Source organism: Ruegeria sp. J8 (genome assembly GCF_056531925.1).
In genome coordinates this window covers 1-56,361 of sequence record NZ_JBQFMR010000015.1, presented here as the reverse complement: position 1 = coordinate 56,361, position 56,361 = coordinate 1, and the positions used below count along the sequence as shown (strand labels likewise).

59 protein-coding genes (1 of these 59 only partly in view) are annotated in these 56,361 nt (G+C 54.4%); 25 read left to right on the top strand and 34 right to left on the bottom strand.

Going from position 1 to position 56,361, the window contains the following annotated elements; genetic code table 11:
* The 7 genes from ACR0L1_RS22025 to mgrA form a co-directional block, all read right to left on the bottom strand.
* Positions 1-2,592, bottom strand: the 5' portion of a protein-coding gene (locus ACR0L1_RS22025) for an arsenate reductase (azurin) large subunit (protein WP_170790486.1). 90 nt of this gene lie to the left of the window's left edge; the window shows 2,592 of its 2,682 coding nt (coding positions 1-2,592); the start codon lies at positions 2,590-2,592; the stop codon falls past the left edge of the window.
* 17 nt (positions 2,593-2,609) lie between these two features.
* Positions 2,610-3,179, bottom strand: a complete 570-nt coding sequence (locus ACR0L1_RS22020; RefSeq protein WP_170724694.1) for an arsenate reductase (azurin) small subunit — start codon at positions 3,177-3,179, stop codon at positions 2,610-2,612.
* A gap of 5 nt (positions 3,180-3,184) precedes the next feature.
* On the bottom strand, positions 3,185-4,369 hold the full coding sequence (locus tag ACR0L1_RS22015; RefSeq protein WP_170790485.1) for a cytochrome-c peroxidase: 1,185 nt from the start codon (positions 4,367-4,369) through the stop codon (positions 3,185-3,187).
* An 11-nt stretch (positions 4,370-4,380) separates the two neighbouring features.
* Positions 4,381-5,487: a cytochrome-c peroxidase gene (locus ACR0L1_RS22010; RefSeq protein ID WP_480860821.1), complete on the bottom strand. Its 1,107-nt coding sequence runs from the start codon at positions 5,485-5,487 to the stop codon at positions 4,381-4,383.
* 137 nt (positions 5,488-5,624) lie between these two features.
* Entirely contained in the window at positions 5,625-7,838 is a 2,214-nt protein-coding gene (locus tag ACR0L1_RS22005; RefSeq protein WP_480860819.1) for a hybrid sensor histidine kinase/response regulator, read from the bottom strand.
* A gap of 83 nt (positions 7,839-7,921) precedes the next feature.
* On the bottom strand, positions 7,922-8,881 hold the full coding sequence (locus ACR0L1_RS22000; protein WP_480504096.1) for an NAD(P)-dependent oxidoreductase: 960 nt from the start codon (positions 8,879-8,881) through the stop codon (positions 7,922-7,924).
* A complete protein-coding gene (mgrA, locus tag ACR0L1_RS21995; protein ID WP_480504097.1) occupies positions 8,857-9,885 on the bottom strand; it encodes an L-glyceraldehyde 3-phosphate reductase in 1,029 nt (342 codons plus the stop codon). Before mgrA ends, ACR0L1_RS22000 begins: the two co-directional genes overlap by 25 nt.
* A 163-nt stretch (positions 9,886-10,048) precedes the next feature.
* Here mgrA and ACR0L1_RS21990 point away from each other — a divergent pair, with 163 nt between their 5' ends.
* The gene (locus ACR0L1_RS21990; RefSeq protein ID WP_480860839.1) at positions 10,049-10,906 is read left to right on the top strand and encodes a GntR family transcriptional regulator; all 858 of its coding nucleotides are present in this window, start codon (positions 10,049-10,051) and stop codon (positions 10,904-10,906) included.
* Here ACR0L1_RS21990 and ACR0L1_RS21985 read toward each other — a convergent pair.
* The gene (locus tag ACR0L1_RS21985; RefSeq protein ID WP_480860816.1) at positions 10,881-11,294 is read right to left on the bottom strand and encodes a VOC family protein; all 414 of its coding nucleotides are present in this window, start codon (positions 11,292-11,294) and stop codon (positions 10,881-10,883) included. The genes ACR0L1_RS21990 and ACR0L1_RS21985 overlap by 26 nt on opposite strands.
* A 185-nt stretch (positions 11,295-11,479) precedes the next feature.
* On the opposite strand from ACR0L1_RS21985, the gene ACR0L1_RS21980 reads away from it, so the two are divergent.
* Together ACR0L1_RS21980 and ACR0L1_RS21975 are read left to right on the top strand one after the other, a co-directional pair.
* Positions 11,480-12,871, top strand: a complete 1,392-nt coding sequence (locus ACR0L1_RS21980; protein ID WP_480860814.1) for an alpha/beta fold hydrolase — start codon at positions 11,480-11,482, stop codon at positions 12,869-12,871.
* Between the two features lie 33 nt (positions 12,872-12,904).
* The gene (locus ACR0L1_RS21975) at positions 12,905-13,279 is read left to right on the top strand and encodes a cupin domain-containing protein (RefSeq protein ID WP_480860812.1); all 375 of its coding nucleotides are present in this window, start codon (positions 12,905-12,907) and stop codon (positions 13,277-13,279) included.
* 229 nt (positions 13,280-13,508) lie between these two features.
* Here ACR0L1_RS21975 and ACR0L1_RS21970 read toward each other — a convergent pair whose 3' ends face one another.
* The 3 genes from ACR0L1_RS21970 to ACR0L1_RS21960 all read right to left on the bottom strand — a co-directional run bounded on the left by ACR0L1_RS21970 (position 13,509) and on the right by ACR0L1_RS21960 (position 15,388).
* Positions 13,509-14,045, bottom strand: coding sequence for a hypothetical protein (locus tag ACR0L1_RS21970; protein ID WP_480860811.1), 537 nt, complete (start codon positions 14,043-14,045; stop codon positions 13,509-13,511).
* Positions 14,029-14,799 (bottom strand): hypothetical protein, encoded by a 771-nt coding sequence (locus ACR0L1_RS21965; RefSeq protein WP_480860764.1) that lies wholly within the window; start codon positions 14,797-14,799, stop codon positions 14,029-14,031. Before ACR0L1_RS21965 ends, ACR0L1_RS21970 begins: the two co-directional genes overlap by 17 nt.
* 73 nt (positions 14,800-14,872) lie before the next feature.
* A complete protein-coding gene (locus tag ACR0L1_RS21960) occupies positions 14,873-15,388 on the bottom strand; it encodes a DUF805 domain-containing protein (protein ID WP_480860763.1) in 516 nt (171 codons plus the stop codon).
* Positions 15,389-15,958: 570 nt separating this feature from the next.
* Between ACR0L1_RS21960 and ACR0L1_RS21955 the strand changes: the two genes are divergently transcribed.
* The 3 genes from ACR0L1_RS21955 to ACR0L1_RS21945 all read left to right on the top strand — a co-directional run bounded on the left by ACR0L1_RS21955 (position 15,959) and on the right by ACR0L1_RS21945 (position 17,692).
* Positions 15,959-16,258, top strand: a complete 300-nt coding sequence (locus ACR0L1_RS21955; RefSeq protein ID WP_170790476.1) for a hypothetical protein — start codon at positions 15,959-15,961, stop codon at positions 16,256-16,258.
* A 185-nt stretch (positions 16,259-16,443) separates the two neighbouring features.
* Positions 16,444-16,815 carry a DUF4345 family protein gene (locus tag ACR0L1_RS21950; RefSeq protein ID WP_480860837.1) on the top strand — a complete coding sequence of 124 codons (372 nt, stop codon included), beginning with the start codon at positions 16,444-16,446 and terminating at the stop codon, positions 16,813-16,815.
* Positions 16,816-16,834: 19 nt separating this feature from the next.
* Positions 16,835-17,692 carry a DUF302 domain-containing protein gene (locus ACR0L1_RS21945; RefSeq protein ID WP_480860809.1) on the top strand — a complete coding sequence of 286 codons (858 nt, stop codon included), beginning with the start codon at positions 16,835-16,837 and terminating at the stop codon, positions 17,690-17,692.
* Positions 17,693-17,913: 221 nt separating this feature from the next.
* On the opposite strand, the gene ACR0L1_RS21940 is transcribed toward ACR0L1_RS21945, so the two are convergent.
* Positions 17,914-19,875, bottom strand: a complete 1,962-nt coding sequence (locus ACR0L1_RS21940; protein ID WP_480860808.1) for an amidohydrolase — start codon at positions 19,873-19,875, stop codon at positions 17,914-17,916.
* Between the two features lie 363 nt (positions 19,876-20,238).
* Here ACR0L1_RS21940 and ACR0L1_RS21935 point away from each other — a divergent pair, with 363 nt between their 5' ends.
* Positions 20,239-21,579, top strand: coding sequence for a serine hydrolase domain-containing protein (locus tag ACR0L1_RS21935; RefSeq protein ID WP_480860807.1), 1,341 nt, complete (start codon positions 20,239-20,241; stop codon positions 21,577-21,579).
* Positions 21,580-21,638: 59 nt separating this feature from the next.
* Here ACR0L1_RS21935 and ACR0L1_RS21930 read toward each other — a convergent pair whose 3' ends face one another.
* The 4 genes from ACR0L1_RS21930 to ACR0L1_RS21915 form a co-directional block, all read right to left on the bottom strand.
* Positions 21,639-23,180 (bottom strand): phospholipase D family protein, encoded by a 1,542-nt coding sequence (locus ACR0L1_RS21930; protein WP_480860806.1) that lies wholly within the window; start codon positions 23,178-23,180, stop codon positions 21,639-21,641.
* A 153-nt stretch (positions 23,181-23,333) separates the two neighbouring features.
* Positions 23,334-24,080, bottom strand: coding sequence for an aspartate/glutamate racemase family protein (locus tag ACR0L1_RS21925; RefSeq protein ID WP_480860804.1), 747 nt, complete (start codon positions 24,078-24,080; stop codon positions 23,334-23,336).
* A 109-nt stretch (positions 24,081-24,189) separates the two neighbouring features.
* A complete protein-coding gene (locus ACR0L1_RS21920; RefSeq protein WP_480860803.1) occupies positions 24,190-25,038 on the bottom strand; it encodes an alpha/beta fold hydrolase in 849 nt (282 codons plus the stop codon).
* A 76-nt stretch (positions 25,039-25,114) separates the two neighbouring features.
* The gene (locus ACR0L1_RS21915) at positions 25,115-25,348 is read right to left on the bottom strand and encodes a hypothetical protein (protein ID WP_480860802.1); all 234 of its coding nucleotides are present in this window, start codon (positions 25,346-25,348) and stop codon (positions 25,115-25,117) included.
* A gap of 105 nt (positions 25,349-25,453) precedes the next feature.
* Here ACR0L1_RS21915 and ACR0L1_RS21910 point away from each other — a divergent pair, with 105 nt between their 5' ends.
* Positions 25,454-26,329 (top strand): LysR family transcriptional regulator, encoded by an 876-nt coding sequence (locus ACR0L1_RS21910; RefSeq protein ID WP_480860800.1) that lies wholly within the window; start codon positions 25,454-25,456, stop codon positions 26,327-26,329.
* Complete coding sequence (locus tag ACR0L1_RS21905) at positions 26,304-27,446, top strand: trimethylamine methyltransferase family protein (protein ID WP_480860798.1); 1,143 nt, start codon at positions 26,304-26,306, stop codon at positions 27,444-27,446. The genes ACR0L1_RS21910 and ACR0L1_RS21905 overlap by 26 nt, the downstream gene beginning before the upstream one ends.
* A gap of 393 nt (positions 27,447-27,839) precedes the next feature.
* Here ACR0L1_RS21905 and otnC read toward each other — a convergent pair whose 3' ends face one another.
* The 7 genes from otnC to ACR0L1_RS21870 are packed head-to-tail and all read right to left on the bottom strand — an operon-like array spanning position 27,840 to position 34,163.
* Positions 27,840-28,481, bottom strand: coding sequence for a 3-oxo-tetronate 4-phosphate decarboxylase (otnC, locus tag ACR0L1_RS21900; RefSeq protein ID WP_480860796.1), 642 nt, complete (start codon positions 28,479-28,481; stop codon positions 27,840-27,842).
* The gene (gene otnK, locus ACR0L1_RS21895) at positions 28,478-29,755 is read right to left on the bottom strand and encodes a 3-oxo-tetronate kinase (protein WP_480860795.1); all 1,278 of its coding nucleotides are present in this window, start codon (positions 29,753-29,755) and stop codon (positions 28,478-28,480) included. The genes otnC and otnK overlap by 4 nt, the downstream gene beginning before the upstream one ends.
* The gene (locus ACR0L1_RS21890) at positions 29,752-30,549 is read right to left on the bottom strand and encodes an N-acyl homoserine lactonase family protein (RefSeq protein WP_480860794.1); all 798 of its coding nucleotides are present in this window, start codon (positions 30,547-30,549) and stop codon (positions 29,752-29,754) included. Before ACR0L1_RS21890 ends, otnK begins: the two co-directional genes overlap by 4 nt.
* Entirely contained in the window at positions 30,546-30,833 is a 288-nt protein-coding gene (locus ACR0L1_RS21885) for a putative quinol monooxygenase (RefSeq protein ID WP_480860792.1), read from the bottom strand. The genes ACR0L1_RS21890 and ACR0L1_RS21885 overlap by 4 nt, the downstream gene beginning before the upstream one ends.
* The gene (locus tag ACR0L1_RS21880; protein WP_480860790.1) at positions 30,833-32,344 is read right to left on the bottom strand and encodes a tripartite tricarboxylate transporter permease; all 1,512 of its coding nucleotides are present in this window, start codon (positions 32,342-32,344) and stop codon (positions 30,833-30,835) included. Before ACR0L1_RS21880 ends, ACR0L1_RS21885 begins: the two co-directional genes overlap by 1 nt.
* A gap of 4 nt (positions 32,345-32,348) precedes the next feature.
* Positions 32,349-33,098 (bottom strand): hypothetical protein, encoded by a 750-nt coding sequence (locus ACR0L1_RS21875; RefSeq protein WP_480860788.1) that lies wholly within the window; start codon positions 33,096-33,098, stop codon positions 32,349-32,351.
* Positions 33,099-33,155: 57 nt separating this feature from the next.
* Complete coding sequence (locus tag ACR0L1_RS21870; RefSeq protein ID WP_170775443.1) at positions 33,156-34,163, bottom strand: Bug family tripartite tricarboxylate transporter substrate binding protein; 1,008 nt, start codon at positions 34,161-34,163, stop codon at positions 33,156-33,158.
* 87 nt (positions 34,164-34,250) lie between these two features.
* Here ACR0L1_RS21870 and ACR0L1_RS21865 point away from each other — a divergent pair, with 87 nt between their 5' ends.
* From ACR0L1_RS21865 to ACR0L1_RS21845, 5 genes are all read left to right on the top strand, one after another.
* Positions 34,251-35,387, top strand: a complete 1,137-nt coding sequence (locus tag ACR0L1_RS21865) for an isocitrate/isopropylmalate dehydrogenase family protein (RefSeq protein ID WP_480860786.1) — start codon at positions 34,251-34,253, stop codon at positions 35,385-35,387.
* Positions 35,384-36,415: a Gfo/Idh/MocA family protein gene (locus tag ACR0L1_RS21860; protein WP_480860785.1), complete on the top strand. Its 1,032-nt coding sequence runs from the start codon at positions 35,384-35,386 to the stop codon at positions 36,413-36,415. The genes ACR0L1_RS21865 and ACR0L1_RS21860 overlap by 4 nt, the downstream gene beginning before the upstream one ends.
* A complete protein-coding gene (locus ACR0L1_RS21855; protein WP_170775439.1) occupies positions 36,412-37,089 on the top strand; it encodes a GntR family transcriptional regulator in 678 nt (225 codons plus the stop codon). The genes ACR0L1_RS21860 and ACR0L1_RS21855 overlap by 4 nt, the downstream gene beginning before the upstream one ends.
* Before the next feature lie 214 nt (positions 37,090-37,303).
* Positions 37,304-38,404 (top strand): Acg family FMN-binding oxidoreductase, encoded by a 1,101-nt coding sequence (locus ACR0L1_RS21850; RefSeq protein WP_480860783.1) that lies wholly within the window; start codon positions 37,304-37,306, stop codon positions 38,402-38,404.
* Positions 38,394-38,843 carry a MarR family winged helix-turn-helix transcriptional regulator gene (locus ACR0L1_RS21845; protein WP_480860782.1) on the top strand — a complete coding sequence of 150 codons (450 nt, stop codon included), beginning with the start codon at positions 38,394-38,396 and terminating at the stop codon, positions 38,841-38,843. The genes ACR0L1_RS21850 and ACR0L1_RS21845 overlap by 11 nt, the downstream gene beginning before the upstream one ends.
* A 37-nt stretch (positions 38,844-38,880) precedes the next feature.
* Here the strand turns inward: ACR0L1_RS21845 and ACR0L1_RS21840 are convergent, their stop codons facing one another.
* From ACR0L1_RS21840 to ACR0L1_RS21820, 5 genes are all read right to left on the bottom strand, one after another.
* Entirely contained in the window at positions 38,881-39,648 is a 768-nt protein-coding gene (locus ACR0L1_RS21840; RefSeq protein WP_480860780.1) for a hypothetical protein, read from the bottom strand.
* A 91-nt stretch (positions 39,649-39,739) separates the two neighbouring features.
* Complete coding sequence (locus ACR0L1_RS21835; RefSeq protein WP_480860779.1) at positions 39,740-41,035, bottom strand: adenylate/guanylate cyclase domain-containing protein; 1,296 nt, start codon at positions 41,033-41,035, stop codon at positions 39,740-39,742.
* Between the two features lie 56 nt (positions 41,036-41,091).
* Positions 41,092-41,448 carry a CIA30 family protein gene (locus tag ACR0L1_RS21830; protein ID WP_480860777.1) on the bottom strand — a complete coding sequence of 119 codons (357 nt, stop codon included), beginning with the start codon at positions 41,446-41,448 and terminating at the stop codon, positions 41,092-41,094.
* Positions 41,449-41,646, bottom strand: a complete 198-nt coding sequence (locus ACR0L1_RS21825; RefSeq protein ID WP_480860776.1) for a hypothetical protein — start codon at positions 41,644-41,646, stop codon at positions 41,449-41,451.
* 11 nt (positions 41,647-41,657) lie between these two features.
* Positions 41,658-41,753, bottom strand: coding sequence for a tryptophan-rich sensory protein (locus ACR0L1_RS21820; RefSeq protein WP_480860774.1), 96 nt, complete (start codon positions 41,751-41,753; stop codon positions 41,658-41,660).
* Positions 41,754-42,151: 398 nt separating this feature from the next.
* Between ACR0L1_RS21820 and ACR0L1_RS21815 the strand changes: the two genes are divergently transcribed.
* A complete protein-coding gene (locus ACR0L1_RS21815) occupies positions 42,152-42,640 on the top strand; it encodes a RidA family protein (RefSeq protein ID WP_170458402.1) in 489 nt (162 codons plus the stop codon).
* Positions 42,641-43,124: 484 nt separating this feature from the next.
* Positions 43,125-43,697, top strand: coding sequence for a carboxymuconolactone decarboxylase family protein (locus ACR0L1_RS21810; protein ID WP_170773679.1), 573 nt, complete (start codon positions 43,125-43,127; stop codon positions 43,695-43,697).
* Positions 43,698-43,777: 80 nt separating this feature from the next.
* On the opposite strand, the gene ACR0L1_RS21805 is transcribed toward ACR0L1_RS21810, so the two are convergent.
* Positions 43,778-44,656 (bottom strand): LysR family transcriptional regulator, encoded by an 879-nt coding sequence (locus ACR0L1_RS21805; protein ID WP_170773677.1) that lies wholly within the window; start codon positions 44,654-44,656, stop codon positions 43,778-43,780.
* A 163-nt stretch (positions 44,657-44,819) separates the two neighbouring features.
* Between ACR0L1_RS21805 and ACR0L1_RS21800 the strand changes: the two genes are divergently transcribed.
* Positions 44,820-45,083 (top strand): DUF4242 domain-containing protein, encoded by a 264-nt coding sequence (locus tag ACR0L1_RS21800; protein ID WP_170773675.1) that lies wholly within the window; start codon positions 44,820-44,822, stop codon positions 45,081-45,083.
* A gap of 733 nt (positions 45,084-45,816) precedes the next feature.
* Entirely contained in the window at positions 45,817-46,716 is a 900-nt protein-coding gene (locus ACR0L1_RS21795) for a hypothetical protein (protein WP_480860773.1), read from the top strand.
* Positions 46,717-46,891: 175 nt separating this feature from the next.
* On the opposite strand, the gene ACR0L1_RS21790 is transcribed toward ACR0L1_RS21795, so the two are convergent.
* Genes ACR0L1_RS21790 through ACR0L1_RS21780 form a run of 3 tightly spaced genes read right to left on the bottom strand, consistent with a single transcriptional unit; the run spans position 46,892 to position 48,658 of the window.
* The gene (locus tag ACR0L1_RS21790) at positions 46,892-47,287 is read right to left on the bottom strand and encodes a 3-methyl-2-oxobutanoate hydroxymethyltransferase (RefSeq protein ID WP_331252127.1); all 396 of its coding nucleotides are present in this window, start codon (positions 47,285-47,287) and stop codon (positions 46,892-46,894) included.
* On the bottom strand, positions 47,257-47,661 hold the full coding sequence (locus ACR0L1_RS21785; RefSeq protein ID WP_480502714.1) for a hypothetical protein: 405 nt from the start codon (positions 47,659-47,661) through the stop codon (positions 47,257-47,259). The genes ACR0L1_RS21790 and ACR0L1_RS21785 overlap by 31 nt, the downstream gene beginning before the upstream one ends.
* A 10-nt stretch (positions 47,662-47,671) precedes the next feature.
* Positions 47,672-48,658: a sterol desaturase family protein gene (locus ACR0L1_RS21780; protein ID WP_480860771.1), complete on the bottom strand. Its 987-nt coding sequence runs from the start codon at positions 48,656-48,658 to the stop codon at positions 47,672-47,674.
* 101 nt (positions 48,659-48,759) lie between these two features.
* Here ACR0L1_RS21780 and ACR0L1_RS21775 point away from each other — a divergent pair, with 101 nt between their 5' ends.
* The 4 genes from ACR0L1_RS21775 to ACR0L1_RS21760 all read left to right on the top strand — a co-directional run bounded on the left by ACR0L1_RS21775 (position 48,760) and on the right by ACR0L1_RS21760 (position 52,804).
* Positions 48,760-49,683, top strand: coding sequence for a LysR family transcriptional regulator (locus ACR0L1_RS21775; protein WP_480860769.1), 924 nt, complete (start codon positions 48,760-48,762; stop codon positions 49,681-49,683).
* Between the two features lie 233 nt (positions 49,684-49,916).
* Complete coding sequence (locus ACR0L1_RS21770; RefSeq protein WP_171126708.1) at positions 49,917-50,276, top strand: group I truncated hemoglobin; 360 nt, start codon at positions 49,917-49,919, stop codon at positions 50,274-50,276.
* 173 nt (positions 50,277-50,449) lie between these two features.
* A complete protein-coding gene (locus tag ACR0L1_RS21765; RefSeq protein ID WP_480860767.1) occupies positions 50,450-52,189 on the top strand; it encodes an adenylate/guanylate cyclase domain-containing protein in 1,740 nt (579 codons plus the stop codon).
* Positions 52,190-52,390: 201 nt separating this feature from the next.
* Positions 52,391-52,804, top strand: a complete 414-nt coding sequence (locus ACR0L1_RS21760; RefSeq protein ID WP_480860766.1) for a transposase — start codon at positions 52,391-52,393, stop codon at positions 52,802-52,804.
* 414 nt (positions 52,805-53,218) lie between these two features.
* Here ACR0L1_RS21760 and ACR0L1_RS21755 read toward each other — a convergent pair whose 3' ends face one another.
* Positions 53,219-53,989, bottom strand: a complete 771-nt coding sequence (locus tag ACR0L1_RS21755; protein ID WP_480860764.1) for a hypothetical protein — start codon at positions 53,987-53,989, stop codon at positions 53,219-53,221.
* A gap of 73 nt (positions 53,990-54,062) precedes the next feature.
* Positions 54,063-54,578 (bottom strand): DUF805 domain-containing protein, encoded by a 516-nt coding sequence (locus ACR0L1_RS21750; RefSeq protein ID WP_480860763.1) that lies wholly within the window; start codon positions 54,576-54,578, stop codon positions 54,063-54,065.
* Positions 54,579-55,147: 569 nt separating this feature from the next.
* On the opposite strand from ACR0L1_RS21750, the gene ACR0L1_RS21745 reads away from it, so the two are divergent.
* From ACR0L1_RS21745 to ACR0L1_RS21735, 3 genes are all read left to right on the top strand, one after another.
* Positions 55,148-55,447 (top strand): hypothetical protein, encoded by a 300-nt coding sequence (locus ACR0L1_RS21745; protein ID WP_170418729.1) that lies wholly within the window; start codon positions 55,148-55,150, stop codon positions 55,445-55,447.
* Positions 55,448-55,690: 243 nt separating this feature from the next.
* Positions 55,691-56,110, top strand: a complete 420-nt coding sequence (locus ACR0L1_RS21740) for a hypothetical protein (protein ID WP_170408625.1) — start codon at positions 55,691-55,693, stop codon at positions 56,108-56,110.
* Positions 56,111-56,165: 55 nt separating this feature from the next.
* A partial coding sequence (locus tag ACR0L1_RS21735) for a hypothetical protein (RefSeq protein ID WP_480860761.1) occupies positions 56,166-56,361 on the top strand: 196 nt, incomplete at its 3' end.

Here is a 56,361-nt window from a genome sequence, read left to right as displayed (position 1 = left end):
CTTGTAGTTGTAGTTGCCACTGATCCAGTCGACGATCCGGCCCTCAAGCGCGTTCGCGGGCTGCTGCATGTGCAGGAAGTCCATGTAGACCACGCTTTTCTTGATGGCGGGCGTGACCATGGCCACGGCGGTGATCGCCGCTTTGGTCAGTTCGATATGCCCGTTCTCCATCAGTTTCGAGAACTGGAAGTCATCGCCTTCCACACCCAGCAGCGTGGTCTTGTTGCCCGGAACGCGTTCCGAGTAGACCATCACGTAGTCGCCGCTTTCGATGCCGCGTTCAGCCGCATCGTCGGGGTGGATTTCGACCCAGTTTTCCGGCCAGCGCTGCACGATATACGGGCGGCGACGGTCATCAAAGCCAGACTGCCAGCGTTCGTTGATCCGACCGGAGGTCGCCCAAAGCTCGCCTTCTTCCTTGTTGGGTTTAAGCCATTCCCAATAGTCCGAGAACAGGCCCCAAGGCGATTTCTGGATGTTGCACTTGCCGGTCTGGCTGTTGAAATGCGTCAGCTTCTTGTTGAACACATCCGCACCAGCTGCACCGGTATCGGGCAGTTCGCGGGTTGTGTCGTGCAGACGCTTGGTTTCAATCAGCGTGACCCCATCGGTATCCAGCATGACCGGGCATTGCACCCCATCCGTTCCGAATTCACGGACCTTCTGGTGCAGGCCCTTACCTTCGGCCTTGGCCAGACGGAACACCGCGTGGAAGTCCTTGCGCGACCCGCGGGTAAAGCGCACGGCCTCTTCGGCAACCTCGTTCGAGTTCTGCCAGTCGAACCCGTCAAAGCCCATCCGCTGTGCCAGTTGCGCAATGATCCACCAGTCGGGTTTCGCCGCACCGGGCGCATCATAGAACTTCTGGTACAGACGCAGACGGCGTTCGCCATTGGCGCGCAAAAAGTCCTCTTCACCCCAGGTCGCTGCGGGGAACACGATGTCGGCATAGCGATTGCCGATCGGGTCCTGCAGATAGATGTCCTGGTTGATCACCACCATACCGCCGCTGTCGGCGCGGGCCTTCAGCGTATCGATCATCTCTTGCTTGTCGAAAGAGGCAATCTGGTGCGGGTTGCGGACGGTCAGCTCCTCGAACTTGTCGGCCAGTTGCTGGCTGCCGCACATGGACTGGATCCAGGTGGTGCCGATCACATGGGCCATACGGGTATGACCTGCGATCAGATACCGGTCGGTATCCATGGCGCGGCGACGACGACCGGGCAGTTTCTCGGGCGATTTGTTGCGCGGGTATTTCCCGCCCTTCACGCCACCCCGCTGGTGACCACCGGCCCGGCCAATGACCTGACCCGGACGACCGCCGCAGCCACAGATGATGCCCAGCGCGGAAATCGCCTGTGTGTTGCCGGTGTTGTTGGACCAGTAGAACCCTTTCTCGATCATGACCGAGGTTTTGGGCCGTGTGCCATCCGCCTTGGGTTTGGCCAGCCATTCGGCGGCAGTATAGATTTTCTGCACGTCGATTTCGGCCATGGCGGCAGCGGTCTCGGGCGAGAACTCGTCCTGCGACAGCAGCCACTCTTTCCAGTCTTCAAAGCCTTTGGTCTGGAACTTGCCCCAGGTCGTACGCCACTGCCATGGCGTGTTGCGGGTGCCCTGACCGAAGCCGGACGAGCTTTCCCACTTGTTGTTGACCCATTTCTTGATCCAGTCGCTGTCCTCCCAGCCATTTTCCACGATGACGCGGGCAATGGCGTTGACGACCAGTAGGTCGGTGCCGGGCAGAACGTCGATGTGCAGGCCGCCCATCTTGACCGCATGGGCCACACCGGCCGAGCTGCGCGGGATCAGATAGATCTCTTTCTGACCGTTCTGCATCCCCTTCATCATCCACTGGGTATAGAGGATGGTCTTGGTCTCATACGGGTCAGTACCGCAAACCAGAAGGGTTTCCGCATCGCGCCAGTCCTCGTAGGACGGGCCGAAGTTGTCAAACCCCGCATCCCGAAAACCGGGGGTCGAGGTCACGTCGGACGGCGTGTCGTGGAAGGTGAAGTTCGCGGTGTTGATATGGCGCAGCGCGTATTTCGAGATCGCATAGGTGTTCTCGATATACTGATAGCTGAAGGTTTTCACGCCATAGGCATTGGTGCCGTGCTTGGCGATGACGTGGTTGCCCACCTCGGCCGCCACATCCAGCGCCAGATCCCACGGAACCGGCATCAGCGTGCCATAGATCCGCATCAGCGGTGTCTTCAGGCGGTCACGAGTCGGTGTCTGCGGGTTATAGCATTTCTGCGCAATACACCCGCCCCGCAAGGAACTGTCGCCGTCGGTGTTGACGTATTGCGTGTCCTTGTCAGGGATGATCACCACGTGGTGCGGCTGACCTTTGTGCAGAACGATATTGTGCTGGTTCGGCGCGACCCATGCACCCAAGGGTGCAACAGGGAAATCCTCGCCAAAGGCGTTTTCGTCCGCTGTAGGCCCACCCGGCTTGGCCGTCACAGGCCAGCGGTAGACTTTGTAGCCACAGGCCACGATGCAGTAGTCGCAGGCGGTCGAGATGACCTCGGCGCCTTTGGGCGGCAGTGGGACGTTGGTTTCGGGTACGTAATACGGGGTTGCCATGTGAGTATCCCCTTCCCTTATGCAATCAGGTTGTCGTAGCGGCCGTAGATCAGGCCGAACATGCCGACGGCGTAGATGTCATCACCGTCCAGTTCCAAAAGGACCTGCGGCAGCGACTGATAGGCTTGCCCCGAAACGAGGATGCCGTGCCGTGTCACGTCATAGGTGGACAGGTGCAGCGGGCACGGGCCCAGCACCTTATGTTCAGGCTTGTAGCTGTCATACATCGACCCGCCCTGGTGGGTGCAGGTGAGGTTGAAGGCCACAACGTCCTTTTGCGGACCGATGCCACCGCCACTTTCCACGCCGGTCTTGACCAGAATCGAGTCCGAGTAGTCGCCCTCGTCGGGGTAATAGAACTCGACCGGGACATCCTGTTCCAGCTCGGACAGTTTGCCGATCAACTTGCGCGGATAGGTGGATACCAATGCGGGCACCTGTTCTGCCTGACCGTGGCGAGTGGGCATGGCCACCATCACGGCAAAGGTTGTTGCGCCCGAGGCGAACAGGAACTGGCGGCGGTTCACGGTGCAGGCCTTCTTGGCCTCACCCGAACAGCTGCATCCGGTTGCGTTATGATCTTTCATGACGCTTACTCCTCTGCTGCCGCGGGAAGCGGCTGGTAATCCGGCAGATCGGGTTCTTCGACCAGAATCTCGTCACCGGACAGGGATTTCAGGAAGGCGACCAGATCCGCTTTCTCCTGATCGTTCAGGCCAAGCGGCTGGATCAGATCGGATTTGGTTGCTGCGAATTCATTCTCGCCGCCGCCCTGGTTGTAGAACTCGACTACGTCCTCAAGCGTCTCCAACATGCCGTTATGCATGTAGGGTTCGGTGTAGAGGGTGTAGCGCAGGCTCGGTGTGCGGAACTTGCCCAGATCGGCCTTTTCCTTGGTGCGGAAATAAAAGCCGGGGTCGTCCTTGGTGTGGCGATAGAAATCCTCGGTCGAGCCTTTGGAGTAAAGCTCATACCGGAAGGTCACTTGCGCCAGACCGTCATCTTCCCAGCCGCTATAAGGTGGAACGCCGGTGTTGTAGTATTTCTCATCCGACAGCAGAGCGCCGTTGTGGCATTCGGAACATTGCGCCTTGCCGGTGAACAGCTCCAACCCGCGTTTCTGTTCGTCACTCAGCGCCGCATCATCCCCGCGCAGATAGTTGTCGAAGGGTGTGTCGGTCTGAACGATGGTGCGTTCAAACGCAGCGATTGCGCGCCATGCGTTGCTGATACGCGGCCACTGATCGCCGAAGACGTCATTAAAGCGTTCAACGTACTCGGGCACAAAAGCCAGACGGGCCTCCATCATGTCGGCCTCGCCGTTGCCGGCGACTGCACCGCCTGCAGCGGATTTGGCCTGGCTTTCAAGGCTCTTACTTGATCCCGCCCAGAACAGCTTGCCGTAGTAAGCCGAGTTCACGATGGTCTGGCTGTTGCGCCAGTGAGTCGTGCCGGGATAACCGAACGAGATCGGCGCTTCGACGTCCCAGCCCACATCCGGCAGGTGACAGGCCGAACATGGCGTTGTCTCGTTCCCGCCCAGCCGCGGATCGAAGAACAGCATCTTGCCCAGTTCGATCTTGGCCTCGGTCTGCGGGTTGTCCAGCGGGATGGGCGGCTCGCCCAGCGCCACCAGCGGCGCATCGGGGTCGGGGTCTGCGCCGCCGATACCGGCCTCGATCGCGATACTGTCCGCAGCAAACGCTTGCGAACCGATGGCAGCAAACAAGGCAGCGGTGGCGATTGTGCCTGAAAGGTAAGACTTAAGGTCTTTCATGGGTCCACTCCTCAGTTTGTTGTTTCACGCCAGTTTTCGATCGGCGCATAATCCGTATCGATCTCTTCGGCGACGAATTCGGGCCCGGTCAGCGGCTCGCCGGACAGTGCCTTCAGGAAGGCCACCAGCTGCGCTTGTTCGGTCTCGGAAAGGTTCAACGGCTTGATGCGCGGATCCTTGTTTTCATCGTCACCGCCACCGGCGTTGTAGAAGGCCACCACATCTTCGAGCGTTTCCATCGTGCCGTTGTGCATATACGGCGCGGTATAGGTCAGCTCGCGCAGCGTGGGGGTCATGAAGGTGCCGAACGTGTCAGCGGTGTGTGTGCGGATATATGCTCCGGGGTCAGCACGCAGGTTCATGTAGTTCTCGACGCCGAGGAACTTCATCATGGTCACAAAGGTGATGTGCCGTGTCGGGTCCGCCCAGATGTCAGGGTTGTCGCCGACGCCGATATTGTGCGGCAGATCGTCGGTGAACCGCTCGCCCGAGTGGCACGAGTTACAGCCGCTGGCGTTGAACAGCTCATAGCCTGCCTTGGCCTCGTCCGACATCTCGCCGGTGTCGTAGGGCGCACCGCGCGAGATCAGCGTTTTCAGATATTCCGGGATCGCGTTACGCACGCCACCGTTCGAAGGCTCACCAAATCCGGCGGCTTCGAACATCTCGACATAGACCGGGTCCTGCTTGATGCGTTCCTGCATAAGACGCATGTCCATGTTCATGGAATAGGTCTCGGTGATGCTTTCGCGGGTCACGTCATTCAGGTTGGTGCCTATCCGCCCGTCATGGAACCATGCCTCGCGCTTGGCGCTGTTGATCAGCGTTGGCACGTTGCGGAAATGCAGGTTGCCCGTATAGGCATCCGACAGGGCCTGCCCGTCGGTAAAACCGTTTTCCGGCTGGTGGCAACTGGAACAGGACAGCGCAGCGTCGCCGGACAGGCGCGGATCAAAGAAAAGTCGTTTGCCAAGGGCCGCCTTGGCTGGATCGAACTCTATGGCTTCTACCGGGCCCGGCTGGTCTGCCAGGGCCTGGTGAACCGGGAACGCAGCACTCATCGTCAGCAGCGAAACTGTCGACAGCGCCGAGAACCATGTTCTGGCTTTGGTTGTCATCTAAAAGCCCCTTTATCGCTATTCCGATCACTCGGTTTGGCCGAGAACCGGCACGGCGAACCTTAGGGGGCAGTTGTGTCGTACTGATTTGGACGCGATGAAAAGACGTGAAAAGATGTTAAGAAATGTAACAGGCGTCAGGGAACAAGAGATCGTACAATCCGCGCAAGACTCTGAACATCAAAGGGTTTCTGTACTCGTACCGTCGTATCGCCTTCAGCCGGGCTTTCTGCATCATCAAAATAACTGCTGACCAGAATCGTCGGAACATTCGGTCGGATAGCCCGTGCAGACGCGATAAGATCGGTCCCCATCAGCCCCGGCATCATCAAATCCGACACAATTACGTCATAGCTGTCCGGGGCCGCCCTAAAGGCATCCAGCGCGCGCATCGGCTCGGAATAGGCCTCGACCCGGTAGCCATAGCGCGTCAGCAACCGGCGCGTGACATAGAGGATGTTTTCGTCGTCATCGACCAGCAGGATGTGCTCATCCCCCGTGACGGCGCGCGCCTCTTCCTGCTGTTGCGCGCTTAGAACCGGCATCATCGGATAGAAGAGGCTGAACCGAGTTCCCTTGTCGGGTTCCGAATGCAATTCGACCCGACCGCGGCATTCCTCGACACTGTTGCGGACGATGGCCATGCCCAGACCAGTGCCCTTGCCCACAGGTTTGGTCGAGAAGAAGGGCTCGAATAGCTTGTCCTGTACTTCGGGCGTCATTCCCGGCCCGTCATCGGTTACGTCCAACCGGATTACGCCAATCGCATCGTCCGGCAGGTCGTCCAACGCAGTGTCTTCGGCTTGGCTGATGCGCAACACAACCTCGCCCGGGTGATCGCCGATCGCCTCGAACGCGTTGTGGCACAGGTTCAGCAGGGTCTGGAAAAACAGTGTGCCGTCAAACTCCGCAAAGGCCTGATCTATGTCGACGTCAAAGCGGGTCTCGATACTAGGTGGGGCGGCGACCTTGATCAGGTCCAGCGCCTCTTGCGTGGCTTTGACCATATCGCCGCGCTGAGGGTTGCGGGGCCGTTGGCGGGCAAAGGTTAGCATCTTGCGTACCAGCGCCTGCGCCCGACGTGCCGCGATACGAATATGATCGACCGAGGTCTGGATGTCCTCGTTGTCTTCGGCGTCCAGTTCGATCAGCTCGGCATTGCCGATGACGCTCATCAACACGTTATTGAAATCATGCGCGACCGAGCCTGCCAAAATGCCCACGGCCTCCATCTTCTGCACCTGTGCGAATTGCTCGCGGGTGCGGCGGGATTCGGTCATGTCCTCGCCGATACCGATATAGTGGGTGATGCTGCCATTCTGATCGACCAGCGGGAAAATCGCGGTCGAGACCCAGTAATGCGTCCCATCTTTGCGCAGGTTGCGAAACACACCATACCAGCTTTGACCGTTTCTCAGCTTGGCCTTCAGGTCGCCGTAAACCCCCTGCCCCGAATGTCCCGATTGCAGCATTTTGGGCGAATGGCCATAAACCTCTGACGGACCATAGCCGCTGAGTTCAAAGAACTTGCGGTTGGCATATTCGATCTTCAGATCAGTATCCGTGATGATGATCGAGGCCGGGCTTTGTTCGACCGCACGCGCCAGCTTGCGCTCGGCCAGCTCAACCTGTTCACGCAGCGCCAGTTCGGCCTTCAGACGACGGTTGGCGCGCAGGATGTTGGTGATCAGAAACGTCGTGAGGATGGCAATGAACCCGACCAGAACGATCAGCCCGATCAACAGGACCGAGAAGTTGCGCACCAGACGTTCGCCATCCGAAAAGGCACGCACCATACCGGACAAGCTTCTGTCACGCTCCTGCACCCACAGGGTTTCAAGCGTTGCCAGCGCTGCCAAAGCATCATTGTCATCGACACGGACCAAGGCGTCGATTTGTTCGGCGCTTAGACCGGCGGCAATGCCATCCTCAATCAGGGGAATATTGCCAGTATATTCCAGCGCCACGGCCTCAATCTGTTGAAGGGCCTCCAGTTCCGTCGGAGACGGGTTCGAGGCGCGATAGGCCGCAATCGTCCCGAGCAAACTTTGCGATTGCCGCCGCAGACGCGGCCCCAAGTCCGGGTCATGTCGCAAGACGTAGTTCTTGAAATTGTGAATCAGGCCGCCATAGCCGAAATCCTCGCGGATATCTGAAATCCAATAACCACGCGGCGTGGTCTCGGCTGAGTATTCCTGCCATGCCACCCGCATTTCACCAATGCGCGCACCGGTCTCGCGTGACATGTAAAGAAACACAGACAGGATGATCACGAGCGCAAGGCCAATCGCAAAGGCCACCGCCAAGGGTCGCTTCAGAGACCCGCTTATCACGTCGGGACTGTCGCTCATGCCTGCACCCTTCCCAATTGGATCAACAGGAAAAGGTGTGTCACGTTTTATACGCGCAGGCTATGGCTGCGGGCGCGGCATATCTACGCTTTGGGGACGTCGTCGCCCAAACCGTTTGTTTCCGCAATGAAATCGGCCATCATGGGAACGTAGTCCTCACCCCGGCCCGCAGCCTCCATGGCCGCGAAGGCATTGCGCAGAGTCGCCTGAACCGGCGTGACCGCACCGATGCTGTTGGCCAGGTTCGAAAGGTACCGCATGTCCTTATGCGCGTTGGTGATGGCAAAACGATGAGCGTTTTCGTCTCGCTCCAGCGTCCATTTCATAAAGGTCTCGTAGAACCCGTTCGACAAACGACCGGGGCGCAGAACGGAATCCACCTGTTCCGCGCTCAGACCCGACTTTCGGGCCACGGCCAGCGCCTCGGAATACAGGACCGCATAGCCCATGGCGACGAAGTTGTTGATCAGCTTCATTTTGTGGCCCAATCCGACCTCACCCATGTGGACAACCAGCCCGGCCCAGCAGTCAATCACCGGCTTGATGCGCGCAAAAGTCTCGGGCGACGCGCCAACCATGGCATCCAGCGTTCCGGCCTCGGCCTCTTTCGGGGTGCGCCCCAGCGGAGCGTCGGCCAGGTCCATGCCTGCGCCACGGAGTTCCTCGGCCAGCTGCAGGGTCGAAACCGGGTCCGAGGTGGAACAATCCACAACGATCAAACCCTTTTTTCCTGCGGCGATGATCCCGTCGGGGGCCCGCACCAGCTGTTCCACTTGTGGACTGCCTGAGACACAGAGGTGGATGATGTCGCAGGCCTCGGCCATCTCACGAGCCGAATGAACCTCGGTCGCGCCGCGCTGCAACAGGTCTTCGACCGGTTGGCGATTACGATGCGCCATCACCACCAGCGGATAGCCGTTTTCCACGATGTTCTTGGCCATGCCATGGCCCATCAGGCCAACGCCGATAAAACCGATTACGGGTTTGTTCATGGGATTTCCTTTGTTGCTGTCGCGGCTCAGGCGTCCGAGGACTGGGTCCACAGATTGACCTCGCCATTGGAGGAATAGAGGTCGATCTCGGCCAGTTCTTCGGACGTGAATTCAATGTTCTTCAGCGCGCCGACACAGTCAACGATCTGTTCCGTCCGCGATGCCCCAATCAAAGCAGTTGTGATCCCGCCCTCGCGCAGCACCCAGGCAATTGCCATCTGCGCCAGCGTCTGACCGCGCCGATTGGCGATGGCATCAAGGTTGCGCAAATTCTGCATGGTGGCTTCGGTCAGCAGGTCGGGGTTGAGGGACTTGTCCTCGGTGGCGCGACTGCCTTCCGGCAGGCCATTCAGGTATTTTCCGGTCAGCATTCCTTGCGCCAGCGGCGTGAAGGCGATGGACCCGATCCCCAGCTCTTTCAGCGTGGCTTTCAACCCATCCGTTTCCACCCAACGGTTGATCATATTGTAGCTGGGCTGATGGATGATACAGGGCGTACCCAGATCCTTTAGAATAGCCGCAGCCTCGCGCGTGCGTTGCGAGTTATAGGACGAAATGCCGACATACAGTGCCTTGCCAGAGCGCACGATCTGATCCAACGCGCCCATCGTTTCCTCGAGCGGTGTGTTCGGGTCGAACCGGTGGGAATAAAAGATATCGACATAGTCGAGCCCCATCCGTTTCAAGCTTTGGTCACAAGAGGCGATCAGGTATTTTCGGCTGCCCCATTCGCCGTAGGGGCCGGGCCACATCCCATACCCGGCCTTGGATGAGATGACCAATTCATCACGGTATGCGGCGAAATCGGTTTTCAAAATCTCGCCAAACGCCTCTTCGGCGCTGCCTGGCGGCGGGCCATAATTGTTTGCCAGATCGAAATGCGTGATCCCCAGATCAAAGGCCGTGCGGCACAGCTCCTGCTTCAACTGATGGGGGCGATCATGCCCGAAATTATGCCACAACCCCAACGAGATAGCAGGCAGTTTCAGCCCGCTGCTTCCGCAAGAGTTATAAATCATTTTATCGTAGCGGGTGGCACTGGGGACATATGGCATTGGGGAAAATCCTGACGATATAGCAGATCGGAGTTGGCGCTATGATATGGGTCCGGCCCCTTGCCCTCAAATGTCTTTAACCCCATTTAATACAGCGTAATGAACATCAAGGACCACAAGTTTGCCGCGCCCGGACCGAGTTTTCAAAAGCGCCTGCAATGCCATGCTGGACAGGCTGATGGCCGGGGCAGAGGTCACCAATATCTCGCAATTGGCGCGTCATTTGGGGGTCAGCCGCACTACAGTGCGGGCCGTTCTGTCCTATCTGGAAAAAAGGGGTTTGCTTGCCCGACAAGGACGGAGCTATGACGTGCAGCGCCTGCCAGAACAGGCCGATTACTTTTCAGCCGCCCAAACGATGGACACACGCGACGCGCTTGAAGCCGCGTTCATGCAGATGATCCGCAATCAAGATCTGGGCCCCGGAACGCGGCTGAACGAAGGGCAACTGGCGCGGCAGTTGGATGTCTCGGTTCAAACTATCCGCGAGTTTCTGATCGGCCTCAGCCGGTTTGGATTTGTGCGCAAGGATCACCACAGGCGCTGGGTGCTGGAGGGCGTCACCCGCCAATATGCGTTGGAGCTGCACGAGGTTCGCGTCATGTTCGAAAGCCGCGCGGTGGAAAACCTGTGCTGCCTGCCGGAGCAGCATCCGTTCTGGGGTGGTCTGGCACGGTTGCGGCAAGAGCATCAGGCTGTGACCGCCAGCGCCGATCTTTCCACGTTGGATTTCCCGGCATTGGACACCAAGTTTCACCGCTTCCTGAATGATCACGCGGGAAACCGGTTGATCGTCGGCTTTCAGGACGCGATTGCGATGATCTTTAACCACCACTACCTGTGGCCGCTAGAAAACCAGCTCGACCATCACCTGACAGCCACCGCCGATCACCTTGCCATCATCGACAGCATCGAAAGACGGGACAAGCGCAAGGCCCGGGCCGCGATGGCCGCGCATCTGGACACCACCCGCCGCCGCTTTGCCCAAGCGACTGCTAAACCGCCTGATGAACCTCGATGATGTTGCCCTCTGGGTCTTGAAAGAACACCTGGTGCCATTCCTTGGCGAAGGCTGTCCCATAGTCGGAATAGGAGATGCCGTTGTCGTCCAACAATTTCTTGAAAGCCGCAATATCATCGGTTCTGAAGGCAATATGCCCGCGTTCAACCGGATTGATGGACTCACTGTGTTTGAATGCCACACCAAGATCTTTCTCGGCCAGATGCATCTGCATATGACCATCTGTGGCAAAACGGATCTTGCCGCTATAGCCGCTGTCTTCGGTCTCATCAGGTCGGGGGAAGTTCTCGATCGGGATGTCGTCCAGCCCGAGGACGTGCGTGTAGAAATGATGCAGGCGCTCCACGTCCTGCGAGACATAGTTGATGTGGTGGAATTCCAGTTTCATGATCCGTGCGTATCCTGACGTTGATCCGATGGGCTGCAATCATTCGGTTTGCCCCGAAGATTACGCATTCCGCATCGCCGCGAAACCGCAAATTCAAGGATATGTCTTTGCTATTGCGACAAGACCGCCACTTTCCCGTATACTGACCCCTAAGCGCCAGACAGGTGCAGCAGACGGAGGGGGGAATGGAACAGCGGCTCTCGGCTATTCTGGCGGCTGACATGGTCGGGTATTCCCGGCTGATGGAACTGGACGAACTGGGCGTTTTGTCCCGGCAAAAGAAATACCGACGCGAATTGATCGACCCCGAAATCGAGCGCAGCCGCGGCAGCATTGTGAAAACCACTGGCGATGGCATGTTGGCCACCTTCGAATCCGTTCAGGACGCAGTGCGCTGCGCCGTGAACATCCAAAAAGCGATGAACCTGAATGAAACAGATCTTGAAGATGATCAGAGGATCCGCTTCCGCGTCGGCATCAATCTGGGTGATGTCATTTTCGATGAGGGCGACATCTTTGGCGACGGTGTCAACGTCGCCGCAAGACTGGAGGGGCTGGCAGAGCCTGGCGGAGTTTGCGTCTCAGACATTGTGCATCAGGCCGTGCAGGATCGTGTCGATACGCCGTTTCGGGATATGGGCGGGCAGCGCGTCAAGAATATCAGCCGACCGATCCGGGTCTGGCACTGGTCACCGCAGGCCGCCCCCCGGCGTGTGGCACCCGATATCTCGCTGCAACAGCGGGTAAGGTTCTGCAAATCGGCAGACGGGGTCAATCTGGCCTGGGCCTCGACCGGACAAGGGACGCCCGTGCTCAAAGCGCCGAACTGGCTGAACCATATCGAGTATGAATGGACCAGCCCCGTCTGGGGCGATTTCCTGTCCGAGATGTCCAAGCTTTGCCATCTGGTGCGGTTCGATCAGCGCGGCAATGGGCTTTCGGACTGGGATGTGGGTGATATTTCAGAGGATAGGATGATTGACGACATGATCGCCGTCGCCGATGCAGCGGGGCTGGATCAATTCGGCCTGTTCGGGATCAGCCAGGGCTCGGCCTTTTCGATCCGGTTTGCAGCCACATACCCCGATCGCGTCAAGTTTCTGATCCTACTGGGCGGCTATGTCCGGGGTCGCATGATGCGGGGCGACGCCGAAGCCGAACAATTCTATCAGGCCTCCCGCGCGATGGTATCCGCCGGGTGGGGCTCACCCAATCCGGTCTATCGCCATTTCTTCACCTCATCTTATATGCCAGACGCAACTCCGGAAGAAGGTGCAAGCTTTGATGAGATGCAGCGTATCTCGGCCAGCCCCGAAACGGCGCTGCGGATCATGGAGATGAACGCTTATGTGGATGCCCGCGCGGATGCACAACGGCTAAACATGCCGACATTGGTGTTGCATGTCAGAGATGACATGGCTGCCCCGATCAGCGAAGGCCGCGAAACCGCGCGTGAAGTTCCAACCGCCGAATTCGTCGAACTTCCGGGCGCCAATCACTGCATGATCCGAGGGCACGCGGGCTTTGACGAGTTTTTTCAGGAGATTGGCCCTTTCCTGCGGCAGCATGGCGGCTAACCTGCCCCGCAAAACAGAGATGAAAGAGCGACTATGCGGAAATACACGACGCTGGATGAAATCGGCCCCTTGGAGGTCTGGCCTTTCGACAACCCCAGCAGCGACTACAAGATATTGGAAGGTCAGCCCAAAGCCTCTGGCCGGATGGACGACGGCGGCCCCGGACATGCAACACGCACCGGCATCTGGCGCTGCACCAAAGGCGCGTTTGAATGCACCGAACAGGGGGATGAGCTGATGACTATCCTGTCTGGCCGTTGCCAAATAATCGACCACAGTACAGGGCACACCACCGATCTGGATGTAGGAGATAGCTATTTCGTCCGGGATGGCAGCCGCGTGACGTGGAACATCATCGAGGATGTCATCAAGGTCTTCTTCGGGCATAAACCGGGCGGGTTCGACTGACGGAAGCGGGAATGCTGATGGCGAAAATGCCTCCGGCGATTTCCTGTAGGTCTGCGCATAACGCTGCATTGCCGACGTTGGTTTGACTAAAGAAAATCTTGGAACTTTGCGTAAACCTTTACGCGGTATTTGCGCATAGCTTTGTACGATTTGCCCATAAGTTTGCATGCTGCAGAGAACTCATCGAACAAACAGGCTCTCAGGCTTATCTGCAGTGCCTAATTGCAGTTTACTGCCAATCACCAGCCGATGAACGCCACGTCTTAGCTTCCGCATCCCAAACACTGGCTGATGCGCAAGGCGTCGGGTTTATTCCGTCACAATTGCTTCCGTGGACATCCGCAAGGACAATGCGTTGACGCCCGAAGTCAACGACCGTCCAGCCTCGGTTAAGCAAGGAGTGAACCTCCTCTTCAATCAAGAAGTGCGACATGCATCCGCCAGTTCCGCAAAAAAGAGATGCGGCGCTCGAGCACGCAAAACCAGATTCGTTCAGAACCCAGTCGCGTTGTAGATCCCCGTCGAGATCCACTCTCTCGACCGCACCCCAATCTAAATCAAACTGACCGTCGTTGAACTCCGCGCAAGCCTGTGCCGCCAGATCAACCTTTGCTCGTAAACCGGTTGGAAGTTGCGAAACGTCAGCCGCGACAACTGGTGAGGTCCAAACCAGGCCCGAACCAAGCAGGATCGCAGATACCAAACGTTTCAAGTAGCTTGCCAATTGGGAAGCCGGTTGGAAGGCGGTATCAATTGCACTGATCATACCTATAGTCCCCGTACTCCAGCCAGTTTGCCGAGCCTTCGCTAAAAATCAAAAACTCGGACCTGTCTTCCCCAAGCAGGGCAACGACAAATCCGGCCGGCGGCTCAGAGTTTCCGAAGTAACTGTAGGCCGTCATGGCTCTGATCGTCTCGCCGTTAACCGTTACTCGCGCGTCCCACTCTCCGTCCGGGTTGTCCAAAATTACGGGTTCGATCACGCGTTTTATCGCTCCGCCACCACAATAGACGATGCCTTCGGGTGCTTCGTAGGAGGCCTCCTGGCTAACATTCGAGTTGCACGCAGAACGAAGGGATCGAATTGCCGCGCTGGAACCCTTCAAGTCAAAGATTCCATAGCTGACGTCTTGATCAATCATGGACAGATTAACCGATGCATTTGCTGCAAGCTGGTCCTGTACAAAATCATAATCCTGCTGACTGTTGAAACTGGCCTCGACGGGATAGTTGTCGACGATCTGCAAAGCAGCGTTTTCTGCGCCAACCTGAAAAGCCCCAACTTCGGTGGTGCCGCTCTTAAAAAACCGAATGGAAAGCCCTTGCTTCTGCACAATGTCCTGGCTGTCCTCGTATCCAGCCGGAGCAAAGCGGATACGGTCACACTGAAGTTCCAGCGTCATGTTTCCGGTTTGAATAAATGCATTGGGATTAGGCCCGGAACTGAACGACCACTCCGCCGATGCAGTGGTCGCCATTGCCATCATCAACGCTCCAATAGAAATCGTTTTGAAACTCATTTTCACTCTCCATGGTGTTGCGGTTCGGACTTTCACCCAGCAGGGTTCCCGGCTTGTTTCCCGGAAAACAAGGTCAGGAAACAGATTCGCCGTATTCGTTTGCGCCTTCTTGGGAAGGTCGTGTCAGCCACCAGATCATCAGAATGGACAGAACGAACTGAAGGATTGAGACAACAACGATACCGGTCACACCCAAAACTGCCGCAGGTCCTCGCAATGCATCGGGATTTTCGGTCCCTTGCTCCAATACCGAAAAGAACGCCACCCCACCCAGCAAAACAAAAAGCGTTGTAATGCTGAGCGCCATCGGCAACAGCAAGTACCAGCCAGGTCGCCCTGTATCGTGCAGCCTTCTCCAACCGACGGCGAGCATGGGTATAATGACGGCCAGTTGAAAAACGGAGGACAGAACCTGAGAGCCTTGGCCCGTTGCGGGGTTGGTTCCAAAAAGGATCGAATCCAACATTGCTAAAGCGGCACTCACGAGAACCGCAAACAAGAAGAACCACCAGTATTCTGAGCGTAAAGCCCGACCGGAAAACTGGAAGTATTTCGAAAAACACGTTTTAACGGATTCACCAAATCCCATTTTTCACTCCCTTTTTGACTTTCATTGCGTCGAAAACGCTTCGCCGCTCAGAATTACTCACGCGCCCCTAAGGATGCGCCCACGAACCTTTTTTATTTGAAGACGAAGGCCTATCGTACGAGAGCGTAAAGAAGTTTACGCGCGGAAAAAATGTTGATTTATTAAAAATTAGATTCAAACATGCGAATTCGACACAACTTTCATTTTACCTCCGTTGTTGTCGTTGTTGCCCGATGTCTCGGGCCCTTCCGACTGCTAGAGTGAGTGCTGGCGGTTGGAAGACTTTCTAAAGTGATCGTGCTTAGGAGGACGCGATGCTCAATTTCAACAAGAGATCACTCTCTCCAAAGCTCGCTCTAGCTTTTGCCTGTGACGTCATTTGGCCATCATGCGTTGTTGGCCGTCTTGGCAATCAACAAAGTATCGATCCGCTGACCAAGCCAGCAAGCTGCGGGTTTTGGGCAAGGTAGTCACAGGATCAAGGCATGTTTTATTGGCTGTCCAGTCGCCATAGATTCTAACAAGCGCATCCAATTTCAATAATTTCATGGGAACAAGAGGGAGAAGAAAATGTCCAACAAGATGGTGATGATTGCAGGCGCAACTTGTTTCGCATTGCTTGCAGCCTGCGACGAGACGAGTACATCAAACGCGTCCGCCGAACTCACGCCGGCTCAGCAGGCGTGTTTGCGAGACGTAGCCAGCACAACGAACAATTCGCAAGTCGTGGTGCTCTCATCCGCGTTTAGCGAGGCAGGAACACAGGTCACTGTAGGCGTTGGCGAGGATCGTGCTCCTTGGAATTGCATTGCTTACAGTGATGGCACGACAGCTGGTATCGAGTTCCTGGGCGACGAAGGCGCATTGTGACCAGTTTGGTGCGCGGCGGAGCACGGCTGCGCAGTACTGGCTCGCTCTTTGGAAAGCTCGACTTGGCCTGCCGGGTACGCCTTTCAGGCTATGGCGTAGGCATCCGTTACGGATCATCGGATGCACCAATTGACCGATTAGGAGTTTTGCAAGCAAAGCGAAACCTCTACGAGAAAGAGGCCTGCATGGATGCTAGGTTAGACCTTCTGGTGACTACTACTGGCCACGTGCCAATTGCATTATCGTACGGGCTGATATTCGGTAGTTCGATCCCAGTTTTGCTGGGACTTCCGGTGGAAGGAACGGACCAGACGCATGTCTTCCGTGCGATTATGGGTCTTTACGTAGCAAACGCTTTGTTTTGGTCAGCGACCGTGGCGAAACCGGACTTACAGCGCACTGCGCTATGGGTTCTATTTTTGTCTATCTCGGGATTGGCCGCAGGATGCATACTTAGCATATTTTTTGACTGCGTCCCGAAAGGGATACTTCTCTTTTATCTTGCAGCCGCGACTACAATTGCAGCTCTGGCAGCGGTTTCCCCAAAAAACGTATGATGAAATAGGAAGTGGTAAAATGGTAAGGTTTGGCTTTGTTATCTCGATGATTGCAACACTATCAGTTTCGACATTCGCTTTTGCACAATCTTCATCTGTCCAGATTGCGGTGGACGAAAACTTCTTAGAACTTGAGACTGCAGTTGCCGATGCGGGAGCTACTCCAATCGCATCGATAGATCATGCGCGCCTGGCCGCGGCCGAAGGTGTCGAAATGCCAGCGTCTCGTGTACTCGTGTTCTCTGATCCAGAGATAAACACGCCAATTCTGGAAAAGAACGTACGAGCAGGTCTGGATCTTCCTTTTCGCGTTCTTTCCTTCGATCAGGATGATCACCCGCAGATCGCATACACAGACTCTCAGTTTCTCAAAGTGCGTCATGGGCTGAATAATAGCCAAGCGTTGAATGCATTTGAGAACAAGTTGCTCGAAGTCCTGAACGACTTGGATGCGGCACCAGCACCGACCAAAGGATTACTTGCAAACTATGGCATCATCGAATTGCGATCTGAGCTCAGCGTGTCAGAGGCAGTAGAACGTCTCAGGACAGCTGTGATGGGACAGGACGATACAGTCTGGTTTGGGGAGATGGATTTTGCGGCCGAAGCGTCCCAACTGGGGGCGCAGCTACCGGATGCTGTTCTCTTGTTATTCGGCGGACCAGCACCCGGTGGTGTGGCAATGGCGGGTTTTCCGGCAATTGGATTGGATGCCTTTTGCCAAAAACTATTGGTTTACGCGAACGAAGAAGGCGGCTCCGTAGTCATTTTCAATGACATCGCTGCCTTGGCAGAATTGCACTACGGTTCCTCAGCCGAGCCTCATCACGGTTTGAACAAAAGGCTTACCGCAACATTTCAAACCGCAATTGAATGACCTTTGGTCAGAAGTCACAATTATCAGAGTTTTATTCTTCGCATTTCACTGCCCCTTTTTGGCTCAATCAGATCGGCATCCAAAATCCGGCAGCGGGCGAACAAAACTGGCACTCAAGAACGCAGCGGGTGGGACGGTTCGGCACCTGCGCAAAATGCAAGATTGGCCACCGCGCCTATCGGAGCGAGTTGGAGCAATCTTCCGGCTTGTTCAAGTGACGATCAACGAGAGTCAAAGGTCGAAATCCCGAGCGGATCATAGACGTTAGACTGCGTTGATTGCGAGTGATCGTGATAGTGGGCCTTACTGCGTGCGTGGCGTAGTGACGCCATCAACACTCGTTCCGGATTATCGATCAACTGGCCTGCATCGGCTTCGTCATTGTCTTCTCCCGCTGCAGGAGGAGCGGGCTGTAGACGGCCTTCAAGTACAGTTCCCCACACATTGATATCGGCCAGCGTCAAAGGATCCACAGTTAGCGGATTTTCTTCAAGGATTGTGAAGTTGGCCAGTTTGCCAGGCTCGATGGAACCGATCTCATCCTCCAATTGCAGGGAATAGGCTGCACCGATAGTGATACCTTGCAGCGCGTCTTCTGCACTGATGCGCTGGTCCGGACCAACGACACGACCACTCGTGGAAATCCGATTAACAGCTGCCCACATGTACTTCAGCGGCTCTGCAGGAGCCATCGGCATGTCCGAGTGCATCGAAAAGGGGATACCTGCCCGAACGGCGTCACCTAGTGGCACCATGCGCTCTGTGCGCTCGCTACCCACGCTGCCTGCGGAATACCGATCTGCGAGCGTCGGCGTATAAACGGAATTGCCACTGACAATCGCGCCAAGACGTTTAATACGTGCGATCTGATCTGGTTGAGCGTAGCCAAAGTGCACCACGACGGTGCGATGGTCATATCGCGGATTGCGCTGCATGGCGTCTTCAAGAGCATCAAGAAGGATGTCCAGACCGCCGTCTCCTAGATTGTGAACATGGACCTGAAAACCTGCGTCCCAATAAAGGTCGAACACCTGCTTAAAGAAATCAGGCGTCATAATCCATTGACCTTCATGCCCGTCCAGATAGCCGTCGCGCATGATCATTAATTCACTGAAGATCGCACCATCCAGAAGCAGCTTGACTTGCTTAGGTAGGAACTGGGTTCGGCCTTCGCTCCACGCCAGCATAGCTTCGGTCTCGGCCAGTACTTTTTCGGGGCCCTCTGTGTTCAGAAACATACTCCCAAGCGTTCGACCGTCCGGAATAAAGTAAAAGTTAAACGGCGTGTCGTCTGGCCCGAACGCTTCTGCCACCAGAGCTTGGGCGTTCTGATCCACAGGGCCAGCAGGCTCTGCAAGGGTCGTGATCCCGCTGCGGTGATAATAGTCCTCTGTGAACTCCAGCGCCTCCATGACCCTGTCGATAGATGCATAGACCGGAGCAAACTTCTCAAAGAACACATGCTCCCAGAATGCAGCTTCAAGGAAGAGGCCTTTCTCAAGGTTGGCTTGAGACCGGGCCAGTTCGCTTGACCAGCCGGCAATGTATTCTTCGGTGATTTCAAGTTGTTCGAGGGCAACCGAGTTGAAGTACATCTCGTGGGTGGAGCGTTGCCATACAGCCAGCGGGATATCGGGGGCCAGTTCGTCCAAAATCACACGGCTCATGTCGCCGTGCCATGACGCGTGATACCCCCAGACCATCAGCGGTCGCCCGCTGCTTCGATCATATGTGTTGATGACCTCGGACAGACGTTGGCGAAACTCCTCCTCGCTATTGGCAAGAGGCGCAAATCCCGCTGGCGATTGCCAGTCCTCGATGGAAATGATGGCATCCGACATCATCGCAAGCGCGCCCAGAAGCGGGTGCAAATGCTGTTCAATAAACCCGGGCACCATGACCTTGTCTTCAAAACTGCGGTCAATTGCATAGCTACCTTCGGGTAGGCGACCCTCGATTTCCTCCAGGGTTCCAACGTCAGTAATTCGACCATTCCTGACCGCCACCGCCTCAACCACCGGGGCGTCCGGATTCATGGTGAGAACTTCTCCACCGACGTAGACAGTTGTGCCGGGAAACTCAGGGAAACGCTCGAAGGCGTCTTGCAACGAGGGGGACTGTGCAGCGCCGTGAAGCGGCATCAGCGCAAAAGCGAATACTGTGAGAGACTTAAAGAACTTCATTGATGCCTCCGAATGGGATTACGGACATAAATAAATTGCTTCGATCAGAGCAGGCTGATCTGCGATGTGTCAACCTAAGCCCTCAGTCACTCAATACTGACTGAGCAACCCAAACTTGAAAGCCACTTTCGTTGACCGCTGTGGGCTCACAGCAGTCATTCGCCCAAATTCGCAGAATGCCTGCATTGGAAACAACGTTGGACTTTCACCAGGCAGCATAGAACGGCAGTAAATCTCGAATTCCCGAGAAAACGGACTATGCTTTGCCTCGTAAAACTAAGATGTTCAGTTCTTTGAAAACCAGATTTTGACAAGCCGACTGCGGCCGTACTTTAGCTGCAACTCATTTGGAGCGGTACTGCGATGCCAAACACTTCGTTACTTTCAAAGTCCAATTTTCCAGTTTTTGCGCTTATTGGAGGTTTGATTATGCAAAGCCTTGGAACTTCTCCTGTACATGCTGAAGAGGACCCATACGCAACGCCGCGAGAAGACTTTTCCATCCGCGACCTGAGGAATGGTTACACAGCCAAGCAAGCCTACGACCTGAGCTCTGAATGGAATTTGCAGAAGTTCCTCGACATTACCGAAGCCGGGGCGTTTTCGTACATGAACCTCGCCGAGTTCCTGCCAAGTTCGGTTATTCGCCGCGACGGGGCCGTCGCGATGCTTGCGGCAAACCTTAACGATGCCATAGGTGCCACGAGTGTCCCAGGCGCTGATGAAAAGGCTGTCTCGCTTGACGAGATGATTAATGCCGATGATTCCACGGTGCAGGGCGTTATGGTTCTTCACAACGGCGAAATCGCTTACGAGGTATACCCAGGAATGCGACGGACGGACAACCACGTCTGGATGTCCAATGCAAAGATCCTCTCAAGCTTGCTGATCGGTCAATTGGAAGATGAGGGTAAGATCGACGTTCAGAAAACGGTTGGCGACTATGTCGAGGGCACCAAGGGAACAGCTTGGGAGAGCATAAAAGTCATCGACGTCCTGAACATGCAGTCTGGTTTGGATCTGGAAGAGAACCCCCTTTCACGCAAGGGCGACACACCGTATGGGCGTTTTGTCAGGGCTGAGGTTGGTGTTCCGAACGAAGCAGGCGTCCTGGAAACGCATAACGAAGCCCTGTTTGCTATACCCAAGCTGCGGGAACCGGCTGAAGCCTTCGAATACTCTTCTGCAAACACGCAAATGCTTGGTCTTGTCATTGAAGCCGTTACGAACCAGCGACTTGGCGAAGCGATCACGGAACGGGTTTGGAGCAAAGCTGGAATGACTGGCGACGCCACCCTTGCGCTGTCACCTCAAGGAAACGGTATCATACACGGTCTGATCAGCAGCCGCTTGATCGACATGGCAAAGATTGGTCTGCTCTACACGCCAAGCTGGGACAAGACAGCGTCAGATCGCGTTGTATCTGAAAAGATGATCAACACGATCCAAACAGCGGGTATCGCCGAAAACTACATGAAGGGAACACTTGGCCCGCACCTTTCTGAAGCATTCCGTGAACAACCGATGGCAAACGCATACCAATGGGATGCCGTTTTTGCCGATGGCGATTTCTACAAAAGTGGGATGAATGGCCAAGGCATCTATGTCTCGCCAGGAAAAGACGCAGTCGTCGTTTGGTACGCAACCGGAGGCGCGAGTATCGACATGGAAGCTTACGCCCGGGCCATTGTGAATTCTCTGTAAGTCGGATCACGCACTGGTGTCTTTGGCTGTGACCCAATGTATTGTTGGTCGTTTGGTGACTAGAGCATCCATTCGACCGGCAGCCACCTGACCACGGCCGTCAGGGCACGCTGTAAACCATTGGTTTCAGGGTCCACGGAGTGAATGGTGACAGTCCCATCCTGCTCTTCTTGCAGCCATATCATCTCGCCGCTGTCGTTGAGTTCGACGCGATAAGAAAACTCAGGCCGGTTCAATTGTTCTGCAAGTGCCTGAGTTATAGTTGGGCTTTCGATCATAAGGCCCATTTCTGTATTCAGCCGCGCAGACCTTGGATCGAGGTTGTAAGAGCCTATGAAGATCCGTTCTCCATCCGATCCGAAGACTTTTGCGTGTAAACCGGAGGCCGACCCGGCCAGCATCTCGGGCAGGCTGCGCTCGCGATGTTCACGCCGCAAGGCTCGAAGCTCTAGCAACTCTACACCGCTGTTCAGCAAGCCTTCTCTGTATCGCATATACGCTGCGTGAACCGGCATCACATCCGTGGCATCCAATGAGTTGGTCAGAATGCGGACCTTCACTCCGGACTCTGCCAACCCCTCCAAAACCTCCGCGCCTCTTTCGCCCGGAATGAAATACGCTGAGACAAGGTCTAGCGAGGTCTCAGAGGTTTTGGCGAATTCGATAAGTTGCTCGACAATCAGATCTCCACTCTCGACTTCGCCCAGCCCTTTTGACGGATCGTCGACGAAAAGAGTGACTTCGCTCCATTCGAATTTCAGATCGCGCGCCGATATCCGGTCGGCCAGTTCATTTTCCTGAATAGCCCTTTGATAACCTGCGCCAACCGCAGTCTGGCGCGCGGCGTCTGCCTTCGTTTTCAGAGTTTTTTCCGACGAAGGCTCCAAAAATAACTCCGCGTCGTACGCGGAAGCACTGTTCCAATATGCGTCGAAGGATTGCGATACCTCATCTACAATCGGGCCAATAGCTATCGCGTCTACATCCAGGTAGTGCGTTCCCGCCCCGTAGTCGAAATAGATGTCACCTATGTTGCGCCCGCCAACAATCGTGGCGACTCCGTCCACAGTCATTGATTTATTGTGCATCCGCCGGTTCAGGCGACCAAAGTCAAATGCATAAGACAGAAGTTTTGGGTTCCTCAAAGTGAACGGATTGAAAATGCGTACATTTGCATGTGGCAGGGCGTCCAGTTCGGCGAGCAAACCATCCAATCCAGAGATACCGTTATCGTCGACCAACAATCTGACGCGCACGCCGCGCTCTGCTGCAGCTCTGAGCTCTTCCAAAAGCATCAGGCCGGTCACGTCATCTTGCCAGATGTAGTACTGAGCATCGATTGAGGATGTCGCTTCTCTTGCAAGGATCGCCCGGGCCGCAAAGGCTGCACGTCCATTTCCTAACGGCCTTACACCGTCGAGCCCGGGATTGCGTTCAAGTGCATTTTTTATTGTTGCACCCAGTGGTCCGACCCAATCGGCATCTTCCTTAAGCGTTGGCTCAAAAAAGTTTTCTTCAGGAAGCGGAAACGTCAATCGTAACCCCATTATGGTCACTGCGATCACCGCTACCAAAATCAAACATGTTCTGATCAGCCGCATTCAGGGTTCCATAGGTGGCACTTCGGATTGTTCTTGAAACTGAGATTGGCCTATCGACAGATAGTTTTTCAAGAGTTTAGGTCGGAGCAACAGGCTGAGCACTAAAGTTTGTCAGCTATGGAATTGGGCAGCCATGTTTTCGTGCAAACCCGATTAAACATGCCCATAGTAGTCTCGGGCAGCGACTACCGAGTAGGCATAATGCAGTAAGGTTCCCCAATCGAAGATCGGCAGGCCCACCTCGCGCTGTGCCGCACGAGAAAACGGTTGCATCCCTGTGCATTCATAGACGATGGCGCCAACGTTCGGATCGCGTGCCACGAGTGCTTTGGTTGCCTCGACCATCTGGCGTTCTGCGGTCTCAAAGTTTGCGATAGGAGCGTCTGGACGTTTTTCCGGATCCCAAAGTTTGTCGAACTCGGTCACTCCCAGCTCGTCCTGGGCGCCCCCAATGATCAGGTTGGAATTCGGATCAATACCGACGGCTTCGAGGTGGCGATCTGTCAGGAAGCGGCGTTGAGCACACAGGATTGCCACCTTCTTGCGGCTGCCGATCAGTGTCTGGGCAAATGGCACCTGTAGCAGGCTGGACATGAACACCGGCACGCTAACGGCGTTGGCGACCTCCTGCTGGAAATAGGCAAAGTACCCACACTCCGCGGCAATGGCGCGGCACCCGTATCTTTCCAACCGCTTTGCGGATGCAATGATGGGCGCGCGAACTGGTGTTTTGTCCTGGTCCCAAACCAAGGTCTTGTTGCTAACGTCTGTGGCGATGTCGTATTGGATCGGAAAGGGAAACGCGCTTGGGTTTCGTACGTCACCGGGGAAGCCCGGATAGGCATCGTCCAGAAGCATGACGCCAAGGCCCATCCCATAACCCACATGGTTCTGACGCACGCGGATATCTTTGATGCCGGGGTCACGGGGTGCTTAAAACACTTAGTTAGGCCTTTTCGTGTCAGGGCATTTGGGCGGGCCAACATACAGTCGACCCACCCCAGTCTGATCAGCTGTTGCGTTCGAGGAAGTCGACCAGCAGGGCCGAGATCTTCTCGGGCTGGTCTTCCATCGAAAAGTGGCCGCAGTTCTCGAGCACATGCAGTTCCGAGCCGGGGATGGCGTTGTTCAGCTTATGAGCCCACGCAACCACCTGCCAGGCGTCATCCGCGCCCCAGATCAATTGGACCGGACGCTCCCCAAGCTCGGCGTAGCGCGGTGCGACCTCGTCGGTATGCTTGGGGTCGTAGTGCATAACCTGATGCTGAAAGAAACTGCTCTGGCCTACGGGACCACAGAAGAAATCGAGGTAGGTTTCCATCGATGTCTCGGCGAGACGTTTCTTGTTCTGCACTGTCGAATAGAGCCATTCCCGGAAATGCTCACGGTGTTCTGCATCCGGCGCCTTGATAAGCTTCTCAAGACCCGCTTGCATCTGTTCATGGGTGCGCTTCGAGGGCCAGCTGTCATAGCTCACCACGTCGATCATGGTCAGCGTGCGGACACGCTCAGGGGATTGGATGCCGAAACGCTGGGCGATACCACCACCGATATCATGTGCGATGACATGCAGGTTATCCAGCCCCCAGATGTCGAGCAGCCCTTCAAGGATCGGAACCTGCCCAGTGACCGAGGTGTCGATGTTAGGGTCGCGTGGACGTTCCGACAGACCATACCCGAGCAGGTCGAATACATGCACCTTGTATCCGGCCTCGACCAACGAAGGCAGGATGTTGCGCCAGATCCAGGACGAGGACGGAGTGCCGTGGATGAGGACCACAGGTTCGCCTTCACCATGCACGCCGTGGGCGATGCGGTTTCCTTTTATCACACAGTGTCGGTCAACAAGTTGGGTCATGGTTTTTCTCCTGCTTTGGTGGGCTGGTCGGGCAGTCATTCGGGGATGATTTCAAGGAAAGTGAGCGCAGGAACGGTCAGACGCTCCAGGCAAAGATGCCGTAGGTGTCGGTGGCAATGTAGAAGCCCTGCATCGTCGTCCAGCCCCACATCTGCTTTCGCACCGCACGGGTGAAAAGCAGCAGCGCCACCAACAGGAAAAACACGAAGGACAGCACCTCGTATCCAGTGTTGGAGGCGATGAGCAGGGAATAGGCGATGGACAAAATGGCTCCACCCCACTCAAGCGATTTGTTTGCATCGGTTGTCATGTTTCAATCCGTTTTCTGACTTTCCCCGATTGTAGTTTCAGAGCAATCAATCTATCAAATGAATGATTGTCATGAATCAATAAGAAATGCGAATGGAGCTGTGCCATGGCTGAACGGCTGGAAATAGATGGCCTGAGGGCGCTTCTGGCAATCTCGTCTCATGGGGGCGTTACCCGCGCGGCCGAACACCTTGCGCTGTCGCAACCGGCGGTCAGCCACAAGGTCAAGCGGTTGGAAAAGGTGCTGGATTGCGATCTTCTGGCGCGCCGTGCAGGCGGGCCGCTGTTTACTGAAGCGGGTGAGCGGTTGCTGGAATATGCACAGCGCATGATGGATCTGCATGACGAGGCGCTGGCGGCGTTGGGCAAGAAACCACTCAAGGGCACGATCCAACTGGGCATGACCGAAGACACAACGGGCGGCGACGTGGCCCGCATTTTGGGCCGCTTCACACGGCTGCACCCGGAAACCCAGGTGCGCACTCGGATCAGCCAGAGCCTGACCCTCGCAGATTGGCTGGAGGCCGGGGAAATCGACGTTGCGGTCATGCAGGTCTTCAGCCGTGATGTGCACCCTGACGATCTGGTTCTCTATGAAGACCAGTTGCATTGGATCAAATCGCATGACCTTCCGCTGGACCTGTCGGTCCCGGTGCCGTTTCTCGCCTTTGATAGCAACTGTTTCTACAAGCATTGGGCCAGTGCCGAAGGGGCGCGAGGTGGGCAACGGTTTGAAACGGTCTTCGAATGCCCCAGTGCGTCGGGTATCCTGTCCTCCGTGCGCTCGGGGTTGGGGGTCGCGCTGATGAACGGGCTGCACCTGTCGTCTGACCTGGAGGTTGTCGAAGATGTGTTCCCCGAGCCGCCTTCCATCGCCTATGTCGCGCGAACTCGCCCCAAGAACCGGAATGATGCAGTCAAGGCGCTCATCCAGGAAATCTCCCGTGAGGTCAGAAATGCAATTCCCCTGCGCGTTGCTTGACGAACCAGCCCTGGCCTCTATCGAAGCACAGGCAGCCCAAATTCTCGATGAAATCGGGGTTGAGTTGCAGGGGGATCCCGGCAGCCTCAACGCCATGGCGTCGGTCGGGGCACGGATCGAAGGCGAGCGTGTTCGTATCGACGCTGACCGTCTGCGCGGTCTGATTGCGCGTGCGCCCGCCTCCTTTATCTGGCAAGGAAAGACCGAAGCGGCTTCGGTCACAGTCGGAGGCGACCGCCCGGTGGTTGTCCCCTTCTATGGCCCTCCGAATGTCCGGCACGCGAACGACACCATTCGCCAGGGCACGCTCGAGGACTACCGCGAACTCGTGCGCTTGTGCGATGCTTCGTCGGCAATCGACAGCACCGGCTTTCAGCTTTGCATCGCCCACGACGGGAACGCGCTCGTGCCCTACATGGAGCTCGCCCGCGCCCATCTGGCGCTTTCGAACAAGCCGATGATGGGCACCATCCTGTCCGAAGACGCGCTGCGCGAGGTTGCCAGCGCGGCTGGCGTCAAGGATACGGACGAAGACTGTCGGTTGCTTCACCTGATCAACCTGACGCCCCCGTTGGTCTTTCAGGCCAATCCGCTGCGCTGCCTGCGTGCGTCGGCCGAATTGGGTCAGGCGAGCCTTGTTGCCTCTTACATGATGATGGGGGCCACGGCGCCGGTGACCGTTGCCGGGGCGCTGGCGCAGGGGCTTGCGGAAATCATGGTAGGGCTGGCTTTGACGCAAATCTATCGCCCTGGGGCGCCAGTGGTCGGCGGGATCTTCGCAACCCCGTTTTCGATGCAGTTCATGGGCCCGATCTTTGGAACACCAGAATCTCACCTCGCCCAATTGGCCGGTTGCCAGCTGGTGCGTCGACTTGGGGTCCCCTGCCGTGGCGACGGATTGGTCACTTCTTCTAAGATCAATGACGCTCAGGCTGGATATGAAGGTGCCAGCGCCTTCGGAGCATCTTTTATGGGAAGGGCCGACCTGATCCTGCATGCGGCGGGTTGGCTGGAGTTTGGGCGGACTGTCGGTGTTGAGAAGTTCAATTCTGATGAGGCGATCCTAGAGGCGCAGCTCTCAAATCTCCAAATTCGTCATTCATCAGGATACTTCTGAACGACGGCCGTGAGCCGTTCGTCATACTTAGAAAAGTCCGGGTTGTGCGCATCGCAGACCCTGCGTGATAGTTTAAGTTTCCCTAGGAAGCCCCGTTGCGGGATTGAGCAACGCAAAGGGCCATAGCCGCAACGATTTCGCCAAAAATTGATTGCATTCATCGCCAAGGCAGACAATCGCGCAGCGCAAAATCTTGGGCAAACTACGCAGACATATTGGATGCGAGAAGTGTTGTGCGCAAACCCACATTCTCTGTAGGCGCGCATAACACTGCGCTCATAATATTGATTTTAGTCATTAAATTTAGGTCATCTCGCCCATAACTTGCGTGGTATTTGCGCATTAGTTTGCTCGATTTGACCAAAAGATTGCACACTCCCTCTTGGTGTTCGACTACATCCTTCCGAAAGTCTCTTTGAGTTCTGCGACTTGTGCTGCATCCAACATCCGGGTTGGCAGGCCCCGCAAAGCCACGAGCAGCTTGGCTGTTTCTTCTAACTCTTCCGCCGCACAGACGGCTGAGAACAGATCCTTTCCCGAGACGACGGGACCGTGATTGGCCAACAGAACCGCGCTACATTCGCCGCCCAGTTCGCGGATCAAATCACCGGATTTCGGGTCACCCGGCTTGACGTATGGAACCAGTTTGACCGTGCCGACGCGCATCACCACGTATGGTGTCAGCGGTGGAATACAGTCATTGGGGTCGGTGTCTTCCAGACACGACAGTGCGGTGGCCCAGGTCGAATGCAGATGAACCACGGCGCCCGCTTCTGGTCTTGTCTCATAGAAGGCTTGGTGCAGAAATACCTCCTTGGTCGGCTTGTCTCCGGAGACATGGTTCCCATCCAAATCAATCTTGGCGATGCGCTTGGGGTTGATATCGCCCAAGGTCGAATTTGTTGGCGTCATGAGGATTCCGTCATCAAGTCGTGCCGAGACATTGCCAGCTGTGCCAACGGAAAAGCCACGCGCAAACAGCGAGGCACACAGCTCTGACATCTGCTGCCGCAGCGCCGTTTCATCCGAACTCATTTGCCTGCCTCCATCATTCTGAGCGCTTTTGCAAAGAAGTCTGAAGCGCCAAAGTTTCCAGACTTTAAAGCCAGCGCAATAGGTTCAGTTTTTCCAACGCTTAGGACTGGCACACCCGGGTCGATCTCTGGCCCAATTGACATGGCAGGTGACCCGAGTTCTTCAGAAATGGCCTTGGCAACCGCTCCCGAGGTTTCCCCTCCTGCCACCACCAATCGCTTGTAGCTCTTCTGAACAAGCTCTCGCGCGGTATCTGCAAAGAGATTGTCCAGCCTGTCCGCTACAGCTTCCTGACCGAATTGACTTTGGATCGCACGCACATCATCAGGACTTCCCGACGAGTACGCGAGCGGAGCCTGCTCCGAATGCGCTGCGAAGAAATCCAGAAGCGTTTGTGTGGTCACATCCCCGGACATAACACCCGGAACATCGATGGCGAACGTCGGATTGGATTCCGCATGCACATTGATCTGCTCTCGGGTCGCACCCGAGCACGACCCGGCAAGGATCGCGGCAGGCCCAGCGAAACCGGTGAACTCGCTGCCAGTACTTTTGGATGAAGTCTCTCCCAAGAAGTTTCGTGCTAAGCCCAATGCTATGCCCGATCCCCCGGTGATGAGTTCGGCATCCTTTAGAGCTTCGCCCCAAGCCAACAGATCTTTGTCCGAAATCGCATCGCCAATCAAAAATCGTTCTTCCGCGTTCCGCAATGAATCAGCAATCGCCTCTGGCCCTTGCTTCACGGTGTCAACTGGCACCGACCCAACCGCTTCTTCGGTCTGATGCTGCAACCAACGCCTGATGTTCGCATCCGTCATCGGAGTAAGGGGGTGATTTTCCATCCCGGACTCGTTCAACAGCCTGCCAAGCACAAAAAGATGACCGTGATAGACCGTGCGTCCCGTTGTCGGAAAGGCCGGGCAGAAAATCACTTTTTGCGCGCCCAGTTCGTTGGCCAACGCTTCCGCAACGGGGCCGATATTTCCTTCCATCGTGGAATCGAATGTCGAGCAATATTTGAAGATGAACTGCTGGCATCCTTGGTCCACGAGCCACCTCAAGGCACTCAAACTGTCTGCAACCGCTTCCTTGACCGGTGCAGTGCGGCTCTTGAGCGAGATGACGCCCGCTTCGATCTCTTCGTTGGCTGGGGTCGTCGGAATACCTGGAAATTGAGCTGTTCGTAACCCACCTTCCGGCTCAACACCCTTCGCCAAGGTATTAGCAATGTCGCTCGCACCGGTGAAGTCGTCCGCTATGACACCGATTTTCATAGTTCAATGTCCCGCGTCGGCCCTGGATCCAGCCTACGGATATGGGGTGCCGCGCCTACGGGATATACCGCACGTACAAGTGGATCGTGGCCGGGCACGATAAGCCTAGGATGCGAGGCCAACCTCTCGAGTGTCTTGAAGCCATCCATCATGTCCTGCAAATCGACGACGATAGGAAAAGCTTTGCGCGCCATGAAATTCTCATAATAATGCGAGGCATCAGAGGCGAGTACCATCCACCCGGCTGCCGTTCTAACGCGAACGCATTGCAACCCGCGCGAGTGCCCACCGATGCAGTGCACCGTAACCCCATCTGCAATCTCAGCCTCTCCATCGTAGAACACGACCTTGCCTGAATAGAGACGCTTTACGACCTCGCAAACATGGCCAGCCGTGAAAGGCGCACGTAGGTGGTCATGGCACATGCAAGGGCCGGTGGCGAAGGCCATTTCCGCCGACTGCATATGCAACTTCGCGTTTGGGAACATATGCAGCCCCCCTGCGTGGTCATAGTGAAGATGGGTCACGATGACATCGGTCACCGCATCCGGCGCAATGCCTAAGGGCCGCAACGCCTCGCGAGGATCCATCGCGATGGGACGATCACGGGCGGCGGCCTCATCGGAATCGTAGCCAGTATCGACCAGAATGACTTTGTCGCCGCGTTTGAGCACCCAAACGAAGTAATCCATCGCATGAGGCGCGTCATGATTATCATCGATGATGAAACTATCAGCTCGCGTCCGGGCGTTGCGATCCGCGTATTTCACGGCATGGATTTCCCAATCGTTCATCGGATGACCTCGGAATACTGGTGAACTACTTTGGTGGCGATCATATCAGCCACTGCCGTATCAAAGGACTGAAAATGCGCGCTTTCTAGGTGGGCAGAAAACGCCGCGCTGTCATCATAAACCTCATAGAGAAAAACCGTCTCGGGATCATCGCCGAGGCAAACGTCAAATTGCCGGCATCCGGGTTCTTTACGCAAAGAAGTTGAAGCGTTTTCTACCATCAGCGGCAAGAAAGCGCTTCTCTTACCGGGTTTGAGAGTGAAAGTGACAGTGACTACAAACATCAGACAGAAAGTCCTTTCAAACGTGAGAAAGCGCGCTTTGCGAAGGGCAGTTGGCTGAGGACCAGACCAATGTTGAGCACCAGTAGAATGGCCGCACCAGGCCGAGAAAAGAAGACCGAAAGATCCCCATCCGACAGGAACAGCGACCGACGGAAGGTTTCGTCAAACAGGCTGCCCAGAATAACGCCTATCACCAACGGCGCGATTGGGTATTTCATCAGGTTCATGAAATAGGCAACGGCGCCTACTCCAAGCATCAGGTAGAGATCATTGATGCCACCACCAACGCTGAAAGACCCAATGGTTGTCAGAACCATAACGACGGGCAAGAAGATGGTCTGCGGGATGGCGAGTATTTTAATAAAGACCCGAGCAGTGAACAGGCCCATTAAGAACATTGTCAGGGAGGCCAGCACTAAAATTGCAACCACGCGCAGAATGATCTCGGGGTCTATTGTCGGACCTGGGATCACGTTGTTGATCTTGAAAGCCCCCATCAAAGCCGCGGCGGGTGGTGAACCGGGAATGCCCAAAACCAAAAGCGGGATCAGCGCGCCCCCAATGCAGGCGTTATTTGCTGTTTCAGAGCACAGCAGACCTTCCAATGACCCTTTTCCAAACTTGTCGCCCTCGGCAGAAACGGTCTTGCCAACACCGTAGCTGACCCAACCGGCGACATCTTCGCCGACGCCAGGAAGCGCTCCTACCCCAGTTCCAATCACTCCTGACCGGCCAATGGTGGGCAGGTAGCGTCGGATGGAGCGTAGGTTCGGAAGAATGCGGCCTTTCAGGGCCAGAACTTTCCCGGCCTCAACGTGCCTCAAACCGTCAATGATTTGGGGAATGGCAAAGGCCCCCATCAAAACTGGCACAACCTGAAACCCGCTCATCAGATAAGACCAACCGAAAGTATAGCGCGGCTCAGACAATAGAGGGTCGAGGCCCACCATGGACATCGCAAGCCCAATCAGACCGGCGATCCATCCCTTAATCACCAGGTCTTCGCTCATCAAAGTGCCAGAAAGCAAAATGCCGAACAGGGCCAGCAATGCTTTCTCTGGGCTTGCGATGTTCTTTGAAACCAAAAGCAGCGCCCAGACAAAAATCAAAAGCGTGATGGTTCCGATAACTGTGCCAATGAAACTGGCCGTTGTGGTCAGCCCTAGTGCTTCGCCCCCTCGACCCGCTTTGGCCAGAGGGTAGCCATCCATCGCCGTCGCCGCGCTGGCTGCCGTGCCCGGAATGTTCAGCAAAATAGACGGATATGAGCCGCCGTAAATCGCGCCGACATAGGCCCCGAGCAAAGCGATGAGCGAATAGTCGAGCGGGATTTTGTTGCCGAAGAAACCCGTCAGGATCGTCACAGCCAGGGTTGCCGTAAGGCCGGGCAATGCGCCGAACGTGATGCCCAGGAACACGGAAACGATCAGATACAGATAGGTCAGCGGGTCTACTGCCAGGCCCAAGAATGCGGTCCCAAACCCAGCCAGTTGCGAGAGGATAAAGTCCATCCGGTCATTCTTTCCATAGCGGACGAAGCGTCACGTAGTAGTGGTATTCGATTTGCTTGAAGATCAGCCCTCCGCGCGCGGGCACGTTCTGCCGGAAAACAAAGGCCATCGCGCAAACGAGGATGAGCGGGGCAAGTATTGCCACCAATGGAACGTAGCGCAAAACGCGTTCGGTAGTCGCTTTGGCCAGCACCAACAGCGTCAATACGATCCACAGGATCAGCGTGAACCAATCATCGCCGTGCGCATTCCAATCCATCTGTGCCGGAAAGCCGATGAAGGCAAACAGTCCTGCAGCAATTACTGCAAAGCACGCCACCAAAGCACGCCGCGCATGACCTCCGTAGTAGCCGTAGGTCAAAGCTGTAATCAGCAACCCAGAACACAGAATGAAGTCCACTCTGGGAACGAGCCCGAAGACATATGCAAAAAGGATCAGGCCTATTGTTGAAGCTCGATAGGCTTCCGACTTATCCCATCCGATACGCATAGCGCTAAGCGCGTTTTGAGCTCCACCTGAACGGATCGAAATGGCTAGCAAGACGAAGGACAACACAAGTAACCCTCCGAAGATAAACAGCGGTACAATTGCAGCCGAGTTGTACCAATCCGATCCACTTACACCTGCGCGGTTTTCACCCCAAAGTGGAATGTCCAACGTCTTCCAAAGGAAAAAGACGGACGCTGTTATGAGGACAATTGCTGCCCAAAAGTCGCGCGTCCGCATGACCAGTGTTTCGCCAGGATTGTCCATTGCCTGCCTCCCGAGGGAAAGGGCGCGATCAGGCGCGCCCTTTCAAAAGTGATCGGATTATGGCTTCTCGATACCTAGCGAGGCCGGATCGACCGTAGCAGCGCCCAGATCTTGCAAGGTATAGGCAAAGGTAGCTTCGAGGTTGGCAAACAGCTCTTGAGCTTCTTCGCCGTGTTGACCACCGACATCATAATTGTTGGCAGAGGCCCATTCAGCGACGGTGTCGGAGGCAATCGCTTGCTCGAAGGCATCACCAAGCGCGGCCTTTACGTCGTCCCCGGCGGAACTGTGAACAGCAAACCCGATGGCCTGCTTGAGCGGCAAATACCGATCGAGACCGTCATAAATGCCAAAGGCAGATGGCACTGTTGCTCCTGCGATCTGCGCGTCCTCGGGCGTCAACATAGCAAGCGGTTTAAGTTGACCGCCTTCGATCAACGGAGCCTGTTCAGCCAGTGAAGTCACAACCAACGCAACTTCCCCCGCTATCGCTGCTTCCTGCCCTGGCGCTGAGCCTTTGTATGGAACAAACTTGAATTCTGCACCGGACCCTTTTTCGATGGCCAGAAGGTTCAAGTGGTGGATCGAACCTGCGCCGGAAGCCGCCGCTGGAATAGTGCCAGGAGCAGCTTTCGCGGCGTCGACCAGTTCTTCCAGAGTATTGTAAGGGCTGTCCGCCGGAACCGAGATCAGATCAGGTGATCCGCCAACAATGAACGGATACCAAAAATCAAACTTCTTATCCCAACCACCTTGCACAGCAGCGGTGACGTTCGACTCTGACAGACCAACCAATGTATAACCATCGTCTGGTTGGTTCATGACATAGACCATCCCGTTGGAGCCTGCGACACCACCTGTTTGATTGATCACATTGATCGAGACCGGAAGGTGTTTTTCCATCTCGGCCATGATCATACGGTTGATCGTATCGGTCCCGCCACCGGCCCCCCAGACCACAGCTGTGGTGATATCACGATAGGGGTAATCCTGCGCAACAGCTGCGCCTGCAACACCGGTCGCCATCACGGCTGCGGCCGCGAACCGCCCTAGCTTTAGTTTCATTTCCAAGTCCTCCCAAACAGCTTTGCGTTTATTATTGCATTTATTTGCGTATACATTAAAGAATGCATTGTCAACGTGCTGTAGTAAATGCTGCTATCGCGCTATGAATGCGAAACGGGAAGGATACGGGCTAAGATGAAAAAAACGTACGATGTTGCGGTGTTCCACGGGGACGGGATCGGCCCGGAAATTATGGCCCCTACGCTTGAAATCCTGCGTGAGCTCTCACGCAGCAGTTCCACCTACGAGCTGGTATTTACAGATGCTTCGGCGGGCGCAGGCCACTATGCCAAAACTGGAGATTCGTTTCCGGCTGGATCACTCGAAACCGCGCGCAATGCTGACGCGATTCTGCTGTCTGCAATGGGCTTGCCAGATGTTCGATACCCTGACGGAACCGAGATTTCACCGCAAATCGATCTGCGAAAGCAACTGGGACTTTTCGCTGGTGTACGGCCAGTGAAGGTAAGCAGCGGACAAATGACCCCCTTGGCGCTGCCTCTCGGAAAAGAGATCGACTTTGTCTTGATACGCGAAAGCACAGAAGGACTGTTCTTCACCCAAGGCGCTGGCGAAGTTACTGAACACGAAGCACGTGAAACTCTGCTGATCACGCGTGAGGTGTCCGAAAAACTGTTCCGTTTCGCGTTTGAACTCGCCAAGAACCGCAAAAGAACCGGGCGCGGCCGGGGTCGAGTTACATGTGTCGACAAAGCCAATGTATTCCGCGCCTTTGCGTTCTTCAGATCGATGTTTGATGCGGAAGCCGACCATTATCCCGAATTGCAGGCAGACCACGCTTATGTTGATGCAACGGCTCTGTGGATGGTTCAAAAACCTTGGGAATTCGATGTTTTGGTCACTGAGAACATGTTCGGAGACATCCTCTCCGACCTTGGTGCAGGTCTTATGGGCGGTCTTGGACTGGCTCCGTCAGCGGATATCGGGTTGAATCACGCTGTATTCCAACCCTGCCATGGTTCCGCTCCAGACATTGCAGGACAGGGTATTGCCAACCCCTTTGCGATGATTCTGTCCGCAGCAATGATGCTTGAATGGTTGGGTTTGACCCATGATCACCCAGGCCTGTCCAACGACGGCGAACGATTGCGTGAAGCCGTGGAAAAGGTGACCGCGAACGGACAGAACCTAACGCGTGACCTAGGTGGCACCGCCGGAACGCAGGACGCAGCCTCATCGGTATTGGAAGCATTGCGGGCATGAATACTCAACAAGCCATCAGGGTCGCGTGTGTGGGTGCGGGATATTTCAGTAGGTTCCACTACGAAAGTTGGTCCCGAATGCCCAGAGCGGTTCCGATTGCATCCTGCAACCGTGATATCAACAAGGCGAAGGAAACAGGACTGGCCGCTTACGATGATCTGTCAAAAATGCTGGAAGTGGAAAAACCAGATCTCTTGGACATCATCCTTCCACCTGTGGCGCAGGCCGATGCCATCCGAAGGGCACTGCGCTCTGGAATAAAGTGGCTGATCTGCCAAAAACCTTTCTGCATGTCATTAGAAGAAGCTAAGAAGATCGTCTCCGAGGCTGAAGCAGTAGGCGCAACCATTGTCGTGCATGAGAATTTTCGCTTCCAGCCCTGGTATCGTGCGATCAAGGTAGCGATGACCGAGGGTCGAATTGGAACACCTCTACAAGCGACTTTCCGGCTTCGGCCTGGCGACGGACAGGGACCGCATGCATACCTTGACCGGCAGCCGTACTTTCAGGACATGCCACGTTTTCTGGTGCATGAAACAGCGGTTCACTGGGTAGATACATTCCGATTTTTGTTCGATGCGCCCAGTGCAGTTTATGCGGACTTGCGCCGAGTTAATCCCATTATCTCAGGCGAGGATGCAGGTTTCATCTTGTTTGATCACCCTAACGGCTTGAAAGCCCTGTTCGATGGGAACAGGTGCCTTGACCACAGTGCCAAAAACCTGCGTCAAACCATGGGTGAGGCTCTCATCGAAGGAAGCGAAGGATCACTGTTTCTTAACGGTGACGGTTCAGTTGACCTTCGCGCCTTTGGGAAACGGGAGAAACAGCAGATTCTCCCCCCCAGCGATCATGATGGGTTTGGAGGAGACTGCGTACACGCCTTGCAAAGTCACGTCGTTTCAGGCCTTGTAATGGGCACGCCGCTGGAAAATACGGCCCGAGACTATTTGGACGTGATCCGCATCGAAGAAAGCATCTACCTTTCAGCTGCGGAGGGACGAAAGATCAATCTGGAGACGCCGTGAAGGATCAGGACGCAAAAACTCTTTCCAACACCCAACGCGCTGTTAGGGATTTGCGACAGATGATCCTGTCTGGCGAACTAGCTGCCGGAACTGACCATCTGGAATCGGAACTCGCAGAGACACTTGGCATGTCCCGCACCCCGATACGGGAAGCTGCGCTGATGTTGGAAAGTAAGGGCTTGCTTGAGATGCGGCCCCGCAAGGGCGTGCGGATATTGCCTGTTTCATTAGATGACATGCGTGAAATTTACGACATCCTAACGGAACTCGAGAGTCTCGCAGCGCAGCGCGCTGCCGAAGCGGGTTATTCGGAAGATGAACTGGCGGTACTTGCCGGATCAATTGCAAAGATGGACCAAGCCATCGAAGCCGAAGACCTTGAAGCCTGGGCCGAGGCCGACGAGTTGTTTCATCAGGAGCTTGTTCGGTTGGGCGGCAACAAACGTGTCGAAGCGATTGTCGCCATGATGAGCGATCAGGTGCGTCGCGCGCGCGCAACGACGTTGTTCATCAGGCCCCTGCCCGTCAAATCCAATGAAGACCACCGGGTTGTTTTTCAAGCGATCAGTGAAGGTCGTCCAGATACCGCCCGTGAACGTCACCGTGAACACAGGCTGCAAGCACAGGCTATGCTTTGCGGGATACTCGAAAAACATCGGCTCAACAGCCTCTGACCGACTCGTATCCGGTCTTTAGTCAGCTAAAGTAACTGCCTGTTTTTGGCATTGAAGGCGCTCCGAGTGCTTGTCTACCACGGCAACCCGCAGTTGCCTCCGGCTGCTCTGATTTCTTCTTTCTAGTCGCTCAACCAACCATTGCATCGATTGGGGTTGCAATAGTACGATTTCGCATTATTTTAGTTCGATATCGTACTATTGGAGAGTCAAGATGCCAAATCGAAGACGTTTTCTCAAGATTCTAGGCGGAGGCACAATACTGGCGGCAACGGGCGCGGTTGCGTTTCTCGCTACACGCACGCCGCATGACGCGCTGGCTCCGTGGACGCCACAACCATATGACGACCACCGCAAAGCCGCTTTGTCCTACGCGATTCTCGCCCCTAACCCGCACAACTTGCAACCTTGGCTCGTCGAGTTAGTTGGGCAAAACAAGGTTCGTATCCACCGCGATACAGATCGCGAGCTTCCGGAAACCGATCCTTACCACCGCCAGCTCTATATTGGCCTCGGCGCATTTGTTGAGACGATGGTCCTGGCGGCAGGTGCTCTCGGGTTTGATACCGAGGTCAAGTTGCTGCCAGATGGGGATGACGGGCCTATTGCAGAAGCAGTGTTTGTACCTGGAGGGGCACCCGATCCACTTTCAAATCAAATCCTCAACCGACATTCAAACAAAGAACCGTATACTGAACAGCGGCTGTCCGAGACGGAAGTGTCGGTCCTTGAAAACTACGCCACCCTGATTACCGATGAAGATTTGGTGACCCGTATTCGAGACCTTACGAAACGCGCTTTCGAAATCGAAATGCGAACGCCGCAGACCCTGAAAGAATCCGTCGACCTCATGCGGATCGGGAAAGCAGAAATCAACGCCAACCCGGACGGGATTGAGTTACGCGATCCCATGCTGGAAACGCTACGACTTACTGGCCTATTGGACAATGAGACCCTTATGAATGTTGACCACCCAGGCACTCAGTCTCACATGCGAGGCTACTTCGCTATGCTAGACGCGACGCCGCAATACGCAGTCCTCACGACAGCTACAAACACGCGAAGCGATCAACTCGAAGCCGGACGTCAATTGATGCGTTTCTACCTGAAGACAACCGAAATGGGTCTGGGCGTGCATCCGGTCAGTCAGGCCCTTCAGGAATATCCCGAGATGGCCGATGAATACGATCTTGCGCATGAGCTTCTTGCGTCACCGGACCACACGGTGCAAATGTTGCTACGTTTGGGGTATGGACCCGAGCCAATTGCCACACCCCGCTGGCCTCTGGAGACACGAATTCTGAATGAAGCCTGAAGATGAGACCAACGAAGTCTACCGGTTCTTCACCGAGGTCGGGATCATCAACCAGCTGATCTCGACCAAGCTCGAAGCGTTCTTACCTGGTCGAATGACAGCGACTCAATTTGGAATTTTGGGCCATCTAGTACGGCGTCCCGAAGGTGAAACCCCACTGCAACTCTCAAACGCGTTTCAGGTGCCCAAAACTTCGATGACGCATATGCTCGCCAGCCTTGAAAATCATACCTTGATCACTCTTGAGGCCAACCCAAAGGACAAGCGTTCGAAAATTGCCCGGTCGACGCCGCAAGGCGCTGAGTTTTTGGAAACGTGTATGGACCGGATGTCAGTAGCCCTCGGTCCGGTGTTGGCCGAACTCGGGCCTGAGCCGTTTCGTGAAACGTTGCCTAATCTGACGCTTATACGCGAAACTTTGGACAGCGAGCGCGACTAGCGGAAACTTGCGTCGACCCAAGCAAACAGAAAAGCTCTCAGAACATCATGCAATCCGCGCCCGGCGGCAGAGGCGGCGATCCTTCAGGCAAGGTGGGTGTGTAGTCAAATGTCACAATCTTCGCGCCACCGTCGAACGCCACGAACAGTTGGTTAGATCCCGGCCTAATGGCGATGCCTTCCGGGTCAGTTCCGAATTCCAACAGGCTTTGCTGGGCGAGCAGTTGGCCATCTGCCGTGAACTCATACAGGCTGTTTGACCCTTCCCAGTCATCAACGATCAACATGTGACCGGTTCGTGGGTCAATTGCGATGCCCTGTGCCTCGCTTAAGGGGGGAGAGAGCTTCATGGTATCCAACCTTGCCGTAAGGACGCCTTCTGAAGTGAACCAGGACAACCGTTCCGGATCATCTTCTACGGTCACGATCTGCCCCTTTGCATTGATCGCGATCCCTTCGGTATCCGCAAATCCACCTTCAAGTTCAAAGGGTGCTGCTAAAGTGACACCTTCCTTAGTTACACGTTGGAGGCTGCCTAGACCGTCGCCTAGCAACAAGTGATCCCCTTCGATAGCAATTGCTTTAATACGGAAGAGATCGCTGGATATGCGGCGCAACTCATCACCTTGCAGTGTGACAAGAACTGCTTCGGGCCCCTCGTTCGCGATCCACAAGCCACAAAACGTCGGATCGTAGTCAAGACTTGCGGGTTGGTTGAGCTCGTAATGACCTGTTTCGCGCAGCTGCAATGCCACGACGGGATTCGAAGCGGCGCAAAGCAACAAGGCGATGGTCCTTGCAAACACTCAGAATGCTCCTAAAACTGCATCAGAAAGGTGGATCGGTGTCGCGAAGAGTAAATCCAACAAACGCATGAACTCCTAAAAGCAAACCGCATCACTTACGCTGATCAGATAGACTCAGGACACGAAAAACCTGCACGGCTTTGCCGATGCCCTTCATCTTTCTTTCTCCCAGTTCTTCTGTCTCTACATACTCTTCTATGTCCAAATACGCGCGTTGGTTCAAAAGGATCTGCCCGTCGATGGCAAAATCGCAAAGCCTCGATGCGGTGATCACCACGCCGCCGATAGCGGTGTAGTCGGCACGACCATGAAACCCGACAAGCCCTAGGGTCGCGTATCCGCTGCTGATTCCGATACCCAGACCCATTGCATGCCCCAGTTTTTGCCAAGGTGCTCGAATTCCTTCAAAGGCTTCGCTTATTGCTTTAGCCAACCGTACGGCTTGCAGGACGGGTTGATCGCATGGAACCGGATCATTGAAAAAGACCATTAGTCCGTCTCCAGCTCGGTATCCAATTGTTCCCTTGTGTTGGGCAACTAGTTGACCAACCTCGTCGTGGAATTGCTGGAGAAGAGTAATGGCTTCTTCCGGTTCAATCGCCTCGGAAATGGCGGTGAAATTCCGGATGTCGCAGAATAAGCAGGAGATGTATTGACGATGGGTCTTAAGAAGCTCGTCAGAGTTTTCTTCTACGACAAGCTCCGCCACCTGCGGAGCAAGGAATTGTTTGAGTCGCCCTAGCCTGTCAATCTCGCCTTCCTGGCGCTTCACCTTCTCTGTCAGCCTTTCGTTCAAAGCCTCTATTTCATGCGTCTGGTTGCGAACCGTGTGGTTTAACGCATCGAGAATGAAGTTCTGGTTTAGCAAAGCCGCAATCACCAAAAGCACATAGGCGAGCGCTTCTACGCGTTCGTCATAGCCGAAATACAGCGTGATAATCAGGATAGCGGCGGCAATTCCACCGAGGACAAGTGGAAGCTCTTTGGCATGCCGCTTCCGGTCTCTCCACAAGAAACTAACCGCCAACACAGCAAACACCCACATGAGCACGGCTTGCGCATGAGGGTTTATAGAAAGCGCTTCATAGCCAACCAAATAAGTCAACAGAATCCCAGAATAGCATGTGGCCAAAGAGGCAAGTGCAGCCAAAACTGCTCCGATCCCTATTGGCATCGAAATTCTGAATTCCTCCGTTGCCGTGCCGATACCATCGGTTACAGCACGCGACGAATGTTCCGCGGCGGAGTCACTCCTGTTCTCGGGATCAGACATGGTCCTCGTTTGCGATTGGCTACTGCCAGAGTACGTTTGAAATGTTGTTACGTCAAAACCGCCAGCCCCTAATTGGCGGTCGAGGTTTTTTGCGAAATCATCACCCTCAGACAAGGCGACCTCCAGTTTCACATTGGCTGGCAACAGAGGTAAAATTAGGAACCAGTCCTTCAGTAGAAACCAATCTCGCTGACATCTACGCGGGCCACGTAATCGCGCCCGAAGGCAACAACTCCAACTGGGGTGATTGCATCCGCAACGGGAATAGCGCGTAACTTGGCGCCTGAAGCCTTGAAGCCTGACAGAGGAAAACAAACTTCGGTCCATTCATCAAAAGTTGCGAACTCGGCCTGACAGTATTGCCATGGAAGCACGGTGCCACTTGTCCTGAGGTAGACGAAGTATTGTTCGCCGTTGCACCGGAACAATAGACTGACACCTGATACACCTGTATCTGGCCGAACAGGCAACTTGCGTCGGAACTGAATAAAGCCGCCGTTGTTTTCAGTACTGACGGTTCCGGTCAACTACGCGAATGCAATATTACCTTCCGAACGAAACCGCTCCTGCCCTGAAGAAACTCCTCCCATGACGGTGTCGGCAACGTAGTCCCAACGCATCTCCGGAGACTTGGAGAAGTCTTCAGTCAGTTTTGCATCAGCCTGAGCCAACGTGGATCCGATGATAACAAAACCTGAAACAAGCCCAATTAAGTTGGCACGCATATTGTTCCCGCTCAGTTCAGTATCGCAATGGAAAGGTTCAGCGCCGTGGCAAATGAGACCCATGCCAAGTACGGCAGGAATGCTATGCGGATCAAGCAATTCGACATTGTAGGATAGCTTTCAGCAGTCCTTGGTCATCACGTTGACAAGCGAGCCCGAAGAGAAGGTCGCAGTACTGGTCTCATCCGCATCGGTATATGACACCATGGCGCCTTCGATCTCCGACCCGGTTACGATGATTTCGCATTGCCCGATGCTGTCATCTACACATCCTGTAGGGACGCGCAAAAGGCTGCATTACTATCATTGATTTTATTCAGAAAATTTGGGTGTCTTCGCCTATAATATTGCACAGCATTTGCGCATACCAACAACGGCCATTCGCCGCGGTTTCGTCCGATGTCTCAGATGCGGACAAAGCGGACTTTGCAAAGTTTGGTGGTCGAGGCCAGCTTTGGGCATGGTTTATGGTAAGATCCATGCAAGTCCTGCGAGGGAGAGTACCATGATCGACGCTGAACAGCGATTGGTAGACCACAACATCATTTTACCTGCGCCGCTAAAATTGCCTGTTGGTATGGTGTTGCCATTTCCGTGGATTAACGTTCGGGGCGACCGGGCGTTCGTATCTGGTCATGGACCACAAGAAACAGACGGCACTCCAGCCGGGCCATTTGGAGCAGTCGGAGAAAATGTGTCTGTGGAAGAGGGCTACGCCTCAGCACGCAAAGTCGGGCTTTCTATTCTCGGCAGTCTAAAGCGCGAACTTGGCAGTCTAAACCGAATAACGGGGTGGTGCCGAGTTCATGGGATGATCAATTGCAAATCTGGCTTCAGCGATACGCCTGCGGTTCTCAACGGTTTCACGGATTTGATCATTGACGTCTTTGGAGAAGAGATTGGCCGCCATTCACGTACGGCGGTCGGGGTGGCAGGTCTACCAATCAACTTCCCAATTGAAATCGAAGCAGAGGTTATTGTCTCAACGGTCTAGAATACACGTGAATCCGGAACGACGTACTGGTCAAAGAGGAGTAGGAATGTCGCTGCGCCGGGCAGAAGTACTGTATGAAAGAAGGCATTCGGGTGAGCCAGATCCGCCTCAGCAGGACTCAGCCCAACAGACGACCAAGAAAGAGGAACCGGCAACTACAAAGTTACAGAAGAGATGTGGAATTCGGTGATCTATATTGGACCAGGCTGTTCACTGGTGAGAGACCGTTAGTTTGAGCAATTTCGATGTCCGCTTTGGGCTGCGAGCGGTCGATCATGCTCATCGCAGAAAATGGCAGCGCTGAGCCCAAAGCTGCCTTTCAACAAGTGTCGAAAATGCTGCGTTGCAGCCAAGCGAACCCGCCGTTTGCAGTGTGTGCAGAAAACTATCACGTGGGATCCAAAAATCGCTTTGAGTTTGCGTAAGCAACTTGGCATCGTCACATTGAGACCAGGTTTACCCAAAAATATTGGGAGAGAATTCAATGAAACGCCTGTTCCCGTCTTTGCCGGACAACGCAACACTTGGTAGTGTCTATCAAGCTTTTCCCGATAAGCTTTCTCCACTTTGTGCGTACGAAAGCCTGGTTATGAGGGGAAAGAGCGATCTGTCGGTCGCCGAACGTGAATTAATCGCAGCCTATGTCTCGGGCTTGAATGCTTGCGCGTATTGCCATGGGGCGCACATCGTTTTTGCCAAGGCATACGGTATTGAGGTCGAGACAATTGAGTCGCTGATGGAGGACCGCGATACGGCACCAGTCGAGGATCAGCTTAAACCTTTATTGGCATATGTCGAAAAGCTCACTGTCTCGCCATCGCAAATGACTGAATCAGACGCAAAAGCGGTGTATGACGCAGGCTGGTCGGAGAGTGCATTGTTTGATGCCATCCAAGTTTGCGGCGTGTTCAATCTGGTGAACCGATTTATAGAAGGAACAGGTGTCCAAAGCCCTGGCAACGATCCAAGACAAGCCGATGAGGCCACTTTGGAACGATGCCGCAGCGAAACCTTCTACACTGATTTCGGACGGGAGAACGGCCTCGATATCTCTTGATTTGTAGTTGTGCCAGACCGCAGAGCAGAGATTGAACGGAAGTGACATAGTGTGTGCACCGAGCCCAAAGCTGACGTTACTTATCCCGGCCATGCAAAAGTCTGCGATGACCTCATAAGTGCATCAAGTGCAGGCGAATGTTTTCGGCCGGGAACTGTAAAGGCCGCGATAGTTCTTGAAACTTCTGGCTCAACAAGCGGGCGCTGCATCAAGCCCGGTAGAGTAACCGAGTACTCAGGCATAAAGGCAAAACCAATGCCCGCAGCAACCATTGCTTGTACCCAATCTTCTCGCTCAGACCTGAAGCGAGCGTACAGCTCAACGCCTTTTGACTGACAAACCGACATTACCATCTCGCGCAACTCACAGGCCAAGCGGTCAACGTAGTTTTCTTGTGATAAGTCTTGGAGCGAAACTGAGTTGAGTTGTCCAAGGCGGTGTTCCGGCGGGAAAACAACCACATATCTTTCGTCGTAGAGTGGTCTAGTCCTGAACTCCTCTTCAAGCTCTTCAGTCAGGGTCATTAAAGCAACATCGATATCGCCATCGGCAAGTTTTTTCTTTAGGTCCGACACGCTTGCTTCGTTGACAGACAACTCCAATCCGCTGTGGTTTTTCTCGAATTGAGCTAAAAAGCGAGCAAGGCGAACGTGCCCAATTGTTGATAGGACACCCAAGCGCAGCGGTACTTTTTCCAGCAAACGAAAATTCTGAGCCAGCGCTTGTGTAGCTGCTGCTTCGTCGACGATGTGCTGTAGATGCGGCAGCATAGACTTCCCAAAGTCGCTAACCAGTATTTTCCTACCTTCCCGATGGAAAACCTGTGCGCCCAGTTCGGTTTCTAGTGACTTGACGCCCTTGGTAAGCGCTGGTTGGCTCACATTGCATTCTGCAGCAGCTTTGGTGAAATTCAGATGCTTTGCGGCAGATAAGACATATCTAATCTGAGACATCTCCATGTTGGGGCACCTCGTCACTGAAAGCTAATAACAATCATGACGCAGGATACACCGTTTTATCCAAACCTGGAGTTATTAAGTCATAAGGTATTGATAGTTCCCCGAGCCACCGCTCCGTGATGCAATAGACGCACTAGTTTTGACTATTCGGAAAGGGAGCGAAATGTCTGTTTTTATGGTCGAAAGAAACCTTAAGGGTATCAGCATAGATGACTTGGGCGCTGCTCAAAAAGCCGCGATAGCAACTGCGCAAAAAATGACGGCAGATGGAGACAAGATCAGCTACGTTCGTTCAACATTTGCTCCCGAAGACGGGCGCTGCATGTGCTTGTTTGATGGTGAAAGCGCCGATCAAGTTCGTCGATTGAACGATACCGCTGGGCTTCCTTACGAAAAGGTCGTAGCCGCAATGGACCTTACTCCGTAACGGCTTGTAATATTGATTGCTTTTTGGGCCCTGAGTATATGCTCATGGGCCCTTGGCAATGGTTGAGCAGCTCGGCAGGGAGGTGCAGGTTCGTCCCGCAGATACTTGGTACACCGAGTTTTGCGGAAGCGCAGCATCATCTCCAATGCAGACTAGAACTCATCTCGTTTTAGCTTCTTCGAAAGACTAGCTCAGACTCCCTGGAGTTCTGCTTACACAATGCGACCACAGACTGCCGGATGGATCACTTGGTCAACCTGCGCGACTGTTTGCATTGGACGCTGCAGTACAGAAGGGAACTCGGGCTAAGGCCTGCCCTCGCCATCCCAATACTCTTGATCAGGCCTTTGATATCCAGCCCCTTGATAGCTGTCATAGCTGCACACCCTCACAACAATAATTACAAAGAGTGCTATGAGGATTGCCCTGGCAGTTGGGGTTTGGAGCAAGTACTTCATTATTCATTTTTAATTTTACGAGAGTGAAATGGCAAAGAAGTCCTGCGCCCCTTCATTCAGACCGCCAGTAGAACCGAACTAGACGAACGCGAAATTACACTGCTGAACAACGCGCTGAAGGTTTGCGAGGTGGCTTGGATATCGCTTGTTAGGCAACACCTGCTGATGACGGTGTTAACGGCGGCTTCGTCCACTTAGCAGACTCTAAAGGACTTGATCTGTTCGACCAGGAATGACAATTCAATACGTAACCAGTCTCACGTGGAAAATGTCAGATGAAAAATCTTCTTCTAACGTGCTGCTTTGGATTTGTTTTTCTTGGGTTCACCTCGCTTCCGTCGGCTGCCCAGCCTCGGTTAGGCTGGGCGTATCAGGTTGATGGGCTTGCCGCGTTTCAAAGGGATGCGGATTTGAGTGACGGCGGCAAGTTCTCTGCAAGTCGAGCGTTTCTACGTGCCACCGCACTTTACAATCTAGAAGGCGGAAGCTCCGTTGGGCTTTCCACCAGTTTTGGCAAGCTGGACTATAAATTCAGCCAATCGAACAACCAGCCATGGGAAAACATACGTGACCTTCGCGTAGCTGTTCCTGTTCGGTTTCGTGTGGGGGATACAACAACGGTTTTTGTATCGCCACAGATCAGGTGGGACTACCAAAGCGGGGCCTCCTCATCTGACGGTAGAACCTACGGTGTTTTTGCAGGTATTGCATGGCAACTGAACGAGCGCCTAACGATAGGCCCAGCCTTTGGTGCGTTTTCTGAATTTGACGAAAGCGGTACTGATTTTTTTCCGGCTCTGCTTATCGACTGGGACATAAATGACCGCTGGAAATTGAACACCGGCTCTGGTGTCGGAGCAACGCAAGGTCCCGGTTTGTCGCTGAGCTATGCTCTAAATGAGGCTATCGACCTTTCGTTGACCGCACGCTCAGAGAGGATCCGTTTCAGGCTGGATGGGGATGGCCCCGCCCCGGATGGGGTGGGTGAAGATAAGAGTATTCCTGTGGTTCTTTCTCTTGGGTACAATCCGAATCCTGGAGTTTCATTGAGCGTATTTGCGGGAGCAGAATTTGATGGCCGCCTAACGTTAGATGATGCGAATGGAGTAGAAATCAGTCGGCAAAGCTATGACACTGCGCCGTTGGTTGGGCTGGCGTTTAGGGTCAGGTTCTAATCGCGGCATTGAGCCTGTTTGCCAGATGTGTGCGGAGGTTTTTTCGCGGCTGAGTTCATACTTCTGCTTTGTCCGCACGGCGGTCATTGATGCGCTGCTTAGCGAACGACTGCTCCGAGCCCAAACCAAAAAAATGTCGCGCGGCAAATGATTGGCCACTTTTAAAGATTCGAGTTTACGTCTCCCAGACTTTCGCGAGTGTATCTTCGTCGATGTTCACGATTTGGTTTGCATTAGGAAACCCTCCGTTCGTGACGTCCGCGAATTTTTCACGGTAGGCGGCGACACGTTCATCTTGTAGCCTGTCCCGCTCTCCGGCGAAGCTACGGTAGGTTTTGGCATGGCGCGGGATATAGCCGCGGTTTTCGCCCAACAAATTAGCCGAGAACAGATATTGCGCGTCGCATCCACCGCCTGACCGCAGCGAGACCGTCGGCATAGATGTGCGTTTGGTGATCTCGATTGCAAGACCTGCGGCCACGACCTCCATCTCTACGGCGAACGCACCGGCGTTCTCGAACTCCTGAACTTGCGTCCGGATCATCTTGGCTTGTTCCAGCGTCTTGCCCACCGCCTTGAACCCGCCCGTCCAAGCTGCCTTGGGCGGGCAAGACCCACGTTGCAAATGGCAGGAACACCGTGATGGGCAAGCGCCTCCACGACCCATGGGTTGTAGCCGCAATAGACAGATTGAGCGCCTGCCATCATTGCGGCCATGGCATCGCGCAACGCCTCTGTTACGTCTGCGGGTATGCCCCATGGTAGGCCAAACTGGAAATGCGTGTCGGGCACAGCTTTAGCAGAATGGCCCTGCTCTGGTACAAAGGCTGAGCCGATCATGTCTATACCCGCTTCGCGCGCCGCAATCGCTTCTTTTTCGCGGGCGACCTGCACGTAGTTGATTGTGCGTTTGCCTTTGGCCTCCAGCAAGTCCTTGACTGTCATGCCACCCAATTCATTTGGCCCCGTTGGTAAATTTCTTGCGCCGCTCGCGGATTTTCGCGTCAGATTCTACGGTGCCATCATGGAATGAACCGAACCACTTGTCCCAAGGCAATTCGAGCGAGCCATAGTTACACTCAAAATAACGATGGTGCATCTGGTGATGGAATGTTCCCAACTTCAAGCGGTTCTTGTCCTTGATCATCATGCCTTCAAAGCCCGTATGCGTCGTCGCAGCCGTCAGCGCGTAATATTGCAGGTGGAACAGAATGTGCAGCGGGTGTGCCGTAACAATAAAATGGATCAGCACCGACCCAAGAAAGATCAAATGTTCTACCGGATGCATCGCCATGCCCGACCAAGGCCCTACGTTGATGTTGCGATGGTGCAGTGCATGCACGTGTTTGTAGAAGAACGGGATGTGCAGGAAGCGGTGAATCCAATAGAAATAGAAACTTTCCCAAACGGGGATCAGCAGAAATAGAGCGATGAACCAGATGGGGTTCGCTGCCCATGTCAGCATCGGTGCATAACCGTTGGCCATCGCCCAGAACATCAGCACCTCATAGAACGTCCAAACTGTGACGCCACTGGCGATGGTCCAGAACATGTTGTCGCGGATTTGCCCGCCCAGCGTGAACTGTCGCCCGTTTTTCATCAGGGGACGCGGGTCGTATTTCAACTCCTGGCCCTGTTTGGTGAAGGTATAGAAATAGAGGTGAAGCCCTCCGGCGACGAGTGTCATCAATGCGACGTTACGGATGAACATCTCGGCAATCCAACCGAACGCCAGCGTTTGCGTTTCGGCTAAGGGGGGGTGGAACCAATAGAACGAAATGCAGGCAATCGCGACGACGATTAATCGTTCGGTGAGGAAGAACCAAGAGTTCCAGAACCATGCGACCATCGCCATTGGGCGCGGGGGCCAGCTAAAGAATGGCGACACTTGCAGCGGGACATTTGGCGTGTGGTTCCAGCCTTTGAGTGGTGCGCCAGACATCAATGGTCTCCTAGAAAAGCAGCGCATTTACGTTGGCATGATTTGTTTCACCGGAAAAATAGTATTAAAAGACAAACATCATCATAAATTCAGAGATAAAGATGCCGCTAACCCTTAAGGCCATGGAATATTTCACAACCGCGCTGCGTCATGGCAACATTGCCAAAGCGGCGGCGGAACTGAACATTGCTGCCTCTGCAGTATCCAGCGCGATTGATCAGGTCGAGGCAGAATTTGATCTGACACTTGTGATCCGCCAACGCGCGCGTGGTATTCAGCCGAACGCAGCGGGACGCGACGTGGCGCGGAAATGCGAGCATTTGTTGGAAGACTACCGGTCACTTCTGATTGAGGGCGCGGAGTTGAAGCAATCGCATAGTGGAACGCTTAGGGTAGGCTACTATGCTCCCATCGCCCCAGCGTTTCTACCGCAGATTTTTGATACGTTCTTGTCTCACCGCACAGGTGTCACGCTCGAATTGCAAGAATGTAACAATGATGAAGTACAGGACGGGCTGCTCTATGGGACATACGATGCCATTTTGTTTGTCGCAGAGGGTGTAAGGCCCTCCATCGAATTTACCCCCGTCATCACAGCACCGCCGTACTGCTTGCTGCCACAGTCCCATCCATTGGCAGACCAAGATGCAGTCACGATGGCTCAGATTTCAAAGGAACCTTTGGTTGTGCTGAACCGCCCCTTGGCCGCTTCCTATTACAAAGGTCTGTTTCAATCCCGCACAAGGCAAGTGCCAATCGCGGCCTACGCGAACTCGACCGAAATGGTACGCAGTCTTGTGGCAGCGGGGAGGGGATGCGCAATCCTAAATATGCTGCCTTTAACGTCCGAGACGTATGTTGGTGCGCCTGTCGTCGCGCGCCCGATTTCAGATACTTTGCCGCCACTAACGCTGGCCCTCGGCTACGACAGTGCGCGTCCAAGACGAATCGTTCAAGAATTCGCTCAAGCTTGCCGAGATTACTTCTCTGAATCCGGGTCAACACAATGCGTTGTCTTGAGCTAGTCCTAGACAGGCGACCATTGGGGCGCAAGCAGCGAAATGACGTAGTGTCCGCAAAGCGGACATGCATCGCGAATTTGCGAACGTCTGCCTCGAGCCCTAAGCAGACATCACACTTTGTGATGGTTTACGATCATAGACATCGCCTGAATGCTATAGATTTGGTGCCAATCAGTGCGGCATGCTAGCATTCACAAGAGATCTAGGTTTGAGGTGAGCCAGACACGGGGGGCACCATGTCAAAGACGCTATATGAACGTCTGGGAGGAACGGATGGTATTCGGCGAATAGTCAACACGCTGGTGGACAATCACTCCAAAAACCCAGTTGTCTCTGCTCGATTTGCGGGAACTGATATGGAGCACCTCAAGCAAATGGCAGCAGACTTCTTCGTAACTGGTTCTGGCGGGCCTGAGATCTATACGGGCAAGGATATGGTTGCTGCGCATCGGCACATGAACATCAGCGGAGATGAGTTTGTCGCAGTTCTGGACGACGCCATGAACGCCCTAAAGGCCAACGACGTCGACCAAAGGGAGCAAGAAGAGGTTTTGTACATTCTATATAGCCTCAAGGACCAAGTTGTAGGTATCTGAATTTCGCCACAACCGGGTAGAGTCGGCAATATTCAAATCTTTAAATCAAAGCTTGCTTGTCCGACTTGCAGACTCTTGAAGTCAAATGGCTTACTATGGGTCAATCGTGCATTTGGGCTTAAAATTTATGCGCAAAAGGAACCTCCAATATGAATAGGAGATTGTCTACGATCTTGGCCGCTGATGTTGTCGGTTATTCCACTCGGATGCGTGAAGATGAAATCGACACGATAAATCGTGTTAGTCTGTTAAGCGAGTTAATCGGAACTGTTGCGTCCACGCACAATGGGCGGGTCTTTAACCGCGCGGGCGATGGTTTTCTTTTGGAGTTTTCTAGCCCGGTGGCGGCAGTTCGCTGTGCTTATAACTTACAACTTCAACTCGCTGCTCCAGTAACCAAGCGAGAGATAGGACTAGAAATCAGGATTGGGGTCCATCTTGCCGATGTCGTAGTAGATGGCGACGATTTGCTTGGCGATGGGGTGAATGTAGCAAGTCGTATTGAGTCTGAAGCTGAGCCGGGTATGGTCCTCGTAAGTAATGCTGTGTTTGATCACGCCAAGCGGTCGGCCCAGCTCAAGTTTGAGAACAAGGGCACCCGAAAGCTCAAGAACATTTCCGAACCAGTTACGGTCTACGCTGTTGCAGGCGAGCTTGGCACGCACAGCTGCGGAACTGCGCTTATCGAGGACAGTAGCCTTCCCTACGTGGCGGAACTGCAAAAGTCCACCAACTCAATTGTTGTGCTTCCCTTCAAGAACATGAGCAATGATCCCGAGCAGGAGTATTTTTCCGATGGCCTGACGGAAGACATCATCACAGAACTGTCCCGGTTCCCTGACATTCTCACGATCTCCAGGAATACTAGTTTTGGGTTAAAAGGGGTTGCGGCGGACGCTCGTGAACTTGGACAAAAACTCGGCGTGCGTTTCTGTCTTGAAGGCGGGGTTCGCAAGCTGGGAAATCGCATTCGGATCAACGCGTATCTGACGGATGCAGTGTCAGGCGAACAGCTTTGGACAGAGCGGGCGGATTGCAATCTAGAGGATCTTTTCGATTTTCAGGATGACCTTGTTGCCAAAATCGTCGCGAGTGTGGCTGGCCAGATCGAACGGCAATTGGAAGCCACGGCACAGCGAAAACGTCCGGGTGACCTGGAAGCCTATGAATGTTTAATCCGCGGTTTGTATTATCACCGGATTGGTGGAGTCACAAAGGAGAATGCAGAGGAAGCGGTTCATTGGTTTGACGAAGCGCTGAAACGAGATCCAGGATATGGTCGAGTTCATGCGTGGAGGGCGTGCGCTGTCGCTACAGTAGCAGAATGGACCGGTGAAGATGTATGGGATGAGTTGGTCGAAGCAGGGAACCTAGCTGTCGAGCTGGATGAAACGGACGCTGAAAGCCATCGAATTGCCGGTTCTTTGGCGCTCTATGTTCGTGACTTTGAACGGGCTAAGTTCCACTTCAATCGCGCTCTGGAGTTAAACCCAAATCACGCGTTCATTGTTGGACGAACCGGTGAACTCCATAACTTTCTCGGAGATGGAAAGGCTGCTCTTGAGTATCAAAAGCGTGCAAAGATGCTTGATCCCTTTTTGCCCGAATATTGCCGCGAACTAGAGGCAATTGCCTACTACGTCATGCATGATTTTGAGGCCTGTTTTAACACCGTGGATGAATTTGCGAGGCTCACCCGGCGGGCGGCAGCTTATCGGACTGCGGCCGCAACTCACCTGAATAATGACCATAAGCTTGAACGAGCAGTTCGCGATTTGTTGCTTCACGATCCGAACTTTAGACCTTCTACATTTATTCAAACTGAATACTTCAAAGATCGCGAGATATCTAAGAGATTGAAAGCCGAATTGAGGAGCGCTATGGCGACAACCTCACTTCGCCTCGCTGGTTGAGCACACAATTTGCTAACGTAAAAATTGAGGATTGATGCGAATTCTCTTTGCAAGAAAAGGCCATGGATCGCCGGAGTCTAACGACCACTTTGCCCGCAACTAAGTCGTCGCCCCGATTATGTCGAACATCCGCTGACAGTAGAAACTGTCTTTGCCCCCTAAAATTGGGCCACTACTTTGGCCGAGAAGGGGGAACAAGGGATGGCTCGGAAGCGATACTCAGACGAAGACATTCTGAGGCTGCTGCGTGAGATTAAACTTAAGCTGGCAGATGGCGACGATGTTCGAACAGCCTGTCGTGGTGTCGGTGTCAGCGATGCGACCTACTACAATTGGCGGCGTCGGTTCGGTGGCATGGGCAAGTCGCAACCGTCGGATTTGCGCAGCCTGGAGAAAGAAAATGCCCGGCTGAAGAAGATCGTGGCCGAACTGGAACTGGACAAGCTGATCCTCAAAGAAAGTCTGAACTACCTAAAACCGAGGGCTTATCTGCAATTCGCAAATGCAACTTATTCCCAATCGCCAGCCGATGAACGCCACGTCTTAGCTTCCGCATCCCAAACACTGGCGGTGACGCAAGGCGTCGGGTTTATTCCGTCGCAATTGGATCCATGAATATCCGCAACAACAACGCGTTGACGCCCAAAATCAACAACCGTCCAGCCCTGGTTGAGCAAGGATTGAACCTCCTCTTCAATCAAGAAGTGTGACATGCATCCGCCAGTTCCGCAGTAAAGAGATGCGGCGCTCGAACACGCAAAACCAGATTCGTTCAGAACCCAGTCGCGTTGTAGATCCCCGTCGAGATCCACTCTCTCGACCGCACCCCAATCTAAATCAAACTGACCGTCGTTGAACTCCGCGCAAGCCTGTGCCGCCAGATCAACCTTTGCTCGTAAACCGGTTGGAAGTTGCGAAACGTCAGCCGCGACAACTGGTGAGGTCCAAACCAGGCCCGAACCAAGCAGGATCGCAGATACCAAACGTTTCAAGTAGCTTGCCAATTGGGAAGCCGGTTGGAAGGCGGTATCAATTGCACTGATCATACCTATAGTCCCCGTACTCCAGCCAGTTTGCCGAGCCTTCGCTAAAAATCAAAAACTCGGACCTGTCTTCCCCAAGCAGGGCAACGACAAATCCGGCCGGCGGCTCAGAGTTTCCGAAGTAACTGTAGGCCGTCATGGCTCTGATCGTCTCGCCGTTAACCGTTACTCGCGCGTCCCACTCTCCGTCCGGGTTGTCCAAAATTACGGGTTCGATCACGCGTTTTATCGCTCCGCCACCACAATAGACGATGCCTTCGGGTGCTTCGTAGGAGGCCTCCTGGCTAACATTCGAGTTGCACGCAGAACGAAGGGATCGAATTGCCGCGCTGGAACCCTTCAAGTCAAAGATTCCATAGCTGACGTCTTGATCAATCATGGACAGATTAACCGATGCATTTGCTGCAAGCTGGTCCTGTACAAAATCATAATCCTGCTGACTGTTGAAACTGGCCTCGACGGGATAGTTGTCGACGATCTGCAAAGCAGCGTTTTCTGCGCCAACCTGAAAAGCCCCAACTTCGGTGGTGCCGCTCTTAAAAAACCGAATGGAAAGCCCTTGCTTCTGCACAATGTCCTGGCTGTCCTCGTATCCAGCCGGAGCAAAGCGGATACGGTCACACTGAAGTTCCAGCGTCATGTTTCCGGTTTGAATAAATGCATTGGGATTAGGCCCGGAACTGAACGACCACTCCGCCGATGCAGTGGTCGCCATTGCCATCATCAACGCTCCAATAGAAATCGTTTTGAAACTCATTTTCACTCTCCATGGTGTTGCGGTTCGGACTTTCACCCAGCAGGGTTCCCGGCTTGTTTCCCGGAAAACAAGGTCAGGAAACAGATTCGCCGTATTCGTTTGCGCCTTCTTGGGAAGGTCGTGTCAGCCACCAGATCATCAGAATGGACAGAACGAACTGAAGGATTGAGACAACAACGATACCGGTCACACCCAAAACTGCCGCAGGTCCTCGCAATGCATCGGGATTTTCGGTCCCTTGCTCCAATACCGAAAAGAACGCCACCCCACCCAGCAAAACAAAAAGCGTTGTAATGCTGAGCGCCATCGGCAACAGCAAGTACCAGCCAGGTCGCCCTGTATCGTGCAGCCTTCTCCAACCGACGGCGAGCATGGGTATAATGACGGCCAGTTGAAAAACGGAGGACAGAACCTGAGAGCCTTGGCCCGTTGCGGGGTTGGTTCCAAAAAGGATCGAATCCAACATTGCTAAAGCGGCACTCACGAGAACCGCAAACAAGAAGAACCACCAGTATTCTGAGCGTAAAGCCCGACCGGAAAACTGGAAGTATTTCGAAAAACACGTTTTAACGGATTCACCAAATCCCATTTTTCACTCCCTTTTTGACTTTCATTGCGTCGAAAACGCTTCGCCGCTCAGAATTACTCACGCGCCCCTAAGGATGCGCCCACGAACCTTTTTTATTTGAAGACGAAGGCCTATCGTACGAGAGCGTAAAGAAGTTTACGCGCGGAAAAAATGTTGATTTATTAAAAATTAGATTCAAACATGCGAATTCGACACAACTTTCATTTTACCTCCGTTGTTGTCGTTGTTGCCCGATGTCTCGGGCCCTTCCGACTGCTAGAGTGAGTGCTGGCGGTCGGAAGGCACTTTACAATGATTGAGCCTTGGGAGGACGCGATGCCCAGACTTAACGAACTCGCCCTCTCTCCGAAGCTCGCTCTAGCTCTTGCCAGCGACGTCATTCGGCCATCACGCGTTATTGGCGACCCAGATAGTCAACGAAATATCGTTCCACCGACCAAGCCCCCGCGGCAAGTTTTAGGAAAGGCAGTCACAGGATCGAGGTATGTTCTATTGGCTGCCCAGACGCGAGAGCTTCAAACTAGTGCATCCAATTTCACAAATTTTAAGGGAACCAGAGGGAGAAGAAAATGTCTAACAAGATGGTGATGATTGCAGGCACGACATGTTTCGCACTGCTTGCGGCCTGCGACGATACGAGTACATCAAGCGCGTCCGCCGAACTCACGCCGGCTCAGCAAGCGTGTTTGCGAGATGTAGCCAGCACAACGAACAATTCACAAGTCGTGGTGCTCTCATCCGCGTTTAGCGAGGCGGGAACACAGGTCACAGTCGGCGTTGGCGAGGATCGCGCTCCTTGGAACTGCATTGCTTACAGTGATGGCACGACAGCTGGTATCGAGTTCCTGGGTGACGAAGGCGCATTGTGACCTGTCTGCTGCGTAGCTGAAAACGGCTGCGCAGCACTGGCTTGATCTGCTGAGGCTCGACTTGGTTTGTAGAACCACCATCATCGTATTCGCGGTCATGTACCTGTTGGCGTTGGTTGCATTCTTGACGGGCACATTTGGCTGGTTGGGACAGGAACGAGACCCTTTGTCCGGAGTGTTCCTGCTGCCGTTGGGACTACCTTGGATACTTGTGGCGGACTTATTTTCGGAGTCCGCCAAGCCGTGGTTCGCGGCGATTGCTCCGGCGCTCAACCTGTTAGCGCTGGTTTTGATTTGCAGATGGGCACGCAGATTGCGCCAGTAGTGGTGGCTGAACTCTTTCTCACCAAAAGGGAGGAAAACATGGGAAAAGTAATCTTGGGAATTGTGATCGGGCTCGTCCTCGGCGTGGTTGGGGCGATGACCTTGGGTGGCGGGGCCGCGGTGGGTGTCGGCGTTGCGACAGGCTTGTCCGCCGGTGTCTGCACCACATTGAAAGGAGCACAAGCTGAGAACCTTATCACCGCCGAGCAAGCGGATCAGATCCTCAACCGCGTAAATTCCGAAATGGCGTCACTGCAAGGAATTGAAACGACGGACGAGATCGTCGGCAGCGCGCAGGCATGCGATGAATTTCTGTCAAAGTTACGAGACGCGAAGTGAGGTTCCGCTTTGTACGGAACAAAACTCTAAGGATCAGCCAGCAAGGGACCATCTGATGAAATTCCCTGTACTCAAATTCCTCGCACCGATGTTCGCAATCGCAGGCACGGCTTCTTTTGCAATGTCTGAAGCAGACGACGCGTGTATCGATCATTTGCGACAGGTTGGTGGACCAGACGGTCAATCCGGAACGATTGAAAGCTCTCAGTTCTCGGAAGCTGGTACGCTCGTCATGCTGCGTGATGCAGGTG

Coding starts and splice junctions, on each gene's coding strand:
- ACR0L1_RS21920 (WP_480860803.1), bottom strand. CDS start 25,038: ATGACCCAACTTGTTGACCGACACTGTGTGATAAAAGGAAACCGCATC.
- ACR0L1_RS21850 (WP_480860783.1), top strand. CDS start 37,304: ATGCCAAATCGAAGACGTTTTCTCAAGATTCTAGGCGGAGGCACAATA.
- ACR0L1_RS21870 (WP_170775443.1), bottom strand. CDS start 34,163: ATGAAACTAAAGCTAGGGCGGTTCGCGGCCGCAGCCGTGATGGCGACC.
- ACR0L1_RS21930 (WP_480860806.1), bottom strand. CDS start 23,180: ATGCGGCTGATCAGAACATGTTTGATTTTGGTAGCGGTGATCGCAGTG.
- ACR0L1_RS21935 (WP_480860807.1), top strand. CDS start 20,239: ATGCCAAACACTTCGTTACTTTCAAAGTCCAATTTTCCAGTTTTTGCG.
- ACR0L1_RS22015 (WP_170790485.1), bottom strand. CDS start 4,369: ATGAAAGACCTTAAGTCTTACCTTTCAGGCACAATCGCCACCGCTGCC.
- otnK (WP_480860795.1), bottom strand. CDS start 29,755: ATGAAAATCGGTGTCATAGCGGACGACTTCACCGGTGCGAGCGACATT.
- ACR0L1_RS21970 (WP_480860811.1), bottom strand. CDS start 14,045: ATGATCAGTGCAATTGATACCGCCTTCCAACCGGCTTCCCAATTGGCA.
- ACR0L1_RS21865 (WP_480860786.1), top strand. CDS start 34,251: ATGCTGCTATCGCGCTATGAATGCGAAACGGGAAGGATACGGGCTAAG.
- otnC (WP_480860796.1), bottom strand. CDS start 28,481: ATGAGTTCGGATGAAACGGCGCTGCGGCAGCAGATGTCAGAGCTGTGT.
- ACR0L1_RS21940 (WP_480860808.1), bottom strand. CDS start 19,875: ATGAAGTTCTTTAAGTCTCTCACAGTATTCGCTTTTGCGCTGATGCCG.
- ACR0L1_RS21990 (WP_480860839.1), top strand. CDS start 10,049: ATGCTGGACAGGCTGATGGCCGGGGCAGAGGTCACCAATATCTCGCAA.
- ACR0L1_RS21810 (WP_170773679.1), top strand. CDS start 43,125: ATGAAACGCCTGTTCCCGTCTTTGCCGGACAACGCAACACTTGGTAGT.
- mgrA (WP_480504097.1), bottom strand. CDS start 9,885: ATGCCATATGTCCCCAGTGCCACCCGCTACGATAAAATGATTTATAAC.
- ACR0L1_RS21885 (WP_480860792.1), bottom strand. CDS start 30,833: ATGTTTGTAGTCACTGTCACTTTCACTCTCAAACCCGGTAAGAGAAGC.
- ACR0L1_RS21815 (WP_170458402.1), top strand. CDS start 42,152: ATGATCGACGCTGAACAGCGATTGGTAGACCACAACATCATTTTACCT.
- ACR0L1_RS21820 (WP_480860774.1), bottom strand. CDS start 41,753: ATGTCGAATTGCTTGATCCGCATAGCATTCCTGCCGTACTTGGCATGG.
- ACR0L1_RS21910 (WP_480860800.1), top strand. CDS start 25,454: ATGGCTGAACGGCTGGAAATAGATGGCCTGAGGGCGCTTCTGGCAATC.
- ACR0L1_RS21975 (WP_480860812.1), top strand. CDS start 12,905: ATGCGGAAATACACGACGCTGGATGAAATCGGCCCCTTGGAGGTCTGG.
- ACR0L1_RS21890 (WP_480860794.1), bottom strand. CDS start 30,549: ATGAACGATTGGGAAATCCATGCCGTGAAATACGCGGATCGCAACGCC.
- ACR0L1_RS21805 (WP_170773677.1), bottom strand. CDS start 44,656: ATGGAGATGTCTCAGATTAGATATGTCTTATCTGCCGCAAAGCATCTG.
- ACR0L1_RS21750 (WP_480860763.1), bottom strand. CDS start 54,578: ATGGGATTTGGTGAATCCGTTAAAACGTGTTTTTCGAAATACTTCCAG.
- ACR0L1_RS21905 (WP_480860798.1), top strand. CDS start 26,304: ATGCAATTCCCCTGCGCGTTGCTTGACGAACCAGCCCTGGCCTCTATC.
- ACR0L1_RS21745 (WP_170418729.1), top strand. CDS start 55,148: ATGTCTAACAAGATGGTGATGATTGCAGGCACGACATGTTTCGCACTG.
- ACR0L1_RS21795 (WP_480860773.1), top strand. CDS start 45,817: ATGAAAAATCTTCTTCTAACGTGCTGCTTTGGATTTGTTTTTCTTGGG.
- ACR0L1_RS21955 (WP_170790476.1), top strand. CDS start 15,959: ATGTCCAACAAGATGGTGATGATTGCAGGCGCAACTTGTTTCGCATTG.
- ACR0L1_RS22020 (WP_170724694.1), bottom strand. CDS start 3,179: ATGAAAGATCATAACGCAACCGGATGCAGCTGTTCGGGTGAGGCCAAG.
- ACR0L1_RS21860 (WP_480860785.1), top strand. CDS start 35,384: ATGAATACTCAACAAGCCATCAGGGTCGCGTGTGTGGGTGCGGGATAT.
- ACR0L1_RS21780 (WP_480860771.1), bottom strand. CDS start 48,658: ATGTCTGGCGCACCACTCAAAGGCTGGAACCACACGCCAAATGTCCCG.
- ACR0L1_RS21960 (WP_480860763.1), bottom strand. CDS start 15,388: ATGGGATTTGGTGAATCCGTTAAAACGTGTTTTTCGAAATACTTCCAG.
- ACR0L1_RS21800 (WP_170773675.1), top strand. CDS start 44,820: ATGTCTGTTTTTATGGTCGAAAGAAACCTTAAGGGTATCAGCATAGAT.
- ACR0L1_RS21760 (WP_480860766.1), top strand. CDS start 52,391: ATGGCTCGGAAGCGATACTCAGACGAAGACATTCTGAGGCTGCTGCGT.
- ACR0L1_RS21945 (WP_480860809.1), top strand. CDS start 16,835: ATGGTAAGGTTTGGCTTTGTTATCTCGATGATTGCAACACTATCAGTT.
- ACR0L1_RS21980 (WP_480860814.1), top strand. CDS start 11,480: ATGGAACAGCGGCTCTCGGCTATTCTGGCGGCTGACATGGTCGGGTAT.
- ACR0L1_RS21950 (WP_480860837.1), top strand. CDS start 16,444: ATGGATGCTAGGTTAGACCTTCTGGTGACTACTACTGGCCACGTGCCA.
- ACR0L1_RS21880 (WP_480860790.1), bottom strand. CDS start 32,344: ATGGACTTTATCCTCTCGCAACTGGCTGGGTTTGGGACCGCATTCTTG.
- ACR0L1_RS21785 (WP_480502714.1), bottom strand. CDS start 47,661: ATGACAGTCAAGGACTTGCTGGAGGCCAAAGGCAAACGCACAATCAAC.
- ACR0L1_RS21845 (WP_480860782.1), top strand. CDS start 38,394: ATGAAGCCTGAAGATGAGACCAACGAAGTCTACCGGTTCTTCACCGAG.
- ACR0L1_RS21875 (WP_480860788.1), bottom strand. CDS start 33,098: ATGGACAATCCTGGCGAAACACTGGTCATGCGGACGCGCGACTTTTGG.
- ACR0L1_RS21985 (WP_480860816.1), bottom strand. CDS start 11,294: ATGAAACTGGAATTCCACCACATCAACTATGTCTCGCAGGACGTGGAG.
- ACR0L1_RS21770 (WP_171126708.1), top strand. CDS start 49,917: ATGTCAAAGACGCTATATGAACGTCTGGGAGGAACGGATGGTATTCGG.
- ACR0L1_RS21825 (WP_480860776.1), bottom strand. CDS start 41,646: ATGCGTGCCAACTTAATTGGGCTTGTTTCAGGTTTTGTTATCATCGGA.
- ACR0L1_RS22010 (WP_480860821.1), bottom strand. CDS start 5,487: ATGACAACCAAAGCCAGAACATGGTTCTCGGCGCTGTCGACAGTTTCG.
- ACR0L1_RS21915 (WP_480860802.1), bottom strand. CDS start 25,348: ATGACAACCGATGCAAACAAATCGCTTGAGTGGGGTGGAGCCATTTTG.
- ACR0L1_RS21965 (WP_480860764.1), bottom strand. CDS start 14,799: ATGAGTTTCAAAACGATTTCTATTGGAGCGTTGATGATGGCAATGGCG.
- ACR0L1_RS22005 (WP_480860819.1), bottom strand. CDS start 7,838: ATGAGCGACAGTCCCGACGTGATAAGCGGGTCTCTGAAGCGACCCTTG.
- ACR0L1_RS21775 (WP_480860769.1), top strand. CDS start 48,760: ATGCCGCTAACCCTTAAGGCCATGGAATATTTCACAACCGCGCTGCGT.
- ACR0L1_RS21755 (WP_480860764.1), bottom strand. CDS start 53,989: ATGAGTTTCAAAACGATTTCTATTGGAGCGTTGATGATGGCAATGGCG.